Genomic DNA, 57,671 nt, shown 5'->3' on the forward strand with positions numbered 1-57,671 from the left:
CGTCCTGAAGGGCCGCTGGCAGGGCATCGACAAACTTGTCGGGGAACACCCACTGCGTCTCCGATTCCCCCTGTTTCTGCGCGGGTAACTTCGGCAACGACTTCCAGTCCGTGGACTTCATCGTGCCGTCGTACTCGTCGAGCGGATACATCATCACTTTCTTGAGCACTTCCTGAACGGCACTCTTGTCCTCGGCAGTGTCGTCCATGAAGATGCGAGGGATGACATTGCCGGTATTCGTCGAAGCCCGGAATACCCCCGAAATTCCCTTCGGTACCGTACCGTTCCAGTTGGGACCAACCAGCAGGTAGAACCCGGGCTTGGTACCGTACATCTTGCCCAAGCGAGCAAAGCCGTCGGTTCGTGCGTCAACCACCTGATACACCCAGAAGCGGTCTCCAAAATCGGGAACCTGAACCACTGCTGGGGACTTATCCAGCGCCAGCAAGCCGCCACCATACACAACGTCCTGATTCGGACAGGCAACCACGTGAACATCCGGGCCGAAGTAGTCGGTCAACATCGTGAGCTGATTGAGCGGTGCTATCGGGGTGGGCCCCGCGTACGCTCGCTCGGTGAACTGTGAAGACATGGCTCGACGGCTTGCCATGTTCATCATCGGCCATGCCCAGAAATACGCATCACGTGTCACGAGGCGCGCATAGGCTTCAGTAATCTTTGTCCCCGCGACCGGGCCAGCGGGCATTGCCGCCTGCCAGTCGGGTGATAGCGGTATCGGCTGTTGCGCCATCGCCAGATGGGTGGCGGTGAATAGTGCCGAAGCGCCGAGTGCTGCCAGTAGAGCCTGTCGTGCCATTGCATTCTCCTGATAGAGCTTGGTAAGCATGTGTTCTTACTTGAGACGCTCCACCGGCGGTGGGGCCCACTGTCCTGCTTTGACAATTGCCTTGGGCACATACGCTCTGAACGTCAGCGAGAAGGGCTTGCCCGTTGCCGATGGCAACCAGTTCGACTCGGAAACGCCCGGTGGAAGCTTGGGGCCAATGCCGATTTTTAATGCGCCGTCGGGCTCAAATTTCAATGACGAGTCACTGTTGAAGTTGAATCGGTTGAGCGCGTTGGGAACAACTCGGAAGTCAGGGACGCCGACAAGGATCACCGACCAATACGCATCCACCACGGCGCTCGGGAGGTTGTCTTTCGCGAACGTGATGGTGTAGCTCTGACTGCCGTCGAGCAGTTGTTCGCTGGCGTCGCGGCTCGCCACAAAATAGACGACTTCGCTCGCGACATTGCCCCAGATTCCCGCGTAGTCGACCACCGTGCGCATCCGATAATCGCGCCCGTAGTTGCCTGCACCCGCGCCGCCGACCCAATGGTTTCGGTAAGGCGCACTCTTGGTCAGCGAAAATTCCTTGAAATCCGGCACGACCGTCTTGTGTAGAAATGCATCGATCTCGCTACGCAGCGCCGGGTTCTTCGAAATCTTCGCCGAAATCAGTCTGACCTTTTGCTGCATTTCAGGGGCTGCCGGCGAGACGTCAAGGGCACTGGCAAGCACACGATCGACGTTTTCGAAAATCTCAACACCCAATAAATCCTGATTGGTGAATGAGGGAATCTTAATGGCCGGGGCGACAACCGGTTTCTTGATGACATCGATTTTGAATTTCTTCTGCAACGCAACGGCACCCGCCGAATCACGCTTCAACTCCACGCGGGCCAGCAGTTTGGCCTTCTTTCCATGAAGCTCAATTCGCGCGGCGTCTGAAGGTACTGCCGATGTTGCAGCGGGACTTACCAGCGCGAATTTGCCAAACGGTTTAGACGGGAAAGTGCGCTCGTTGATATTGACGATCACTTCGCCCCACTCGTCGAGGAGCTGTGCCGTGTAGTAGCGATCGCGTATTTCAGGAACTTCGAGGATGACGGTGCTCTTGTCGTCAACGGCCACCCACGCTTCCAGATAGGCGACGTCAAGATTGGGGTTCACGAAATCGGCCGACCCGAGCGGGTTGTATTTGATGACGTTGTACCCAGCCCCCGGTGCCCCGAGATCCTGATGCTCCTGACGAATCACCAGCATTCTGCCGAGCAGGTAGATGTAGGCCTCCGTGATGGTGTCTTTGCTGAGCGCGCTGTCGTGTATATCCTGCGCGAAAGACATGTGCGCAGGCAACATCCCGATCATGCCGGTCAGGTAAAGCCCCGACTTCAGCAACTTTCTTCTTCCTACGGTCATAGGTCATCTCCGATTGATGAGTACTCGCGAAACGTCGTAACGTCGACACATCACCATGTGTATTTCACGCCGGCCCGAACGGCGTATTGGTAATAGCTTTGTTGCCCCCACGAGCCAGACACGTTGGTCCATCCCGTCCAGCGCTTCCCCAGCAACGCATTGACGCCGATCTTGGCTTCGAAGCGGTCGCGGGGGTACATCGAACCTTGGGGCAATGAATTGAACGAAACCGAGCTGTCGGTCTCCGTGTGCCACCAGTTCAACGTGAGATAGGGTTGAATCTGACGGCCGTCGTCACGAACCCAGGTGCGATGCGTGCGAACGCCGAGCCGTGTGACCACGCCTGACGAATTGGCCCCGCTGATGCGGGTACCTGTGGGCTCTGTGAAGTCGTTCTCGTTGTAGGTGACGTAGATCACTTGCGCCTGTGGCTCGACGACCCAGTCTCCACGCAACGGGAAGGCATAGCCGGCCTCGCCCGAAATGGAAAAGCCGTGTGCGTTGTATCGGACACTGTCGAGCGTGTCGCCGTCGACCCTGTTGTTGAACCACCCGAACTGCGCCCAGGTGTCCACGTACGCGCCCAGTTTGTGTTCGTCGTTCTGATACCAAGTGCCGTAAGCGCCGAGGCTCCAGCCTTCGACTTTGCCTTGGGCGCGAGCAGAGTTGCCCTGCGCCGTGGCGTTACTGGTGGCGTTTCCGTAGCTCGCCATCGCGCCGACATGGACTCGGTCGGTTTCGCTCAGCAGTTTCCAGTCGGCGAACTCGACACCGCCGTGCAGCAGGAACGCGTTCGTGCGCACCCCGAAGATATCGCTCTTGCTGCGACTGCCTTCCCAGTTGCCCACGACGCGCAACCATCCCGATTTCGGGTTCTCTGACAATCCGTCCGCAGACATGGGCGCCTGATCGTTGGCGTATTGGGGCTCACCCAGCCGGTCGTGAAGACTATGCACGAACATTTGCCCGGCAAGACGCTGATTGGCGAGATACGCGGCCACTTCCGGGCGGTACAGCGGTTGTGGCGGGTCGGGGTCCGGCTCGCGGTCCGAGCGCAAATACCAGACGTTACCGCCGGAGCTATCCTCCGCACCGCGGAACAGCCGGTATTCGTAAGGTCCCGCGACGACGCGGCGATCGAGGGTGAAGGCACCGCCATCGCTGGCCGTCGGGGTCGTGTCGAGAATGTTGACCAAGGCGATGCCATTGCCCGTGGTCAAGGCGCCCATGCCGCCTGCGTTGTTCACGCGGATGCGCGTTGCACCCGCAGCGCCAGTGGCGGTTGAATCGACAACCAGCATGTCCGAACGACTGTTGGCGCCGCCTTCGTTGAGCACGGTGTTCAGGAAAAGACGCCCGCCGTTCGAGATGAACTTCCCGCCCCCATTTAAACCAGCCGTTTGCGCCCCCGTGATGACCAGAACATTGCCGACGGCACTGCCGCCGCCGGTCAAATCGATCGTGCCGCCGTTAGTGAACTGGGGCACCCCCAGCAACTGACCTTGCACCGCACCACCTGCCACGGGGCTGTTGACGCTCTGTCCCAGCGGTTGATAGGCGCCGCTGGCGTCAAAGGTCGTTACGCCGCTGGACGGTTGCGCTGCCAACACCAGCATCCCGGTATTGGTCACACTGTTGCCAGCGCCAGTGCCGAGATTCGAAGCAGCGACGCGCCAGGTATCCCGCACGCCCGAGCCCACGCTGTCTGAGAAGTTACGCAGTGTCCATAGGCCGCCATTGACGATCGAGGTTGTCGCGCCAGTCGCCGTGACAAGACCCGTCATTTGACCGTTGTTGCTGAGCGAGAAGCTCGTGCCCGTCATGCTGGTGTCGGCGCGCACGGCGACATCGCTCAGCGCTTGCAGGCCTCCCGTGTTCGTGACCGTCTGCGTCGCGCCGCTCACCTGAACGGCCGCACTGGTCCCCCAGCCCGCCGAGATTTCTGCCGCGTTGTTGACCGTGACACTGCCGCCCGCGGTTTGTGCATCGATGCCGGATGAGCCGGTGCCGATGGTGGTAATTGCCCCGGAATTGTCGATGGAGACCGTGCCTGCCGACGTCGCGTTCGCCCAGATACCTTGGCTACCGGTCGCGCCATTGGTCTGAATGGCGCCCTGATTGACGATGTTCTGCCCACCCGTGCCTGTCAGTGTTCGGATCCCTTGTTGCGCGTTCCCGCGAGCGACCAGTGTGCCGGTGCTGGTGACAAAGACATCGCCGTGCCCGGCACCACCCAGATACGCGTTGCTGGCAAGAATGGCAGCCCCCGACCCGTTGACGTCGATGAGCGGGCCACGGTTTTCGATGGTGACTTCCGCGCCCTGACTGAGCCCTTGTATGCCGAAGGCGCCCGAGCCGCTGCCATCGCCCGAGCCACCGTCTGCATGGGTAACGATGGTGCCTTGAGAGCGAATCGTCACCGTGCCGTCGATCGCACCGGTGGTGGCATAGATGCCGTTCGCATTGGAATTGAACGTCTCGATGCGGGCGCCCGTGTAGGTGATATCGACGTTGCCTGCCGAAGGGGAGTCGATTCGAATGCCGCCCGCACCGTTGCCGTGTGCTTCGATGGCACCGCTGTAATTGACGCTCGCGTGACCGCTGCCCGCACTGACGATGATGCCGTAGCCGCGCGCTGCCGTCGGGCTTCCGTTCACGAGAATGTTGCCCGAACCGGTGACGGCAACATTGCCCGTCCCTTGAGAGAGCACATAAATGGCACGCGCACCGGCATCGTCCGATGTTGACCCGACCGTCAACTGGCCTTGGTTGTCCACCGATACATTGCCATTGGCCGTCGTTCCGTTACTCACGTAAATGCCGTGTCCGCCGCCGCCGGTTGTCGTAATTGCCCCGGTGTTCGACACCGTCACACTCCCGCCGGGCGAACTGGCGCGAATGCCGAAGCCGTTGACGCCGTCCGCCGTGAGCGTGCCGCTATTTCGGATTACGACATCGCCTGTGGTCGCCTCGGAAAACAAACCAAAGGCGTTGCGCCCGATCGCCTGGACGTTAGCCGCATTGTCGATAAGACTGGCACCGTCAACCACGCGGGTATGTACGCCCGCATGGTTGCCCTGCGATGACGTGGCGGTGTTATCGACAATAAACGTCACACCACTGCCGATCTGGGCGGTCGCCGTGCCGGTTCCCGTCGCCTTGATCCAGACGCCGTTGCCACCGACTACGGAAACGGTCCCCGCGCCGCTATGAATGACCGAAGCGTCACCGCCGCCGCTGGCATTGATGTCGAGGCCATCATGCTCGTTACCGATGACTTGATTCGTGATGTTCAACGTCGTACCGGCGCTGATGGAAATCAATGATTTGCCACTTGTCGCGTTGGCGATGGCAACGGTATCTAGCGCCGAGCCCGACGCAACGATGGAATTGACGCCCGCATCGAACGAGATCGTGGCGTTGGAGGGTGGGGCAGTCCCGCCGGGATTGGTGATTTGCACGTAAACACCATTCACGGCCGTGGGGGGCGCCGTCGAAATGGACGTCCCGCTGACGCTTACCGTCGCGTTCGCGCCAACGCCTGTGGCGCGCAGTACGTGCCCGGCAGACGTGGAAAACACGGTTCCCGGTTGGGTGGACAACGACGCGTCGTTGCCGGCAGCGGGTTGGCAGAAGTATCCATTCGCGTACTGCCCCACCGGAACCGCGCCACAAAGCGCTGTTTGCGCATGCACGTCGTCAGCGCCTAGCAAGATCGCGATGGCATTGGATATGGCGAGCGCGGAGAGGGCTCCCGGAGCTGTTGCTTTCACAGGGAGGGATCGCTCAGTCCGGGGTGGTTGCATCCCTATCTCATTTTACTAATTTAATAGTAATTAGAATTACTAATCATGATTTGTATTCGATTTTATTCAGATAAATCCGGCTGCGGAAACATCGGAGAGTCACTGCTGCGGATCTACCGGCTTCCCCCGTATCAGCGCTTCCGGATGAAGCTGGAGGTATTCCGCAAGGACATTCAGCGACCGCAGCGTTTGATTGAGCTCTTTCATGGCGCCACGTACGTCCTGTTGCATGGGCGCGTCTTCGGAGAGCGTTCGCTCGGCGGTGCCAAACGTTTTCTTGGCTTCGCCTAGCGCAGACTTCGCTTCGGGGGCGATCTCAGAATCCAGTTGTTTGAACAAGCCCTGCGCGCTCTCCATGGTCTTGTCGAGCTTGCGTAGCGAGTTGTCGAGATTCTGGCCGATGGTGTCGAACGGAATCTTGTTGAGCTTCGCGGCGATATCGGCGACCTGTAGCTGCAACTGGTCCAGCGTATTGGGCACCGTCGGGATCGTGACTTCGCCGTCAATTTCTGTCGCCTCAGCTCGTGCTGCGTTCGGGAAGAAGTCCAGCGCAATGTAGAGCTGTCCGGTCAGCAAATTGCCGGTTCTGAGTTGCCCGCGCAGACCATGCGCAATCAGCGCAGTGAATATTTCCCGTCGCTCGTGCCGTTCGACCGGCAATTTGCCCGTCGCATCGCGCCGCCGCAAGCGCTCCGGATAGACGAGTACCGTCACCGGCATGACCAGACTCTTGTTCTTCGCATCGAACTCGACACCAATGGCCGTGACTTCGCCCAGCGTGATCCCCCGGAAATCGATGGGGGCGCCGACCGACAGCCCGCGCAACGATTGCGAAAAGCGAAACACCGCGCGTACGGGTTCCGCATCGGGAATCTTCATGGCGCTCGCTTCGTCTTCGGCGAGGAAGAACGCCTGATCGGGTTTGGCCATGACCCCGGCGCCGCTGTCCGCCGGCGCCTGAAACGCAATGCCGCCGATGACGACCGACGCGAGCGATTGGGTGTTCACCTGAAAGCCACTCGAATCCAGCCGCAGGTTGATGCCGCTGGCATGCCAGAAGCGTGTGTTGCTGCCGACGTATTGATCGAAAGGTGCACGGACGAAGACACGCAGCGTGACGCCTTTGCCATCGGCATCGAGCTTGTACGTTTCAACTTGCCCCACCTGAATGCGGCGGAAGTAGAGGGGCGACCCGGTGTCCAGCGATCCGATCTCTGCACTGTGTAAGACGAACGATTTCCCCGCTTGGCCGCTGGAGACGACTGGGGGCACTTCCAGCCCGACGAAGTGGGTTGCGACGTCGCGCGATTTCCCGGCGTCCGCGCCGATGTATGCGCCCGAGAGCAGCGTGGAGAGGCCGGACACGCTCCCACCGGCAATGCGTGGACGCACCACCCACCACGTCGACCCCCGGGTGGCAAATCGCTTCGCGTTCTTCGTCAGATCGACGGTGACGTGCACCGAGGCAAGATCAGGGGAAAGCTCGATATCCTTGACGACACCGATATCGACTTCCTTGAATTTGACCTTGGTCTTGCCCGCCTCAAGACCGTCGGCGCTCTTGAACTCGATGGTGACCGTCGGCCCCCGGTCGAGGATCGATCGCGCAACCAGCGTCAGACCGATCACGGCAGCGACCAGCGGTACCAGCCAGACGAGCGACAACGTCCAGCGCTTGCGCGGCTCGATACGCGGCGCGGGGAGCGGTGTCATTGAATCCGGCGGGCTCACTTGACCGTGTATCCACGGCCCTCCATGCACGCGCCATAGGCATGCCAGTAGCTGGTCATCTGCGAGTTTTGGTTGTTTTGTGCGGCCTGTGCCTGCGCCGCATGCTGCCGTCGTGAACGCACACCACCGGCAACGGCGCCCGCTGTGGCGCCGACGGCAGCCCCGTGTCCGGGGTCATCGTGCGCGACGTCGCCGATGATGGCACCGGCGGCCGCGCCGCGTGCCGCACCGCCGACGCGTGCGCCCGTCGGGCCCTGCGGCGGCGGTGCCTGCTGCGCCACCACGGCCGGGTCGACGCCGGTGTTCTGTTTGGCCCACGCGTAGCACGCGCCATCGTCGCTACTCTGTTTTTCAGCGCTCTGGCCGTGGGCGGGATAGATCGCGGGCTTCTGGGCAAACGCAAGCCCTGACATGATCAGGCCTGCACACAAGATGACGGATCGCATGAGTACCTCCCGTTTCGGGGAAAGGGAATACATCAGAAAATGAGCGTCGCCGTGGCCATGAACGTGGCCGTGCTCTTCAGGCGATTGGTGCTGCTCACGGTAGGCACCCATCGAGCAGAAAAGGACAACGGATGCTTGCCGTCGAGTTTGGTGTCGTAGGTCACGATCGGGCCGAGGGCAATGTCGTGCCCGCGAAAGCCGTTCAACTGGTCGGCAGTCGGTCCGCTGTCGCTGCCCAACTGCTGGACCGTGCCGACGATCAGCCCAACACCCAACCCGTTCGCAAATCGCTTGAGCCCCATGACATCGAGCGTGAACAACGGGGCGTTCTGGTAATTCGTGGCGGTGTTGCGGGTGTAAAACTGAACGCCAGCGACCACATCGAATTCGAGATCGTAGGCAGGAAGAATCTTGGTGTAAGCGACTTGCGGAATGAATGTCCAGTTGTTCAGGCTGGGGTTGGCGAGCGCGTTGGGATCGTAGCGGCCCGTCGGCGCCCAGACGTTGACCGAGAACGCAATGTGCTCCGTCTTCGAAAAGTGATAGCCGGCAATCAGCGGCGTGAAGCTGATATCGAAAAGGTTGGACGCATTCTGCGACGTCGTAGCGCTTCTTCGGTCGGTGCCGAGCGTCGCGGAGACCTTCGTCCACACATAGGGCAAGGTGAAGCTAGAAGCGAAATTCCAGTTTCCGGTGCCCGTGTCCCACGTCTTCAGGATGGTCGCGAGGGTGAAGGCAATCTCACCATCGAGGCCGAGCGACGTCTTGCCCGCCACCGGCACCGACTTGCTGCCGCCGATGCTGCCGTCAAAGTAGATCTCGGCAAAATTGACGGCCACCATCGGCGTGGGCGAAACGACGCCGGCGTCTGGCTGCACCGTCGCGCCGCTGATCGGTCGGCCCAAGCCGCCTTCCGTTGCCCACGCGGCGGTGCCGGACAGCGCCGACGTTGCCGCTCCGATGACAAGTGCCGCCAGCCGCGCGCGTTTGCGAAGGCGGGGGTGCCGTTCCGAAAACCCAGCAAATCCAGTCATACCGATGGCGTCGAGACAACGAGGGCTCATGGGGTCCTCTTCCGTGTCATTGCGTGATGGGACGGGATGCCCGCTGCGGCGCACTTTGCGAAGCGCTCGTTGGCCGGGACGCGACAAACCAGTTGAAGTACGGGTTGTTTGCTTCGAGCGACAACGCCTGATCGAACCGCGCCCGCCACGTCGATCGGTCGCCGGACATGGCCGCCAGCGACGCACGATAAAACGCCTGCAATGCAGCACGCGATCGGGTGTAATCCGCGTCAAGTTCAGGCGACGCCCCCACGATCGGTGGCTTGCCCTGTAGCGCCAGCAGGTGTTCAAGCGTGTTCGGAAACGCGCCTGATCGAACCCAAGGCGCGTACTCGATGCTGGGACGGTCGTCGGTCACCGGGGCGGTGTCCTCGACGTAATACGCCAGCCCTGCACGGTCCGTCACCCACGTCGCGAGCAATGCGCCTGCCGAACCGATGCCGACCTCGCGCAGGGCACGGCTGACTTGCGGTTGCGCATAACGACGCGAAATCGATCCGGCGTCCAGTACCTGAGGTTGCATCGACCCCACCAACAACATCTCGTGAAGCTCCGTGGTCCAGAGACTGGCGTTCGGGAACACCTTGATGAAGCTCGCGATCAGCGCTTTGGTATCCGCTTCGTTCTGCGTTGGGAGCGGCAACCACTGGGCCACCATCCCGCCCGTTGTGAGGCGCTGCGCTGCCAGATGGTAGAAGTCTGTCGAATAAAGGTTCGCGACGCCTGCCGCGCTCGGCGGTGGCGGCTCGAGCGTAATCAAATCGAACTGCCGTTCGTTGGCGAGGAGGGCACGCCGTCCGTCCGTGACCCGGATTCGCATGCGCGGATCGGACGTGACGCCGTAGTTGCCCTGAAATTGCGCGGCAGCCTGCACGACGGCGGGAAGCAGTTCGGCGGTTTCTCTGCGGACCAACCCCGGGTATTGCAGCAGTGCCCCTGCTGTAATGCCGGTGCCCAAGCCGATGACCATCGCGCTCTTCGGTTCGCCGTTCGAGATGATCAGCGGCAGCAGCGCTTGCAATCGCATGTAACGAAGCGACGTCATCGTGTCGCCCGAATTCGAAACGCCCTGAATGTACAAGCGATTGAAGGTGTGCGAAGTCGATGCCTGCCGGAGTACGGTGACCGTTGCGCCTTGCGCCTCCTTGTACAGCACCACGTCGCCGCCGCGCGCATTGGCGAGCAAGCTGGCGAATCGGTCAGCGGGCGTCAGCAGTGCTGTTGCCGCAGCGAGCACGCCAAGTGCCACAACGATGACGCGTGCCCGTGTGTCAGCCGGACGGCGCACAACAACAATGAGCGCCGTTATCGCCGCACCACCCGCCAGCACGGCGAGCGTGCGGACCAGACCTAACGTGGGAATTAACCAGAATCCGGTCACCAGCGTTCCGACGATGCCGCCCACGGTATTAAGCGCGATCAGTCGGCCTGCGTTCTGGCCGATATGCCCTTCGTTCGTTGCCATGCGAAGCGCGTAGGGAAACGCGGCGCCCAGAAACAGCGTGGGAATGAACACGACACCACCACTGGCCACGAGAAAGCGTGCGCACATGGCGACGGTCTCGCTGCGCGAGAGCTGGAGCGTCACGTGCGCAACGTCGGCCTGAAGTCCGAAGATCCAGTCACCCAGCAGGAAGGTCATGACCACGGCGGACGCCGCGGATGCCGCGATGAGAGTCGCGAAGGTACCCCATACGTCGCGGCAACGCGCCACATGGCGCGACACCAGCGAGCTGCCAAGGGCGATGCCCGACAGATAGGTCGCCAACACGACAGCAAACGCGAACGCCCGCGTGCTGACGAACTGCACCAGCGCTTGCGACCAGAACACCTCGTAACCGAGTGCGATGCCCCCGGCGACGGCGTAAATCGACAGGGCAAACCGTGCCGGCGTTGCGGGAGCGGCATGTGGCGCGGTATCGCCAGCGACCGCGATGCTCGGGTCAATCGTTTCTTGTGGCACAGGTGCCCGGTCGGCACGGCGCTGCACGGCCAACGCGAGCAGAGCAATTAAAAGGTTGAGCGCAGCGGCGACGCGCGCGCTGCCCTGAATGCCGAACTCGGGCATCAACAGGAACGGCACCGTGAGAACGCCGAGCACGGCGCCAGCCGTATTCGCCGCATAAAGCTTTCCGCCGATGACTCCCGCCAGCGCGCCACTCGCCGGACGGCAGGCGCGAAGCAATACCGGCACGGTGCCACCCATGAAAATCGCAGGCACACCGACGAGCACGAAGGGCAGACACCACGCGAGCGCTCCGGTTCGTGCCTCGAGCCAGACAAACCACGGCGCTGCGATGGCCATCAGCGCGGTGCTGACGACAGCACTCACCGCCACACAGGCTTCCAGCGCTGCATAGAGCTTCCACGGCTGGCCAGCCGCATCGACCTTTCGTCCGAAGTACCAGCTTCCGACGGCCAGTCCACCAAAAAATGCGCTCACTGCGATGGAAATTGCGTGCACTTCTACACCGACGATCAACGACAGTTGCTTGATCCACAGCATCTGAAAGACCAGCCCCGCTGCACCGGAAAGCACCAGCAGACACGCTGCCGAGCGTAAATAAGGGATGCGTTCGGGCACCGCGTCAACGGGCAGATTTACGGCTTCGCTGGCGGGCTCGCCGCTCGCTTTGGCAGGTTGGATGGAAGGCAACGTCGACAAGTCAGTGGTGGGCATGGGAAGACATTCCAGTTCTGCTCAACCGTGCCGGACGCGGGGTCGCGCCGGCACGGTATGCGCTACACGGACTGCGGGTTATTCAAGCCCGCGCTTCTTGAACGACTCGTCAATCTTCTTGTTGACCTGCTTACGGACCTGATCAACGCTGAAGCTGGCAGGGCGCTGACTCGGCGGATACGCCACGAACGTCTGAAGGAATTCGGATGACTTCATCGTCGCAATCGCCGTCAGATAAGCGTTCTTGGCCAGCCAATCGTTGTATTGATCGGAGGTGATGTCCGCTCGCTCATAGGGGTCCATGCGCAGGTTGAATATCTTCGGCAGCCGCAGGCAGGTGAATGGCTCCTGCCAGATATTCAGATTGCCCGGCGCCCGCTGCTCGCAGAAAACGGCCTTGAAGTCGCCAAACCGCATGGCAACCAGCTCGCCGTCGTCATTGAAGTAGTAGAAGTCGTCGCGTGCGCCTTTGGGGGTCTTGCCGGTCAGGTACGGCAACTGGTTATACCCGTCGAGGTGGACCTTGAAGTTCGTCTTGCCGCCCTTGGGTGTCCAGCCTTTCAGCAAGCGATCCTTCACGCCGGTGTCGCCAGCCGCAGCCAGCAGCGTGGGGAACCAGTCGAGACCCGAGAAGATGTCGTTGGACACGGTGCCCGGCTTGATCTTGCCCGGCCATCGGATCATTGCCGGCACCCGGAATGCGCCTTCCCAGTTCGAGTCCTTCTCGCTGCGGAACGGTGTCATTGCGGCGTCAGGCCACGACCACATGTTCGGACCGTTGTCCGTCGTGTAGATCACGATCGTGTTGTCCGCGATCTTCAGATCGTCCACGAGCTTCAGCAGCTTGCCGACGTCCTGATCGTGTTCCCACATGCCATCGGCATATTCGTTACCGGGCATCCCGCTCTTGCCCTTGAACTCCGGCCGCACGTGCGTGTAGACGTGCATGCGCGTGAAGTTCATCCAGACAAAGAACGGCTTGCCGGCCTTGACCTGCTTCTGGATAAACTCGGCAGCCTTGCCTTCGGTCTCGTCGTCGATCGTCTCCATGCGCTTGCGATTGAGCGGCCCGACGTCCTGCACCTTGCCGTCCGACGTGCTATGGATGATGCCGCGCGGCGAGAAGTTCTTGACGTACGGATCGTTACGATCCTTCGGCCAATAGGGACGCTCAGGCTCTTCTTCGGCGTTCAGGTGATAGAGGTTGCCGAAGAACTCGTCAAACCCGTGGGCCGTCGGCAGATACTCGTTGCGGTCGCCCAGGTGATTCTTGCCGAACTGACCCGTGGCGTATCCGAGCGGCTTGAGCGCTTCGGCGATAGTGACATCGCCTTTTTGCAACCCGACCGACGCACCTGGTGCGCCCACTTTCGACAACCCGGTGCGCAATGGCGTTTGTCCGGTAATGAACGACGACCGGCCGGCAGTACAGCTGTTCTCCGCGTAGTAGTCGGTGAACATCATGCCTTCCTTGGCGATCCGGTCGATGTTCGGTGTCCGATAGCCGACCAGCCCCTGGGTATAGGCACTGATGTTCGACTGCCCGATATCGTCACCAAATATCACCAGAATATTCGGGGGTTTCGCCCCGTTTTGTGCCGGTGCATCACCGGGCACCACCAGCACGTACGCAGCGGTAAGTGTCACCACTGCGGTACTGGAAAGGCTCAAGAGCCGCTTGACGGAAAACCGCATTGTTACCTCCTGGCAACGAAAGTCGAAGGTTCAGCACGGGACGCTGCGATGGTGAATCGCATAGCCTCGTGGCCGGTGGTGCACGTTCACTTTGGGTGATCGGAGGGCGCTGAAGGCGGCGCGAAAATCTCGCGCCAGTCATCTTTCATGCTGACGACGGTCCAACCGCGTTTGATTGCCTCGTCCCATGCGCGGTCGAGCTTGCCGACCTGCGATTTGCGGTCATAGGCATATTCACGCGCGGCGTCGTCGTGATGAATGAGGATGGCGAGGCGAGGCCCGACGCCACGGGTGGTGTATTCGAGCATCTGGAGGTCGCCGTCTGAGTTGCCGACGGCAAGAATCGGTTGGCGGCCGATACTGCGATAGATAGCGACCGGCTTGCCGGGACCGTCGTCGACAAAGTCCACCTTGGGCTCGCGCACCAACTGCGGTTGTCCATCGACGGAACTCAGCTTCAGCCCTTGAACGGTCCCAATCACTTGCTCAGGCGGGATGCCGTAAGCGCTCTCCGCCCAGGGGCGCATGAACTCGGTGTTCCCGCCCGACACGATGTAGGTCTTGAAGCCGTTGGCGCGCAAATACGCCAGCAATTCCTTTTGCGGCTGATACGTCAACTCGGTGAAGGGACGGGCGAAGCGGGGATGGCGAGCGTTGGCGAGCCACGTGCGAATGCGCACGTCGTAGTCGTCAACGCTCATGCCACTGTTGGCCGCCGCCAACAACTGGAGCAGCGGTTTCTGTTTATCTGCCAGCGCCGCGTGATCGCCCTTCATGAGCGGCGCAAACGCCGGGTTTTTCTGCCACTCGGGGTGCTTCGGTGCCTGCTCGCGCACCTGTTCGATCATGAAGAGAAACTGGAAATACAGCGGCTGTTCGCTCCAGAGCGTGCCGTCGTTGTCGAACACGGCAACGCGCAGATCGGGCGGCACGTAGGTCGCAGCGCCATACGTCGTGACGGAGGTGACAAAGCGGGTGATGGTGTCTTTTGCCGGTCCGTCGCGCCACGAAGGCAAGTCGGGGGCAGGGGCGGAAGCCACGGCAGCAGGCGCGGGCGATGTTGCCGCAGTGGTGACGCTGCCGGTCGAGCTGCATGCCGAGGCGGCAATGAGTAACGGCGCGCACAGGAGTGCGATGGCTCGGGAACGCCAGGCCCTGCGCATGATGGCTGCGCGCATTGTCGTCTCCTTCTCAGCGGCTTGAAAGCTGCGTTTTTGCCGAAGCGGCGCGCGACGCCTGCCAGGCGCCGTCGTCCATGACCAACCGGAACCCGAGGTGCGACATGCTGTTGAACGGATCGGTCCCTCGGCGTGCGCTGGGGCGATAGCTCATGCAGTAGGTCTCGTTGCAAAGGAAGGAGCCACCGCGTGTCACGCGCTTGGGTGCCTGCACCGGAACCCCCGGTTCGGCCGGGTCCCACGAGTCGGAAGGCCCCGCCGGATTGCTAACCAGCTTGCCCAGTGCAGCTTCGCGTCGGAATTGGTCCGCGCGATACCAGTCGGCGACCCATTGCCACGCATTGCCGGTCATATCGGACAAGCCGTATCCATTGGGCGGGAACGTGCCCACGGGGCTGGTGCCGATGGCGCCGCCCGCTTTCGCACTCACCACGGGGAAGGGTTGAGATTGTTCGCCCTGCCAGACGTTTGCCATCTGCTTGCCGTCGGGCGAGAACTGATCGCCCCACGCGTAGGTGGCTTGTTCAAGTCCGCCGCGCGCGGCAAATTCCCATTCGGCTTCGGTCGGCAGGCGCTTGCCCGCCCACTTGGCATAGGCCTGCGCATCCTCGTAGGACACCTGAACGACCGGATGATCGTCTTTGCCGGCGATGTCGCTGCCCGGTCCGCGCGGGTGCTTCCAGTCGGCACCGGGGACAAAACGCCACCAGCGCGAGTAGTCCTGCAAGGGCACCGGGCGGTCTGTGCCAACGAACACCATCGCCCCGGGAACCAAGGCACTGTCGGGGGGACGAGGGGTTCCCGGGGGTAATTGAACGCGCAGTGTTTCCCAGTCGGGCTTCTGCTCGGCAGTCGTGACGTACCCGGTGGCGTCGACAAAACGTCGGAATTGCGCATTCGTGACGTGATGCTGGTCCATCCAGAAACCGTGAATCTTCACCTTGTGTGCAGGCTTCTCATTGGGCTGCGCCATGCGGCTGTCGCTGCCCATCAGGAAATCACCGCCGGGTACCCATGCCATCTGCGTGGGTCCTCGCACGCCGTCGCCAAGGACGATGGCAACGTGCGCGGCGCCCGACGTGTCTTGACGGCCTACCGCCCACGAGACGGCGGCGCCTGCCGCGATCGACGCGCCCAAGGCGGCACCCGACCACATCAGGAATTTTCGTCGTGCGGGGACGGCGTGCTTCGACGCGTCCGTCAGTGCCGCGCTGTCATTTCTGTCCGACGTCTTGCGACTCTTTTGCCTGGCCATGATGCACTCCGTACTGATGAGTCAGTCACAAAAAACAAGGTGACGCCGAATTGAATTTGATGAATACATTCACGCTGCCGATGCGTCGCAGATTATCTGCAATTCAAAACGCATTCAATAACAACTTCGAAATATTTCAATTTATTTGACTGATGAATCATCTATCGCTTAGTGTCTGTCCTGCCATTGCCATTAATGACGTGCATTACTCAGTACTTATTAGTAATTTAAATTACTTTAATTATGCGCGAATCCATTATTGAGCTTGAAAGAAATATCGCCAGAACCGTTATCGGACAAGACGACGTGGTCCGGCAGATCCTGATTGCGTTACTCGCTGACGGGCATGTATTACTCGAGAGCCTGCCCGGGCTGGCGAAAACGCGGACGGTCAAGGCCATCGCGGCAGGTCTGGCGGCGACGATGCGCCGTATTCAGTTCACGCCGGATCTGCTGCCGTCGGATATCACGGGTGGGGAGACATTGCTGCAAAGCGGCAATGATCGCGTTCTGCGGTTCCAACCCGGCCCGATATTCGGAAATCTCATCCTTGCCGACGAAATCAATCGCGCCCCGGCAAAGGTGCAATCGGCGTTACTGGAAGCCATGGAAGAGCGTCAGGTATCCGTCGCGGGCACGACGCACCCGATGGAAAAGCTTTTTATGGTGATGGCGACACAGAATCCGATTGAACAAGAAGGCACCTATCCGTTGCCGGAAGCCCAAATGGATCGGTTTCTATTGAAAATTCAAATTACTTACCCTTCACCAAAAAGCGAAAAGGACATGCTCCGGATGCTTCGTCTGGAAGTCGCGAGTGAGGGGAGTGCGGTGGCAAATCCACTTTCGCAGGCCGATATCTTCGAAGCCCGGCAGGCGATTCAGGGCATTGAGGTGTCGCCCGCCATCGACGACTACATCGTCGCCTTGGTCGGTGCAACGCGTCATGGGCGAACCCTCGACGACGATCTGGCGCGGTGGATTGAGGTCGGAGCGAGCCCACGCGGCGCGATTGGTCTGGATCGCGCCAGCCGTGTTCACGCGTGGTTGGAAACACGCGACTTTGTGACACCCGACGATGTTCGTGCCGTTGTGCATCCGGTGTTACGGCATCGCCTCATCTTGTCTTACGAAGCCAATGCCGATGGCGTCGACGCCGACGCGGTGATCGATCGATTGGTGAAGAACACCCCGGTACCCGCCTGACACGCACTGCACGATCCATCTGCGGCAGGAGGCACGCATGCATCGGCCCGCATCGAACGATTCATCCCTGTCGGAAGCCCCCAATACCGTGATCGGAAGCGTTCACGTCGACGTGCCCTATCTGATGGGTTTCGAATGGCACGTGCGCGGCATGCGAATGACGGATCCGCTCCCGGTGAGAAGCGTCTTGTCGGGTGGGCATGCATCGCGCCTTCGCGGTCGCGGACTGAATTTCGACGAAATTCGCGCCTACGTGCCAGGCGACGACATCCGGCACATCGACTGGAAAGCGTCGATGCGATTGGGGCGGGCGCTGATACGCGCCTATACCGAAGAACGCGATCGCCCCGTGACGGTGGTGGTCGACCAACGCATCGGTATGCACTTTGGCTCGCGGCGTGCGTTCAAGTCGGTGGTAGCCGCCGAGGTTGCCGCCATGGCCGTGTGGATGGGTTTTTCGAACGGTGACCGGGTCGGTGGCATGGCGTTCGACGACGCGTCCATCGTGCGCGTGAAGTCTCTGCGAAGCCGCCGCAATATCGCTCGGTTGTTCGGCACGGTCGTCACGATGAACGGCCAACTGTGCGCCGACAGTCCTGCGCGCAGCAATTACCGGCAACTCAACGACGCATTGGGCCAGTTGCTGCATACGAGTCCCCATGACCACTTGATCGTGATCGCCAGCGATTTCGCGGGCGCCGATGAACACACGCAAGCGTTACTGCGGCAATTGCGAACGCACAACGATGTCGTGGCTGCATTGGTCTATGACCCGCTTTGGCAGCACGTTCAGAACCCGGCGACGCTGGTCGTGAGCGAAGGGCTGCTTCAGGTCGAGTTGCAGATCGAGCGTGAGCGAGTACGTGTCCCCGTGTCTGAATTCTTCAAGGGCCGCACCGCACAGGTCGCGGAACTGCTACGCCGCAGCAACGTGCCTTGGTTGCCGGTCTCGACGGCCGAACCCGCCATCGATCAGATACGCCATCTGCTCGGCGCACGCCGGCAATCGCATGCGGCACGTCGCGAACCCGTACACGCGGGGGGCGGCTTATGAGCACTTCCGCCCCGGTCGGTGATGGGATTCAGGAGCTCGCGCTTCCGCCCCAAGTGCCCTACACGCCGCAAACATGGGGGTGGGCGGCCTTTGCGGTCTGTCTGTTCGTGGTGCTGTTGGCCGTGCTATGGCGGAAATGGCGACGGTATCGGCGGAACCGGTATCGCCGCGCCGCACTCGCCGAACTCGACGCCCTCGGCGCACGCATGGCCTCGACAACGGTCCCCGCGCAGCGCCGTGAGTCGCTGGCCGCGCTGGCGGTCCTGCTCAAGCGCACGGCACTGGCCGCCTATCCGGCTGCACATGTTGGCACGCTGCAAGGCGACCAATGGATTGCCTTCCTTAACCAGACAAAGGGGAATTTCGACGGCGCGTCCGGACAGATTCTGACGCTGGCGTGTTACGCCCCGCAGAGCGCGACCGGCGCCTTGGCGCAGTCCGACATCGACACGCTGGTACATCACGCCGCGCAATGGATCCGTGATCACCATGTGGAAACTTGAGCTCCCGTGGTTCCTCTGCGCGTTACCGCTACCGATATTGGTGGCGTGGCTAGTACCGCCGTTTCACACCGTCGCGTCAGCAATTCGCGTGCCATTTTTTCAGGAGATGGCGCAGGCCGCCGGCGAACGACCCGCGCCGGGCGGTATCCGTCTGCGGCGCAACTGGCTCCAGCGCATCTTGTTGTGCGTCGTCTGGGTGCTGGTCGTCGCCGCAGCGGCAAGACCCGTCTGGGTCGGTCCACCGATCACGCACGAAAGCCCGGCGCGGGACCTGATGCTGGCCATCGATCTTTCACAATCGATGTCCACGCCTGACTTCGTGAGCGCTTCAACGGGCGAACATACGGACCGGCTCACGGCCGTCAAGAACGTCGTCGCCGACTTCGTCAGCAAACGTGCGCGGGACCGGCTGGGGCTCATCGCATTCGGCGACGCCGCCTATCCGCAGGCGCCGTTGACGCTCGATCACGACAGCATCCGCATTCTCCTCGATCAGATGCAGATTGGCATGGCCGGGCCTCGCACGGCTATCGGTGACGCCATCGGGCTCGCCGTCAAGCTCATGGAGAAGTCCGCGGCACCTGAGAAGGTATTGATACTGCTGACGGACGGCAACGATACGGCCAGTCGCATCCCGCCCGAGCAAGCGGCGAGAATCGCCAAAACCCATCACGTCGTGATTCACACGATCGGCATTGGCGACGTCAATGCGACGGGGGAAGATCGTGTGGACCTCGCGGCGCTGCAACGTATCGCGAGCCTGACGGGCGGGCACGCCTATCAGGCGCTTGGGCGCGAGCAGGACCTTGCCGACGTCTATTCGCAGATCGATCGCCTCACACCGGAGCGCGTCAAGCGCGAAGTCTATCGGCCGCGCACGGAGTACTTCTGGATACCGATTGGGATCGCACTGCTGCTGATTGCCGGTTATCACGCGAGCGCGCTGGTCGTGGCAGCCATTCGCGCACGCGGGCGGGACAACGCAGCGGCGGCTCCGGAGGACGCCGCGTCGTCAGCGATGGCGGACAACGCATACGGTGGAGGCGTCAATGGAAATTGACCTGAGCGTCTTCCACTTCCTGCGGCCGTGGTGGCTCGTGCTTCTGGTGCCGGCGCTCATGCTGCCGTGGTTGTGGCGCCGCAGCCGCAACGTTCGATTGCAATGGCGACGATTCATTGCGCCGGAGTTGCTGGCGCATTTGATCGTCGGCGAAGCCCACCGACGCCGACTTCAACCCGTCGACACGATTGGCATCTTGCTGGGACTGGGGGCGCTGTGCGCCGCTGGCCCGACATGGGAACAGGTCCGCCCGCCGTTCGATCAGGATCTGGCACCCATGGTTGTCGTGCTGAGTCTGGCCAAGTCGATGGGCGCGACGGATATTGCGCCGTCCCGCCTCGATCGGGCGAAGACGAAGGTGCTGGACATCGCCCGATCGCGCAAAGGTGCACGGACCGGCCTGATCGTATTCGGTGGCTCGGCGCATCTGGTGGTGCCGCCGACCGACGATCTGGACATGCTGACGCTGTATGTGCCTGCGCTGTCTCCCGATCTGATGCCACATGACGGCAAACGCATGGATCTGGGGCTGGCCGAAGCAGAACGGCTGCTGGCTCACGAGACGACACCCGGGACGATCGTCTTCGTCAGCGATGGCATCGATCCGGCGGTGAGGGACACCTTTGTCGCCCGTGCCAAAGCGTCGAAGCACCAGTTGCTCTGGCTTGCCGTCGGCACACCGCAAGGCGGCGTGATTCGGCGCCCGGACGGCACCGCGGATAGCAACGACACCGGGCAGGCTGTTGCCACCGGACTGGATCAGCGGGGTATTCAGTCGCTGGCCAACGCCGCAGACATTCCGCTCGCAAGCTTGCGCGCCGACGAGGACGACGTGAGTTGGGTGAGACGTCGCGCGCAGGCCTTTTTGGCAGACGCCGAGGCAGCACAACGCGTGCCCGTGTGGCGGGAGAACGGTTTTTGGCTGATCGTCCCGCTCTTGCTGATCGTGCTGGGTTCGTTCCGGCGGGGATGGGCGGTGAAATGGTCAATCGTTGCGGCATTTCTGGTGGGCATGTCTTCAGGGCCCGAGGTGGTCAGGGCGGCGGATGCTACCGACGCCGTGCCGGCGAACACCACTGGCTGGCGCTGGATCGACGCGTTCGCCACCCATGATCAGCAAGGGCGCTGGTATTTCAGTCGCGGTGACTTCGCAACGGCCGCCGCGCGGTTCGACGATCTGATGTGGAAGGGCAGGGCGCAGTACGCCGCTGGCGCGTATGAAGATGCGCTCGCCACGTTCTCGGAGGCGCTGGCGCGCTCGCATTCCGCTGAAGCGGCGTTTTACGTAGGCAACACGCTGGCAAAGCTCGAAGACATCGAGGGTGCCATTCAGGCCTATCAACACGCGCTAGCGCTTCACCCGAACTGGCCGCCTGCGAAAAACAATCTCGCGTTGATGGAAACGCGCAAAAAGCAGAACGAGGACGCCGAGGACGAACCGCAAGCCAAGGTCAAAGCCGACGAGATTACGTTCGACAAGCCCAAGGGGAAGGGCATGACGGCGATGGTGGCGATGCCGACGTCCGAGGACATCTGGATGCGTGGGCTCAATACCTCGCCGGCCGTCTTCCTTCGACAACGATTCGCCGTAGAGGCGCAGCACCCGGCAGGCGTCCGGGACATCCGCGTTGAATCGGGCGCTGCACTGGCTGGCAGTGTAACGCCTGCCTCCAAGCCAACCGGGGAGGCGCGATGAGCCACATATTCCGTGTGCTCGTGTTGACCTTCGCCGCGTTGCTGGTGATACCGGTCTGTCGCGCACAGGAACCCCCGGGCACGATGATTCGGGCGCATCTCGAACCTGCCGGTCCGGTCGTTGCGGGCACACAAGTGAAGTTGGTCGTGGATGTGCTGACGACGACGTATTTCACCGATGCCCCGGATTGGCCACTGTTTGATATCCCCGGCGCGATCGTCACGTTACCGGATGAGCAAGCGCAAAACCTGACCGAGACGATCGATGGCCGGGAGTGGTTTGGCGTGAGCCGGACCTATCGGATTGCCCCGCAAGCCGGCCGCGCGTTCGATATTCCCCCAGTAGTCATTCATGTGACACCGAGTGGCGCGCCGGCGCCCGTGACCTTGACGACGCCGGGCTTGAAATTTGAAGCGACGGTCCCGCCCGGGGCTCAGGCGATGCGGGCGTTCTTCCCCACACACGGTCTGCATGTCTCGCAAACGCTTGACCCGGCGGGCGGCTCACTGCACGTCGGCGACACCGTCACACGAACGATCACTCAACGGGCAGACGGGACGGAGTCCATTCTGATTCCGCCTGCGCCACTGGGCGATGTCGATGGCCTGCAACGCTATCCCCAGCCGGCGAGTACGCAGGATGATTTGGGCACCGGGCGAAGCCTTGTCGCAGGGGAGCGCCGTGACAGCGCAATGTATGTCGTCAATCGCAGCGGCCGCTTCGAACTCCCTGCGATCACTGTCGAGTGGTGGAATCTGCGAACGCAGCAGATCGAGCGCGTTGACGTCCCGGCACTTCGAATCTCCGCGAGGGGGGCCGCCGATACACCGCTCTTCGCCATTCCTGCGGAAGTCGGCGCGAAAGCAACCCACAGGATTCTGGTGCTCGATCTCCGGGATCTGATTGCCCTCGGGACCGTGATTCTACTGCTGGTGGCTGTCGTCTGGTCATGGCCACGCCTTTACACGAAAGGACTTCGTGCCGTGCGTCATGTTCGGGCGATGTACGACGCGTGGCGCACGGGCGAACCGCATGCATGGCGGCAGCTACGACGCGCCGCCCGCTCGGCCCCTTGGCCGGGCGTGGTGACGGCTTTGTATCAGTGGTTCGATTCGACGGGTTCATCACCGGGGCAGGCGCAGCGCAAGCGCTGGTCTGGTCTTGGGGGGGACGATGCACTCGCCATTCGTACGCTCACGACAGCCACCGACATGCCTTATCGCCCCCGATCCCAGCCACTATCCGCAGTCGATGAACAACGCGCGCGCCGAGCGATTCGACGGCTGCGCGTCGAGTTGAAAAAATCACGGCGGACGCATGATTGCCGCCCCGCATTGCCACCGCTCTACCCGGGAGACGACGCGTGAGTGATGCGCCCAGCCTTATCGAAAAACTGAAACTGAACAACACGCCGCTCGTGCGCCAGACAGCGACGTTCGCGTTCCTGATGTTGGGCCTTGCGTCGCCAATGTCTGCCGTCGCAGACACCGCCGGCGAGCAGAAAGTCACGACAGACGATTCTGCCGGGAAGGCAGACGGCGAAACCAAACCCAAACCCGCCAAACGCAGCGTCGTTTGGCGAGATCCCGTCGACAACAAGATCGACGCCAGTGACTTCCTGCTGGACCACAAAGGCGCGCTACCGGTGCCGGTCGTCATTACTGAACCGGCCATCGGCTATGGCGGGGGCGTGATGTTGATGTTCTTCTCGGAGTCGATGGCCGAGGCTGCGGAGTCTGCCAAAACCACCGGAGAAATGGCACCGCCGAACATCACCGGCATCGGTGGTGCGATGACAGAAAACGGCACTTGGGGCGCGGGGCTGGTTCATTTCCACACGTGGGGAGGCGATGCCATCCGCTATCTCGGGGGGCTGGCCAAGGTCAACATGAAGACCGACTACTACGGGCTTAGCAACTCCGCACGCGCGTATCAGCTGAACGGATGGCTCACGGTGCAACAGTTGCTGTTCCGTATCGGGCATTCGCATTGGTACATCGGGCCGCGTTACACCTACTTTGATTCGAACACGCATTTCACCGGTCAGGTGGCGCAGGAACTCAATGTGCCGGACGTGGCCCGGCGTATCGGCAAGGTCGGCCTCGTCATCGACTACGACACGCGCGACAACATGTTTTTCCCGAATCGCGGCAGTTACGCCGAACTTGAACTTCAGGCCGCGAGACCTTGGGCGGGCAGCTCGCAGTCGTTCGAAACCTACAACGGCCGGGGCTACACGTGGTTGCCGATATCTCACACGTGGGTGCTTGGACTGCGACTGGACGGCCGGCTCTCCAGCGGCGACGTGCCGTTTTATGAGCAGCCCTACGTCAAGTTGCGCGGCGTGCAGCAGGGGCGCTATCAGGACCGCAATGCCGCAATGGTTGAGGCTGAGCTGCGCTGGAATGCCACGCCACGCTGGTCGCTGCTGGGTTTCACCGGTGCGGGCCGCGCGTGGGGACGATGGAAATCGTTCTCGGAAGCGGATGCCGTGGTGAGTGTGGGCGCAGGCGTGCGCTATCTGATTGCACGGAAGTTGGGGCTGGCCGTGGGCATCGACGTGGCTCACAGCAAAGGCGAGAACGCTTTTTATATTCAGGTCGGCAGTGCGTGGCACTGACACGCATCCGCTATTCAGAGGAGGGCACATGGCACGTAGCGCCCCAAGCTTTGATCAGACGACGCAACACTTGCTCAGCGACGCCGCTGCACGCGCCGGTGCGGAATATGGTCACGATGCGACCGCATTGCTCGATCACTTCATTCTGGCCGCCTATGACATTACCCATGGCGTGCACAGCGCGAAGGTGTATCTGAAGCTGTTGGCGGGCGCGGGCGTCGCCGGACTCCCGAGCGAAAGCACCGTGCAGCGCGCGATTACGCGCATGCGTTCAAAGCTGAAACAGCACGGCCCGGCATCGGCGGCTGCCACCGGCGCCGCAGCGACCGTCCCAACGGGCTCGGCTTTCGTGTCGGAGGATGTGGTGCGGCATCTCGCCAAGGCGATGGCATTACTGAGCACCAATATCTTCGATGCCGGCGATTTCGATTTGCCTCACCGCTCCGACGTCGTGTCGAAGACAGATGACCACAGTGTGGTCGAACGCCTCGAACTCGAGATCCATTCGTTGCGAATGCAGGTGGAAGGATTGCGGGCTCAACTCATGGCGGCGCGGATGGCGTTGGCGCAGCTGCTCAATAGCGGCCTCCCGTCGACATCAAGCGACAGATTCCGGGGAACACGGCTTTGACGCCGCCGACGCGGGCGACGCGCGTAGCGGGCGCTGAATCACCGGTCGCCGGGTGGCAACGTGTGGCGTCGCGGGCGCTTGCCGCCGTCGCGCTCGGGACCGTGTGTGCCAGCGCATCTGGCTGGACCGCAGGCGGCACCGGTGCCACGGTCGTCGCGCCGACACCGGCTGTCGGTGCAGATGGCACTGAATTGCCGGTGAGCGAGCGGCACGGGTGGTATCGCGGCATTGTTGGGCCGACCGGTGTGCCCGCGTCTCCCTCAAGTCCGAGCGTTGATCTGAGCGTTCCCGATGCTACGGCCGAAACCAAACCTGCGAGGCAATGGGATCGTGCGTTGCCGTTCTTCGCCCAACGGGTGATCGACCGGGGCTACGACCTGCCCAACCCTTACGACGTCGGGTACTCGTACTTCAACGGCACGCAGCGGTATCAGTTGTCGAACCTGATGGTCGGCGCCAATGGCAACGGCCTGCGGTCGGCAGATTTCGTGCAATTCGATCAGTCGCGCATTCGCAGCGAGTCGAATCAATTTCAGTTCGGCGCGTGGCTGTTCCCGTTCATGAACGTCTACGGCATTTTTGGCAATGTGCGCGGGCATGGCGATATCGGCATCAGCTTTTCTTCGCTCACCGCGCTGGAACAGTTCTTCGGCATCAACGTGGGGTGTGGCGGGCGACGGCCCGGGCCCGAATGCAGCAAGTCCATTCGGTTGCCGACGCAGCAGGCGAATTACAGCGGCACCACTTATGGCGCGGGTTTCACCTTGGTGGGAACGTACGGCAACCTGTTCTTCTCGCTGCCGGTGACCTACACCGTATCGAACATTTCGATGTCGGACAGCAGCATCCAGTCCTGGAACATCTCGCCGCGCATCGGGTGGAACGTGCACCTTGGGGGTTTCGGGATTCTCACGCCCTACATCGGCGCCACATGGTTTCGTACGCGCGCCACCATTACGGGGCACTTCGATATTCCGATCGATGCCGCCGGTGGACAAACCCAACGGCTCGACTATCAGATCGACGAATCGGTGGTCGGTGCATGGAGCGGCGTCGTGGGTGTGAGTTGGGCGGCAAGCAAGCGCTTCGGGCTGCTCGCGGAGATCGGCTACGGGTACAACCGCAGCGACGTGATTCTCACCGCGTTCCTGCGGTTCTGAGGTGCCGATGCCGGAATCGACTGGATCGAACCGAGTGAGACGCCCGCGAATGCCGTGGCGTACGGCGAGCCGATGGGGCAGCGGCGCGCTGGTGGTGTGGTCAGCCTTGACGGGCGCTGCGCAGGCGGCTGAAGCCGACGCCACAACGACTTCTGGCGACACGTCGTCTGCTTCGTCCCCGGCGTCGTCGACGGCCACTGAGCAGGCAGGATGGCTCGACCGGTTGCTGGCGAAGCTGGGGGCAGCGGACAAAGTCGACGTGAGCCACGGCATGGATTGGGGTGTCATGCCCGGTCCGTTTTACAACCCCGAGATGGGGTTCGGCATTGGCGCGGCCGCCGTCGGGTTATATCGGGCCCCGGGTGCGCTGGAGAGCACGCAACTCTCCACACTGACCCTGCATGGATTTCTCACGACTACCGGGGCCGTCGGCATCGGTGCGGACAATACAACGTTTTTCGGCGACGACAGTCACCGGTTTGTCTTCGCCGGGGCGCTCGTGAATATGCCGACCCAGTATTGGGGCGTTGGATATACACGGGCGAGCGACGACGCGAACCGGGAGAAGTACACCAAGCGCAGTGTCTTCGTTCAGCCGAAATTCTTGTGGCGAATCGTGCCGAAAACGTACGTCGGCATCGGGCTAGACGCGCATTATTACGCGGCCGCCAATCGCGACAAGGGCGACGCGAGTGCATTTCTCAGCGACCCCGGAGGCCCCTATGTGCGCAGCATCGGCGTGAGCGCCAATTTTTCGTATGACACACGCGACTTCCTGCCCAATCCGTACAAGGGACAGGCGTTCATCATGACCGGGACGGTCTACCGGCGCGCCTTCGGCAGCAGCACGGCGTTCGAGTCGCTGGAATGGTCTTACGACCACTACACGCGCTTTCGCGAGCGCGACGTGCTCGCGCTCGATGTCTACGGCAAGTTCAGCTGGGGCGACGTGCCGTGGAGCATGATGCCGACCTTCGGCGACGGCAAGAGGATGCGGGGCTACTTCCTTGGCCAGTACCGCGATCGCAACATGCTCACCGTGCAGTTGGAATATCGCGCGCATCTGGTCGGCCGGCACGGCATGGTCGTGTGGGCAGGCACGGGCGCCATCGCCAACCAGCCCGGTGATCTGACATCAGCCCATTGGCTGCCCAACGCTGGTGTGGGCTATCGGTTCGAGTTCAAGCCACGCGTCAATGTGCGCTTCGATGTCGGTTTTGGCAAAGGCACACGTGGGGCGTATTTCCAGATTAACGAGGCGTTCTAGATGGGTTGACGGCGCCTCGACGTGGACGGATTTCCTACTGTGATGATTGATATTTTCGGGAGAATGCGATGACAGCAGCACCGAATCGTGGTGGCCGGTTCCGAAAGGCGGTGTCCGCCAGTGTCTTGGCCATGTGCTCTGCGTTGGCCGGGGCGCAAACGTCCGCAGAGGATACGAATAAGAGCAATAATCCGCTCAATCTCGCGCCCTCGTTCAACGTGCAGAACTTCTACACGCCGTCCATCTTTGGCACCGACGGGCACACGAACGACTTTCTGTTGCGGCCTACCGTACCGTTCGGTCCGAACGGGCTGGTGCCGGTCCCGCAGATTCTTCGCGCCACGATACCGATCAGCACACGCCCGGACCCGAACGGGGGCTACAAGACAGGGCTGGGGGATATCAATCTCTTCGATATTCTGTTGTTGAATCCGGGAGCCTCTACCGAGATTGGCGTCGGGCCGTTGGTCACCATGCCTACGGCGACTGACAAGACGCTAGGCACCGGCAAGTGGCAAGCCGGGTTAGCCGCTGTCGCAATCAATGCCAGCAAGCAACGCCTTTTGGGGGCGTTGATCCAGTGGCAACACTCGTTCGCCGGCCAGTCGGACCGCCCGACAGTTCAGTCGCTGACCGCGCAACCGGTCGTGATCTGGAATCTGCCGGAGGGCTGGTATCTGCGCTCCACGGGCACATGGACGTTCGATCTCCAGCACGGCAACTACTACATCCCTGTGGGTTTCGGTGCGGGCAAGGCATGGAAGGCGGGGAAGACCATCTTCAATGCCTTCATCGAGCCGCAGTACTCCGTGGCGCATTCCGGCAACGTGCCGAAATGGCAAATCTTCGCCGGACTGAATATGACGTTCGGCCATTGATTCGGGCGTTTCGCCCCGGCGGTGCATCAGCCGCCGGGCGAAGACGGTGCGCTTAGTTTGTGCCGGTAATGCCTGCGACAGCAACATCCAGTCGTTGCCCGGCCGACGACAGTGCCGACGTGCGTTGAGACAGGTGCGCCTGCTCCTGATCCAGTTCCTTGCGAGCCTGCGCAATCATGCGTTTCACAGACGCCGGGGCAGGGCCGCCGATGCCATCCCGGCGGGCCACATTTCGGACCGGGTCCAACGCGTCGCGCACTGAGGCTTCAGAGATACGAACCGTGTGGCCAAGTTGCTGCTCGGCGGCGCGCCTGACCATGTCGACGGTGATCTGGTCGGCGCTCAAATTTGCCTGAATGGCCGAATCCACCACTTTCGCTACGATTTCATGCGCGTCGCGGAAGTCGATGCCCGAGTCGCGCACGATCGCGTCGGCCAGATCCGTCATCGTCGAATAGTTCTTGGCCGCGTCACGCAACATCTGCGCCTTGTTCACGTGCAGCGATTGCACGACACCTGTCATCGCCCGCGTCGCAGCGATCATGCCGTCGATGGAGCGCGGTTCCAGCGCAACGCGCGCCACGCTGTGTTGATACTCGATGCCATTGAGCGACACCAGAATGGACGTCAACGCGCCGACGCTATTCGCGGCGATGGCCCGGGTGCGCTCGATAGAATCCGGATTCTTCTTCTGCGGCATGATGCTGCTGATGCCCGCGTAAGCGGAATCGAGCTCCGCCAACCGGTACTCGTCCGTCGTCCAAAGCTGGATTTCAGAACCGAGTCGTCCGAGGTCGCTCAGGTAGATCGCGTTATCGGCAGCGAATTCCGTAATGTGATCCCAGCCGGCGGTGCCTTCGATCGTATCGACGACGAGGCTGTCGAAGCCGAGAAGACTGGCCGTGCGCTCACGATCCAGCGGCCAACCGGTGCCTGCGGAGGCCGCTGCGCCAAGTGGGCTCTGGTTCATGCGGACATAGAGCTCCTCGTACCGGTCGATGTCCTTTTTCAAGGCTTCCGACAGCGCCATCAAGTAGTGGCCAAGGGTAATCGGTTGCGCTTCCTTTCGGTGGGTGTAGACCACCATCACCGTGTCGATGTTGTCTTCGGCTTTATCAATGACGGCGGTACGCAAGGCAATCAATGCTGTGACCGTCCGGTTGATCTGGTCGCGATAGAACATGCGATTCACCGTGTTCGCGAGGTCGTTGCGGCTGCGTCCCGTATGCATGCGGCCTGCCACGGAACCGATCTCCTTCACGAGCGCGGCCTCGTAGGGCAGGTAGGTGCGCAGGCTGGCGTCGTCTCGCGCCCGCGCATCGATGGTGTCGAGGCCGGTGAGGATCTTGCGCGCATCGTCCCGGCTGATGATCCCTTTCTCCGCGAGCATGACGACGTGCGCGCGGTGCACCCGAACCTCATAGGGAAAGGTGGCGTCCGGCAGCGTCTTCGCGGCCGAGTCGAAGTCATAGAGCGCTTGAAAACCCGGCGCCTTGGGCACCGACGTTCTGCCGATGCGGCTGGCATCGGGCGTCTGTGCGTGTGCGGCCCATGAAAGGCAAAGCACGGCGGCGGTGACGAGACGCAAAGCGAAAGGTGTACGGTTCATCGATTTTCTTTTTGAGTTAAGTACGGGTGAACTGACCATGGTTGCGTTTGTCTCCAGTCAGTGCGCTGGCACGGCAGTTCAGTGCTGGCTTGCGGTATTCTTCCGCATATCAACCGGCTGAAATAGCGATACTTTCTCCACCATTGGTTAAGTTTTGCTATACCAATTCGTCCATGAACACTTTGCCGAAACACCTGCCGCCGCTGCCTGCACTGAAAGCCTTCGAAGCGGTCGCCCGTCTTGGCAGCGTCAGCCGGGCCGCAGATGAGTTGCACGTCACCAAGGGCGCCGTGAGCCAGCAGATCAAGGCGCTGGAGCTAGACATCGGTGGCACGCTCTTGCGACGTGGCACCCGGGATCAGAAGGCGGAACCGACCGAACTCGGCGCCGCGTTTCTCGAGTCGGTGCAGCGCTCATTGGGGTTGCTGGAGATTGCGTGCCGGGAAACGCGGCTGGCGGCAAGTGGCCATCAGCGGCGGCGCCTTTCCCTTTCGGCCAATGCGTCGTTCAGCGCGCTTTGGCTGGTGCCGCGTATCGGGCGCTTCATGGACCAACGGCCCGACATCGACATCGAGGTGCATCTCCACACGAACCAGAACCCCAGTTGGAAAACGCGCGATATCGATCTTGCATTTCTGCATATCAATGACCGGGGTTCGCGCGTTGCGCAACCGGACGACGTGCCGTTAGTAGGCGAGACCGTCGTTCCGGTTTGCAGCCCGTCGCTGGTCGCCAGATCCCGGTACGACGATCCGGCGTTGTTCACGCGTCATCGACTGATTGCCGAGGACCATGCGGCCAGCCCGGAGACGTCGTGGAACGCGTGGCTGGATCGCATGGGGGTTGCGATTGGCGCTTCGCGAGAGCCGCTGATCCTGCATGGCATGGGGGCTGTCGTGTCAGCCGCGGTGTCGGGCGCCGGCATTGCGCTAGGCCGCTCGCCGCTGATCGACGAGGAGGTCGCCGCACGTCGGTTGGTGGTTCTCGTGCCGGATCTCAGGCTGGTGGGCTCATGGCGCTATGTCATGCGGCGGCATCCGGCGCGGGCGCCGGATGAGGCGGTGATGGCATTCGTCGAGTTCTGCTGCAACGAAGCCACGCCGTCGCGCTAGCCGGCCAATCGCAATCACGGCAACCGCGAGCAGAATACCCGCGAATACATCCACCAGATAATGCCCGCCCCGGCTAGGCGTCGCGATCAGCATCAACAGATTCAGCCCTGCCCAATAATGAAATCGACGTGTACGCCGTAGCGAATAGGTGATGAGAACGGCAGTGGCGGCGTGAAAGGATGGTAGCGCAATCAATCCCTGCCTTGGAATCGCAGCGAAACCGGGGAACGCGCCTTCTCGCAACAGGCGAAAGTCGGAGTACCACGCAGCGCCCCCGATATCTGCAATGTCGTAGTGCAGGAACAGGCTGGCAGCGGGGATAGGCAGGGAAATCAACACACACAATACGGCCGCAACCATGATGTTGATGACGAACTCGGGCAATCGATCGGCGTCTCGGTAATAGCCCAGAAGCACGGGAATGAGCAGTAACTGCACCCAGAAACTCGCGTACGCCAATATGAACAAGAATTCGATCATCGGGTGCGAATGCACCCATCGATAGTGCGCCAGCCAGTCGAAGCCGAAAAGCCTGTCGAGTGCCATCAGTCGCTCGTCAACCAGCGGTGCGCCGACAGTCACTGAAAGGTACTGAAGCACGTCGGCGGCAAAGAAGAAGCATTGCAGCACGGCAAACCACGCAAGTCCACGGGCCAATTCCCGGCATCGCAGCTTTTCGGCATAAGGTGAAAACCGGGCGGTGTGCGAGATGCGGAAGAGGGCGGCCGCCACGAGCAACAGACAGGACATGGCCATGCCGATTCGCGCGACGAGCGTCGGCGATAACGACAACTTCAACTGATAAATCCACACCAGATCCAGCAAGGCCAGTGCAGCAGTGAAAACCCACGCGGCAACATACAACCTGGCGCTGGACGGTCGCGAGCGATGGGTGATCGGGTCACGCCGCCGAAACCGGGAGGTAGGAGCGTGCTCGACGTCAGATGGGAAGTGCCTCACTGCCAAGTCCCCCGTTATACGAGGCGAAGACCTGCCGTTGACGATCCGAATGACTTCAGTTGGCCATTTTATTTAGGGACGCGAGATTGTCAACGCGGCGCAGGACGCTCGTCAAAGCGCCAGCCCGGTTACGTCAAGTCATTGAAGCACGATGCCGCTCACGTCTTGTGCACGCGCAGCCGCTGCGGCCAATCGTTGGGGATCATTACCGTGGACACGCAGCAATGCGTCACCGGCTCGCACCGATTGCCCCGTGGCGCAAAGCAGATCGACACCCGCGCCCATGTCGGTGGGTCCGCCAGCGTCGCGGGCAATGCCGGAGACTTCCCAGCCATCAATGGAAGCCACTACGCCGTCTGCCTGTGCAACGATGTCGACGAACGAAGCAGCGGGCATGGCGAAATCTTTTCGGCCTTGCGCATCGACAATGCGCTCGAAGGCGCGTCGCGCTTCGCCGCTCGCCAGCAGTTGTTCTGCGGTGGCGTGCGCCTTCACAAGATCACCGCCCAGTGCCGGATGCCACGACAGAATGCGGGCCGCAAACGTCAACGCCTTGGCGCGCAGATCCTTGGGGGCAGTCGCATCGTTGTCGAGCACCTGTAGCACGTCGCGCAGTTCCAGCGCAGGGCCGATGCCGCGGCCGATCGGTGCGCGTCCGTCGGTGGCGAACGCCTGCACGGTCATGCCCAACGCCGCGCCCACACGTTCAAAGAGTGCGCCCAACTTTCGCGCTTGCGCCTCATCCGTCATCTTCGCTTGCGGCCCCCAAGGGAGGTCGACGACGACATGCGTGGAGCCTGCGCAGAACTTCTTCGACAGAATCGACGCCACCGACCAGCGGCGAGTATCGAGCCTGAGCGGCCGCACCATCGCGTTGGTCACGTCGTCAACGCGCGAATGATTGAGCCGGCCGTTCCATACGATGCAGCCACCGGCTTGCTCGACGGCGGCACGTACCTCCGCGGCATCGAGATCCACCCGCGCCGCCGCTTCCATGGCGTCGGCAGTCCCGGCGGCAGAAGTGATGGCGCGTGATGATGTTTTCGGCATGCAAAGTCCGTACGCGACGACGAGCGGCACGACGATCAGCGTGATGCGACTGCCGGGCACACCGCCCATGGAATGCTTGTCGACGACCATCGGCCGCCCCCAGTCGATGCGAGGCATCAACCGCGTTCGCGCCCGGGTGAGCGCAACGATCTCGTCATCGTCGATGTGCTCGATCAACAATCGCAGCAGCGCCTCGCCCTCATCCGGGGCGTAACGGTCATACATCAGATCGTCGAGCAGTTGTCCCCACGAGGCTTCATTGAGCGATACCCCCGTACGCTTGGCGTCAGCCAATTCGCGACTTTTTGGTGGCTGCGCACAGGCCTGCAACGCAGCGGTGAAGCGCGCGATGCCGACGTCGCTCGTGCTGTCGTTCGACACACGCACGAGCGGCACGCCGGCGGGATAAGCCGTCACGGTGCGAGCCAGCCGTGCAGCGATCTGTTCGGGTGTTTCGCGCCCGCGTCCTGCGATGCGCGCGGCGAGAACTTCCACCGGCGCGCTGACTTCCACAATAACCAGCCGCTGCACACGGCCGATGAGTTTGGGCAGGATGGCCCGCGAGCCATTGGCGACGACATGGCGGCCTTGCGCTAATACGTCACGCAAGCTGGCATCGAGCCCGTAATGCAGCCCGTGGGCTTGCCAGGTCACCAGAAACGCGCCCGCAGCATCACGTGCGGCGAACTCGGCCTCGGTGACACCGATGTGGGCTTCCCCCGGGGCATCGTCAGCGCGCGTGATGGTGCGCGTCGCGAAGACGAAGCGGCCGCCATCGGTCAGGCACGTGCGTGCGCCGTCGATCAGCGTATCCTTGCCGGCCCCGCTGGGGCCGACCACGAAGAAGAATATCCCGGGGAGCGTCATCGTCGATATCCCTTGATCAGGCGTCGTCCAGACCGATATCGACGGCCGGGGCCGATTGCATGATCTTGCTCGTCGAGATGTAGTCGACGCCGGTTTCGGCGATCGGACGAATCGTCTCCAGACGAATGCCGCCCGAAGCCTCGACCTTGCACTTCCCGCCAATCATCGCAACCGCCTTCTTCATGTCTTCAACCGACATGTTGTCGAGCATGATGACGTCTACGTCGGTCTCCAGTGCTTCAGCGACCTGATCGAGACGATCGCATTCGACTTCCACCTTGGTCAGCATCGGCACGAGTTTTCGTGCGCGCGCCACGGCGGCCGTGATACTGCCGGAGACGGCGATGTGGTTGTCTTTGATCATCACGCCGTTATCCAGCCCCAGACGGTGGTTCAGCCCGCCGCCGCAGCTCACCGCATGCTTTTCCAGCATGCGCAGGCCGGGCGTCGTCTTGCGGCTGTCGAGCAGCCGAGCGCGCGTGCCTTCGATGGCAGCTACGTAGCGGGCCGTCTCGTTGGCGATGCCGCTCATGCGCTGCACGATGTTCAGTGCGGTGCGCTCCGCCGTGAGAATGCTGCGGGCATTGCCGGACACATGCAGCAAAATGGCACCCTTCGGGGCGTGCTGCCCGTCGCGCACCTTCACGTCGACCTTGAGCGTCGGGTCGTATCGCAGGAAAATTTGTGCCGCAACGTCGATGCCGGCAACGATCACCGGCTCGCGGGCATTCATCACGAAGGCACCCGTAGCAGATTCGTCGATCATCGTCTGCGCCGTGAGGTCGCAATAGCCGATGTCTTCGGTAAGCCAAAGGTCGATCAGGCGGTCAACAGCAAAACGGTCGTACATGGCAGCTCCTCGGTCAGAACTCGGAAGGGTTGATTCGTAGCGTACACACTTAATATTTGCGCTTCAAGGAAAACAATTCCATTCCACGGTAGAGGAAAACCCTAGGGCTAGGATGCGACGTTATACGTCCGCCTTTGTGGGGCTTTGAGCGGCGCGTTGAAGGGCATTGCGCAGGTGTGTTTAGGCACTTATTTTTCTAGCGCATACGCTTTTTATTCATGCTATACATCCGTCAGTGCCGAGCGCACACGCCCGAATTCTCACCGGGCGGACGATCCACCCAGACTCTTACGCTACCCGGGAATCGCCATGTCCTCTCTCTCTACGCCAGACCTGGTCACGCAGGCGGCCTCGTCGAACACCGACGCCGATGCGCTGTACCGCAAGGTCACGGTGCGCCTGATCACGTTTTTCTGCCTGTGCTATTTCGCCGCCTATCTCGACCGCATCAATGTCGGGCTGGCCAAATTGCAGATGCTCAGTGCGCTGCAATTCAGCGACACCGTTTATGGCCTCGGGGCCGGTTTGTTCTTCGCCGGCTACATCCTCTTTGAGGTGCCCAGTAATCTGATCCTTCAGAAGGTGGGTGCCAAACTGTGGATTGCCCGCATCATGATCACGTGGGGCCTGATCTCGGGGGCGACCGCGTTTGTCACCACGCCCACGCAGTTCTACGTGCTGCGCTTCCTGCTCGGCGTCGCCGAGGCAGGCTTTTTGCCCGGCGTGTTGTTGTATCTGACGCGCTGGTATCCCGATGAACGCCGCGCGCGCATCATCGCGCTGTTCATGGTGGGCTTGCCGCTGTCCAGCATGATCGGCAGCCCGTTGTCGGGCTGGATCATGCAGATGTTCGACGGCGCGCACGGTTTCGGCGGCTGGCAGTGGCTGTTCGTCATCGAGGCCATTCCGTCGGTCGTGCTCGGGGTGGCGATCTTCATGTATCTGCCGAACGACATTGCGTCGACCCGATGGCTCACACCGCAGGAGAAGACGGTGCTGCTTGCCAATCTCGACAAGGACGCCGGCGTTCACAAGCGCCACAACCTGGGTGCGGCGTTCACCGATCTGAAGGTTTGGATTCTCGGGCTGGTCGACTTGTGCGTGCTGCTCGGCTTGTACGGCGTGAGCTTCTGGTTGCCGACGATCCTGAAGGACACGGGCGTGCGCGACACGTACACGATCGGCTGGCTGATGGCCATTCCGAATGCGCTCGCCGTTGTCGGCGTGCTGGTGTGGGGCGCGCGCTCGGATCGTCTGCGAGAACGCCGCTGGCACATCGTGCTGCCGTTCCTGCTGTCGGCGGTGGCCATGTTCATCTTCGCGAGTGGTAACCATGGCACGGCAATGACGGTGGTGCTGTTCTCGCTGATCAATCTGGGCGCAGCGGCCGCCATGCCGGTGGTGTGGGCGTTGCCGTCGACCTTCCTGAAGGGATCGGCGGCAGCGGCAGGGATTGCATTTGCCTGCTCGCTGGCCAATCTCGGCGGCTTCTTCAGCACGTACTTCATTGGCTGGCTTCGCGACACGTTCCATTCGCAGTCGGCCGGTATTTACGGTTTTGGCGTCTGCATGGTGATTGGCTGCGCACTCGCGCTGTCGTATCCGAAACACGTGGTCAATCGTTGAGCGTAGCGCGGGCGCCGCACGGTGCCCGCATCGCGATACAGGAAAGCAAAAAGCCGGCAAAAGCCGGCTTTTTTTCGCGTTACTGATCGCGATCGGTTAGCTTACCCGGCGAGCGCCTTGCCCGCCTGCACGTCCATCAACGACATGACGGGCAAGCGGTGCCGGCGTGCCGTCAATTCCGCGGCAATCGCCACGGCAATTTCCGGCGGCGTGCGCCCGCCCAAGTGCAGCCCCACAGGGCCCCGTAGACGCGCAAGTGCGGTTTGTGTCACGCCAAAGAGTTGCAGCCGCTCGCGACGCTTGTCGTTGTTTCTGCGTGAGCCGATGGCGCCGACGTAAAACGCGGGCGACATGAGGGCTTCCATCAGCGCAAGGTCATCGAGCTTGGGGTCGTGCGTGAGTGCAACGACCGCCATGCGCGCGTCGGGACGCATGCCGATGACGGTATCGTCCGGCATGGTGCGCACCAGCGTGACGCCCGGCATGTGCCAACCGTCCCGGTATTCCTCGCGCGGATCGCAGACCGTGACGGCGTAGTCGAGCGTGAGTGCAATGTTGGCGACGTACTGGGTCAGCTGCCCTGCGCCGATAAGCAGTAGCCGCCATGTTGGGCCGTGTGTGGTAACGAGCGTTGACTCGTCGAACACGCAAGCGTCGCCGTCGACGTGCTCGGCGAGCGGCGTCAGCGTGACCCGTCCCGTGGCCATGTCGAGCGCGCGGCGCATGGCGCGGCCGTTGCAAATCGCTTCAATAAGACCGGGCAGGGCGCTGGCGCTGGACAGCGTTTCGCGCACCAGCCGCATCGTGCCGCCGCAGGGCAGGCCGAAGCGATGGGCTTCGTCCGCGCTGACGCCGTACTCGACGAGTTCGGGGATCGATCCCGGTGGTCCGTCGCGCTGCAAACGATCGATCAGATCGTCTTCTATGCAGCCGCCCGACACGGAGCCGACAAGCCGGCCGTCATCGCGAATCGCCAGCATGGCACCCGGCGGTCGCGGCGACGAGCCCCATGTCGCGACGACGGTGAACAATTGCACGCCGCGCCCCTGCGATAGCCAGCGTGAAGCAGTATCGAGAACTTCGCGATCGACGCTATGCATGGGCGGGGGCTCCTTAGCGGGTCAGTGGCGGGTCAGTGAGATGGGGCAGTGCGGGCGCGCGCCGCCGCGGCGTCAAGGTCTCGCCACGCGGGCTGGTCAGGCGCATAGCGTGCGCGGATATACGACGCGAGCTCGGCCATCTGCCGGTCGTCGAATGCCTCGCGAAAACCCGGCATGTAGCCGAGCGCTTCGGTAGCGGGCTGGTCGATGCCATTCATCAGGACATGCATGAGGTTGTCGGGCTTGGCCTGACTCACGCTCGTGTTGAGCCCCATGAGCGGGCGCACGCCAAAGTGCCCGACGCCGCCCGACTCGGTATGACAGACGGCGCATGCCGCCTCGAAGGTGCGTCGGCCATTCTCCATGCCCAGCGTTGTAGCGAGATCGACGCCGTTGGCGCGTTGCCGCGCAAGGTCGGCGACCTGCGATGCATCCGTCTGTGGTGAGAGCGAGGCGATGTAATGCGCGATCGCCCGGACATCCGTTTCGGGCAGTGCAGCGAGGCCGGACACAACAGGTGCCATCGGCCCGGCGGCAACCCCGTGTTCGGGCGAGAAGCCGGTTCGCAGGTAGTCGAACAAGGCAGCTTCCGTCCACGGCACCGGCGCGTCGGGGGATGCCACGAGCGGCGGCGCGCGCCAGCCTTCGGCCTCGCCACCGCGCAAATACAGCTTCTCGCGCTCGGCGCCGAGCATGTTGCGCGGCGTGTGACAGGCACCGCAATGGCCCGCGCCGTCGACGAGATAGCGGCCGCGATTCCATAGCGTCGATTGCGCAGGATCGGGGCGGTATTCGGCCGTGTCGTGATACAGCCAGTTCCAACCGGCCACCAGACGCCGCTGGTTGAGCGGGAACGGCAGCGCAGTCTTCGGCGGTGTATTGGCGACGGCGGGCTGCGACATCAGATAGGCGTACAGGGCGAGCATGTCGGGCTCGCTCATCTTTGCGAACGCAGTGTACGGGAAGGCCGGGTACAGATGAGAGCCGTCGCGCGAAATGCCTTCACGCATCGCGCGCGCGAACGCGGCGTAAGACCACCGCCCGATGCCGGTGTCTGTGTCCGGGGTGAGGTTGGTCGAGTAGACGGTGCCGAATGGCGTCTCGAGTGCGAGGCCGCCTGCATTGACGGCGCCGCCCGCAGCCGTATGGCAGACGGCACAGTCGCCAGCCAACGCGACCTGACGGCCGCGCTCAAGCGTTGCGCTGGACCATAGCGTGTTGTCCGCCGCAGCAATCGGCGCAAGCGCGGGCGCACCGGGCAACATGGCACACGCCAGTCCGATCAATCCGCCAACCACGCCGCCAATTCCTCCACCTGCTAGCCAACGGCGCCAGCGGGCAGGGCGACGCTGATTGGCGGGGGCATTTTCCGGTAGCACGTTCGCGTCGCGAAGTGCATTGCGCAGACTTGCCGGATCGAAGGGTGGCCGGCGCAGCCGAACGCCGGTGGCATCGAACAACGCGTTGGCGATCGCGGCGGCGGCCGGTGCCGCAGAGCGCGCCAGACGCTCGGCGTCGAGGCTTGAAAGGGTGTGGGAAGTGTCTGCGCTGTCGGGCGCAGTGCTGGCCTGCGTCAAAGCGCGTTGGAGTGCGAGCGCCATGGCGGTCTGTCTGTCGCCCGCACTGCCGGTTTCATCATGCGTCGGGACGGCATCCCACGCCATGCCCAATGCACGCTGCATCGCGTCGGTGATCTGCCATGCAGGCAGGCCGCCAACCTCGGGCGCTGCGCCGGGCTCACCGGTGGCCTGACCGGCGACCACGCGGCGAATGGCGATTTCACCCGACTGCGGATTGACGTCGAGATCGACGACCCACGCCGACCAAGTGTCCGGGGCGGCGCCTTCGTCAGTGCTCGATGCCTCGCCATCGAAAGCGAAACCCCGTCCGCGTTGCCAGCCGGTGGGCGCGCCGATGGCGTCGGCCCGCTCCGGCAACCCCCACGCAGCACGTTGCGCGACCATGCGAATCACTTCGCGGGGGCCGGCGTCGCGCTCGGGGTCGAGATGGTATAGCCGGTAGCCGACCGGGTCCTGATCAGCTTCGGCCGCCACTTCATCCATGAACGATTCGCGTGCGAACGTATGGGCTTGCGGCGGAATGCGGTGACCCGCGTCGCTCACCTGCACCGCACTGGCGTCTAGGCGATACAACTGCGGCGGTAGCGCGGCGGCTTCTTGCGACGGCCGCACGGGAAGCGCCGCGTCGCCGGGTGCGATGTCGCTGCCCACGTCGGCGCGATAGCGCCACGTGCGGAGTGTGCCGTCAGTGCGGGTCTGGGCCGCCACATCGAGATGGGCGACAGCATCGCCGTCCCGTGTGGGCCAGCCGTAGGTGGCATGCGGCCCGTCGCTCGGCGGCGATGTTGCTGGGTCAGCCTCGCTCAGCGCGGCACCACGGGAGCTGCCCTCAAGCGCGCGATGGCGCGCATCGTCATCGAACCGGGTCATGTCGCAGATATTGCGCCGCGCGGTGCACGGCCTTGACGATTTCGTAGTGCGTGCCGCACCGGCACAGGTTGAATCGCAGCGCGTCGTGTATCGCGGCGTCGTCGGGCATCGGGTTACGGTCGAGCAACGCCTTGGTGCTCATGATCATGCCGTTCAGGCAATAACCGCACTGGGCCGCCTGCTCGTCGATGAACGCGCGCTGGATGGGGTGCAGATCGTCGGCGCTGCCCAAGCCTTCGAGCGTGGTGACCTCCCGTTCGCGTGCCACGCTCACGGGTACTACGCACGAGCGGGTGGGCTGGCCATCGACCAGTACCGTGCAGGCGCCGCACTGACCCAACCCGCAGCCATACTTGGGGCCGTTAAGCGCAAGATCATTGCGCAACACGTAGAGCAGTGGCGTATCGGGCGTGGCGTCGGCCACGGTGTGGTGTGCGCCGTTTACGCACAGCGCGATGGGTCCTGCTACAGAATTCGGTACAGCCATGGGCAGGCTCGCAGACGAAGAATCGGGGTGACGTCATCCGGTCCGCATACGGCGCATACATCGGACGCGTCGGACACATCACCCCGCAGGTTCATGCAAGTCCCGTGCCCGGCACTCAGGCGGCGGCCGTCAACGGCGGCGCCACCGTAAGCGACGAGGCGGGAACGAGGGGAATCTCGAACACATCGTAGCCGAATACCCAAGCAGGATCCTCATTGGTGCGCAGCCACGTATTGTTGTGGGACACACGCTGCACCTCGGAGGCGCGCGCCGCGCGATTCGCTTCGTAAAGCGCAAAGGCGTTGCCGTAGTCCGTCACGCCCACTTCGTCGAGGCAGCGCGTGAGCATCGCGGCGTCCTCGATGGCCATTGCGGCACCTTGTGCCATGTGCGGCTTCATGGGGTGGCAGGCGTCGCCAAGCAACACCAGACGGCCACGACTCCACATCGGCAACGGGTCGCGCTCCAGCAGCGGCCATTTGGTGATCGTCGGCGAGACTTCGATCAGGTGCTGCACGTCGGCGTGATAACCGGCAAACGCTTCGAGCATCTCCTCGCGGCTGCTCGGCAGCATCGAAACGCCCTCCGGCCATTCCTTCTGCGGCACACCGGTCACGTAGTAATACTCGTCCTTCTTCTCGGTCACGTAGTAGACCATCATGTGGCGATCTTCAGACCACCACTTCACGCACATGTCGTAAGGCTTGTTGGCCAGCAACGATGCCGGGAACACAGCGCGGTGTGCCACATAGCCCGTGTAGCGCGGGGGTTCGGCGCCGAGCAGATGCTCGCGAATCTTCGAATTGACGCCGTCCGCACCGATCAGGATGTCGGCCGTCTCGGTAGTGCCGTCCGTGAAGGTCAGGCGCACCTCATTGCCCGTGTCTTCCACCGATTGCAGGCATTTGCCGAAGCGGATCGTGCCGGGGGCGATGGCCTGCGTCATCAATGCATGAAAGTCGCCACGGTGCACGGTCAGGTAGGTCGCGCCATAAGTCTTCAGCGCAAAGTCACCCAACGGAATCTGCGACAGCGCTTCGGCCGTCTTCCAGTCACGGCTGTACCAGAAGTCAGGGTGCGAGCCCATCACGTTCAGCGCATCTTCGATACCCAGGCGACGCATGATTTTCATCACGTTGGGCCCAAGGTGAATGCCGGCGCCCAAGCGGGAGAAGGCGGGTGCCTGCTCGTACAGCGCGACGTCGTAGCCGCTGCGTTCCAACAGACCGGCTGCGGCCGTGCCGCCCAAGCCGGCGCCAATGATGGCGATGCGTGGTTTGCTCATGGAGGCTCCTGATCGTACGCCCGGCATGGTCGGGGACAAGAGAGATGTCCGGGCTGGTTGAGTTCGGTGATTCGTAGCGTACACACGATAATTTTCAATCGCAAGAGAAAAAATACTGTCTCCGTGTTTACCCGAAATCAAATGACTGGTTTTCTTTTTCAGTAAGGGATTTCGCGGAATTTCCCGGTTTCGCAATGATTTTGTCTCGTGTTGCGAAAATCAAATGTGTGCGCTAGAGTTTCTCGCACCTAGACCATTTATCGTGTGTGCACGACAAATTTGCCGCACGCCAATCAGGTCGCCACCCCTCGGGAGAATGCCCTTATGAGCAAGCGCTACCGCATCGGCCAGATCGTGCCGAGTTCGAACACCACCATGGAAACCGAGATCCCCGCGATGCTGCGGCTGCGCGAGACGATCCGGCCGGAACGGTTCACGTTCCACTCAAGCCGGATGCGTATGAAAAAGGTCGTGAAGGAAGAGCTTGCTGCGATGGATGCCGAGTCGGATCGCTGCGCCCTCGAACTGAGCGATGCGCGCGTCGACGTGCTTGGCTACGCGTGCCTCGTCGCGATCATGGCGATGGGACACGGCTATCACCGCATCTCGCAGAAGCGACTGACCGAGCAGACCATTGCCAATGGCGGCGCAGCGCCGGTACTCACCAGCGCAGGGGCGCTTGTGGATGCACTGCGCGTGATTGGTGCCAAGCGCATCGTGGTGGTCGCGCCATACATGGTGCCGCTGACCGAACTCGTGGTGGACTACATCCGCAACGAGGGCTTTGACGTGATTGCCTACCGTGCGCTGGAAATCCCCGACAACCTCGACGTCGGCCGCCACGATCCGAGCCGCCTGCCGGATATCGTCAAGACGTTGCCTTACCAGGACGCCGACGCGATCGTCTTGTCGGCGTGCGTGCAAATGCCTTCGCTGCCCGCCGTTGCACAGGTTGAGGCCATGACGGGCAAGCCGGTGATCACCGCCGCCATCGCCACGACCTACGCGATGCTGCGTGAGCTGGATCTCGAGCCGATCGTGCCGGGGGCGGGGGCGCTGTTGTCCGGCGCGTACTGAGCCGCTGCCTTTCTTGTTCGACGTCCCGATCACCCCGGAGTCTGTTTTATGCCCTCGACTTTTCAGTACGGCGCCAATGTCGCCGCCAACGGCATTCGTCAGCATTACCTGCGCTACGGCGGCGTGCACGGCGCTCGTGCGGCGCGCCCGGCCATCGTGCTCATTCCCGGCATCACTAGTCCCGCTGTGACGTGGGGCTTCGTCGGCGAAGTGCTCGGCCGGGAGTTCGATACCTATGTGCTCGATGTGCGCGGACGCGGTCTGTCGAGTGCCTCCCCTGAACTGGACTACAGCCTCGACGCGCAAGCCGACGACGTTGTGGCACTGATCGCTGCGCTCAAGCTGGACCGAGCGATCCTCGTTGGTCATTCGATGGGGGCGCGCATCGCCGCACGTGCCGCAATGCGAGAGCCGCGCGGTTTAGTGTCGGTGGTGCTGATCGATCCGCCGGTGTCCGGTCCGGGCCGTCGAGAGTACCCCGGCAAGCTGCCGTGGTACGTCGACTCGATGGCACTCGCCCGCGCCGGTACGGATGCTGAGGGCATGCGCGCGTTCTGCCCCACATGGACCGAAGACGAGCGCACGCTGCGTGCCGAATGGCTGCATACGTGTGACGAGCGTGCCGTGCTGGCGTCATACGAAGGTTTCCACACGGATGACTTCCACGCCGATGCCGCGCGCCTGCAAGTGCCGTCTTTGTTGATCACGGCGCAAAACGGCGACGTAGTGCGCGACGACGATGTGGCCGAGTTGCAGCAGGCCACGCCGACGATGCGTCACGTGCGCGTGCCCAACGCCGGGCACATGATTCCTTGGGACAACGCGGCCGGCTTCTACGCCGCGTTTGGCGATTTCCTCGGGGCAACGCTCGGCGGTCCGGTCAGCGCCTGACGTCATACAGAAACAGGAGCCAAACCATGGCGATTAGCGATTACCAATTGATCGAAGCGTGGAAAGAGGTGCTCACGCTCTCGAAGCTAGAGCGCGGCCAGACCGTCACGATTCTCACCAGCGCGTCGACGCATCCGCAAACGCTCCAGTGCGCATTGATCGCCACGCAGTCGATGGGCGCCATCGTCAACCGGCTCGATCTGCCGCCGGTCAATGGCGATAAGGCGTTTAGCCGCGACTCGCTTGCGTATCTCGGCACGACACCGCTGACCGGCAACCGAGCCGCAATTGCGGCGCTCAAGGAAAGCGACCTCGTGCTCGACCTGATGACGCTGTTGTTCTCGCCAGAACAACACGACATTCTCAAAAGCGGCACGAAAATCCTGCTGGCGGTCGAGCCGCCGGAAGTGCTGGCGCGCATGGTGCCGACGCTGGCCGACAAGGCGCGCGTACTGGCGGCGGCCGCCAAGCTGAGCGCCGCGCGCGAGATGCGGGTGACGTCGCCGGCCGGCACGTCGTTCATTTGCCCGATGGGTGAATTCGGTCCGACGGCGGAGTACGGTTTCGTCGATGAACCCGGGCGATGGGATCACTGGCCGAGCGGTTTTGCGTTGTCGTATCCGAACGATCACACCGCGCACGGCACCATCGTGATCGATCGCGGCGACATCCTTCTGCCGCAAAAGCGTTATGTCACGGAGCCGATCGTACTGACCATCGAGAAGGGTTACGCCACGCGCATCGAAGGCGGCGTTGATGCCGCGCTGCTGCGTGACTACATGGAGACGTTCCGCGACCCCGAGGGCTACGCCATCTCGCACATCGGCTGGGGGCTGCAACCGCGTGCGCGCTGGTCAACGCTGGGCCTGTACGACAGGGAGGCCACCATCGGCATGGACGCGCGTGCGTTCGAAGGCAACTTTCTGTTCTCGCTCGGCCCGAACAACGAAGGCGGCGGCAGTCGCACCACGACGTGTCACATCGACATTCCGCTGCGCAACTGCACCGTGTCGCTCGATGACGCCGTCATGGTGAAAGACGGTCGAGTGATCAACGATTGAATCCTGCGGCACCACGCCGCGCAGCGCATCCCGGGCTGTGACCCGGCCAGCATCTCATCGCGAGACAACCGACATGAGTGATACCCCGCAACACGCTGAAGCCCACGTTTATCAGCGGCAAGGCTTTGGCACGCCGCTGCCGGTGCACGGCAACATCGGCTTGCTGATCGTCGATCTGGTGGTCGGCTTTGCCGATCCGAAGACCTTTGGCGGCGGCAACATTCCCCAAGCCATCGCACGAACGGTCGATGCGCTGGCATTGGCGCGCCAGCACGGCTGGCCCGTGGCGCATAGCCGCATCGTCTACGCCGGCGACGGCAGCGACGACAACGTCTTTTCGCTCAAAGTGCCGGGCATGGCGACACTCACCGAAGATCACCCGAACAGCGCGATCGTGCCCGAGCTCACCCCGGCGCCGGGCGAATTGGTGGTTCGCAAGGTCGTGCCGTCGGCATTCTTTGGCACGCAACTCGCGCCATGGCTGTCGCAGCGCGCCGTGCAGACGCTGCTCGTGGCCGGGGCAGTCACCAGCGGCTGCGTGCGGGCCAGCGTCGTCGATGCGATGTCGTACGGTTTTCGCCCGCTCGTATTGTCCGACTGTGTGGGCGACCGCGCCATTGCGCCGCACGAGGCGAATCTGTTCGATATGCAGCAAAAATACGCGGCAGTGATGCCGCTGGCGGATGCGATCGACGAGATCGAGAAGCGCACCCGCTGACCGGAGAGCGGCGCGGCGGCATCGGCGTCACCGCCGCGCCGCCCGCCATGCCGAACCGAGGGCAGTGGATGCTGCGGTTGACGCGCCAATATTGTCCCCCTAGCGTGATGACTGGCACGGTGCGAGGGCACCTGCCGAACCACAGGAATCTCCGCTCGTGAACCGCTCTGAATTGCTGGCGCGCGACGGCTGCCTGACGGTAATCCGCCAGCCTGCCGTGCCAATCAAGCCTGCGCCCGGCCAGCCCGGCAGTCATTCGACCTTCGTGCCCGTCGTGCCCGAGGTCTTTGTCGCCGTGCTCGACGACGGCCGCATCCTTGCGTTCAACGGTCACGTCGACCTCGGTACCGGTATCCGCACATCGCTGGCGCAGATCGTTGCCGAGGAGCTTGACGTCGAGGCTGCACGGGTTCAGATGCAGTTGGGTCACACCGACGCCACGCCGAATCAGGGCCCGACCATCGCGAGCGCGACCATTCAGATCTCCGCGGTGCCGCTGCGCTGCGCCGCCGCTCAGGCGCGCCACGCGCTGATCGAACTGGCGAGCCGTCGCTTCGGCATTCCGGTGACGAATTTGCGCTGCGACGGCGGCCGGATCTTCGGCGAAAACGAAGCTGGCGTCGCTTGCAGCGCTTCGTTTGCAGAGTTAGTGAAAGGCGAGCGCGTTGCCCTCACGCTTGACCTGCACACGCCCGTCAAAGACCCCGCGACGTATCGGATCGTTGGCAAATCGTCGCGTCGCGTCGATCTGCCCGCCAAGGCGAGCGGCCAACTGACGTTCGTACACGACATGCGTGTGCCGGGCATGCTGCATGGCCGCGTGGTACGGCCGCCCTACAGCGGCATTGATACAGGGGCGTTCGTCGGCACGTCGCTACTATCGGTCGACGAGTCGTCCGTCGCGCATTTGCCGGGCGTGAAGGCTGTCGTCGTCATTGGTGACTTTGTTGGCGTAGTCGCGTTGCGTGAGGAGCAAGCCATCCGCGCAGCGCGCGAGCTACGCGTGACGTGGAAGCCATTGCCCGCGCTACCGTCGATGAATGACCCGGCGGCAGCAGTTGCCTCGGCACCGGCAAAACGCCGGGCGTTGCTGGAGGAGGGCGATGTCGATGCCGCGTTCGCACGCGACGACGTCGTGACGCTTGAGCGCACTTACGTCTGGCCCTATCAGATGCATGGTTCGATCGGGCCATCGTGCGCACTGGCAGACTATCGCGCCGCTGATGACGGGCGAATCACCGTCTGGTCCGGCACCCAGAATCCGGTGTCGTTACGTTACGACCTTGCGCAGCTGATTTCACGGGACGAGGCGGACATCGATATCGTTCGCATGGAGGCGGCAGGCTGCTATGGGCGCAATTGTGCCGACGATGTCTGTGGCGACGCCTTGCTGCTTTCGCGTGCGGTCGGTGCGCCCGTGCGCGTGCAACTGTCGCGTGCCGACGAGCATCTGTGGGAGCCGAAAGGCACGGGGCAGGTGGTCACGGTGCGTGGTGCTGCCACCCGTGCCGGTGAATTGCTCGCCTACGACTTTGTCTCGCGCTATCCGTCAAACGACGCCCCGATTCTCGCGGCACTGTTGACGGGGCAAGTCCCGCCGATTGGCGGCGTCTTCGAGATGGGCGACCGCACGGCGGTGTCGCCGTACGAGAGCCCGAGCCGGCGCTTTGCTTGCGACGACATGGCGCCGCTCGTGCGCGCATCATGGTTTCGGGGCGTCTCGGCACTCCCCAATTCGTTTGCGCATGACTCGTTTGCCGACGAAATGGCCGCCGCCACTGGCGTCGATCCTTTGCAGTTCAAGCTGGCTCACCTTAAAGACACGCGCGCCATCGAGTTGGTGACGGCGGTCGCCACACGCGCCGGTTGGACGCCGCGCTCGCAAGATTCGTCGCGCTGGGAAACCGAACAGCGCTACGTGCGCGGGCGTGGCGTGGCCTATGCACGCTACGTCCACAGCCGCTTCCCGGGCTTCGGTGCGGCATGGTCGGCGTGGATTGCGGATGTGCTGGTCGATCGTGTGACGGGGGAGGTTCGGGTCGAGCGAGTGACGGTCGGCCAAGACACCGGCACGATGATCAATCCGGATGGCGTGCGTCATCAACTGCACGGCAACGTCGTGCAGGTGCTCAGCCGCTCGCTCAAAGAGCGCGTTCGCTTCGTCGATGGGCGGGTGGCGAGTCGCGAGTGGGGCAGCTATCCGATTTTGACGTTTGCCGAACTGCCCGCGCTGGACGTCGTGCTCATGCCGCGTCAGGGGGAGCCGCCGATGGGTGCCGGAGAGTCGGCATCGGTGCCGGGGCCGGCAGCACTGGCCAACGCGATCTACGACGCGACGGGCGTGCGCATCGTCGTGCCGCCTTTCACACCTGAGACCGTGCGTGCCGCTTTGGCGCAGGCCGGGCGGTTGCTGCATTCACCACAACCGACGGCCACGTCAACGTAACCGCAGGGGCGCGCAGTGTGCGCGCCTCATTCTGCCGCGTCGGCATCCATCATCTTTCGCATGAGGAACACCAGCGCCACGCGCTCGGCCGGATTCAGCGCACCGTAAGTCCGCTCGGTCACTTCCTTGGCAAACGGCACGGTGTGATTGATCAGGGCCAGCCCTTGTTCGGTGGCGGTCACGAGCAGCTTGCGCCCATCGCTGGGGTCGGCCGTGACTTCGATGAGCTTTCGCGCCTTCAGCCGCTCGATCACGCCTCGAATGGTCGCCTGGTCGATCGCCGTCGTCTTGACGATGTCGTTGAGCGAGCACGATTGCTTTTCCTTGACCGTGCACAGCGCGACGAATTGCGCCGCCGTCAGATCCGAATCGGGGATGGCGTCCTGAAAGATGGCGACGTGGCGCTGATAGGCGCGCCGAAGCAGGTGGCCGATCTGATCGTGGAAGTCGTAAGAGTCTTTTCGCGACGTCATGAGGCGGTGCCCAGGTTGGAGTGGGTGAAGTGTACACCCTGTAAGCGTTGTCACTAAAGCGCTGTTATCAGGGCATTTGCGCTGCATCAAACGGGTGATGTCGCTGCAAATACGGCGCGCCTCATCCGAGTGCATGCCGTGCCGCGGGGCACCAAACACGGGATGGTGTGCACCGATGCGTGACGTTGATCGCAATTTATAACGTACACATTAATTTTCTGGTCAAAAAATACGCGATGATTCGGTGACGTTGCGTGCATTGAAGTGCATCAATATCACGACGAAACACCTTGAATTACAGGTATTTCATCATTGTGCAGCGCAGCTGAGTGCAAACCCCTAGGTGATGGCATGAACATTGCGTTGCAATGATTATTTGAGTGTCTACAATGTATTTGCGCGAACAAGACGCGCGCAAAATCCGACGAACCATTTGCATGTTTGACCCGGAGCTGAAGATGACGAATCTGTTCAAGCGCGCTTGCCTGACGTTGGGCGCCGCGGCCATGTTGCTGCCTGCGGCGCGCGCGGTTCACGCCGAGGAGATCTCGGTGACGCAGTGGGGCAACAGTCTGTACGGGTTGCCGTATGCCGTAGCGATGGACAAGGGATTGTTCAAGAAGTCCGGCATCGACATTACCGGCATCCTCAGCTCGGGTGGTGGCGGCACCACAGTGCGCAATATTCTCGCCAGCAAGACGCCTTACGGTGAAGTCGCGGTGTCGGCAGCCCTCGCGGCAGCGCGTCAGGGCATGGACGTCGTGATCGTCAACGTCGGCACACGCAGCGTGGCCGAAGCGTCGATGGTGACGATGCCCAATAGCGACGTGAAGTCGATTGACGATCTGGTCGGCAAAAAGGTGGCGATCACCTCGCCCAAAAGCGTATCGGAAATGCTCTTCCTGATGGCCCTGCGCGACAAGGGTATCGATCAGAGCAAGGTCACGCGCGTCGCTTCGGGCGGCTACGTCAACGGTATGACGATGCTGGAGCAGGGCGCCGTGTCGGGTGCCGTCGCCATCGAACCGCTGTCGATCGTGCGCAAGGACAAATATCGCGTGGTGTATCGCGCGGGCGATCTGCTGCATCCGATGACCACGTCGGTCGGTATCACGACGCGCGAATTCGCCAAATCGAATCCCGACACGTTGCGCGCGATCATCGCCGGCCGCCGCGCGGGCGTCGATGCGACGTATGCCGATCCGGCGGGCGCGGCGAAGATTCTCGAAACCAGCTTCAAGCTCACCCCGGCGGTCGCGAAAGAAGCCGTCGACAACATGGTGCGCTCACGGATGTGGAGCACGGGCGAGTTTGATCGCGCCGAGCTGGATCGCATGGTCGACGGCCTGAAGCTCGTCGGCGAAATCAAGGACAACGTCGACTGGTCGAAACTCGTCGACACCCGCTTTCTGCCTGCCGACCTGAAGACCAAGGGGACTCTATGAACCTGCCGTACGCGAATCCGATGCTGCACATCATCGAAGGGGGCGCCGCGCGCGTGCCTGTACCGGTCGAACAACCCGAACCGCACGCGGTACTTACCGGCGTGACCCGCTACTTCAGCAAACCCGGCGAACGCGAATTGTTCCATGCGCTGGGCCCCATCGATCTGACGTTGTTCAAGGGCGAGTTCTTTTCGGTGGTCGGCCCGTCCGGGTGCGGCAAATCGACGTTGCTCGATGCGCTCGCCGGGCTCGCCAAGCCCAGCAGCGGTACGGTGACGTTCGAGGGCATGCCGGTCAAGGGTGTTCCTGACGGTGTCGGCGTGGTGTTTCAGGAGGATGCGTCGTTTCCGTGGCTGACCGTGCGTGACAACATCTCGTTCGGCCTGCGCATGGCGGGCGTCGACGGGGCAGAGGTCAAGCGCCGCGTCGATTATGCGATGGGCTTCATGGGGCTGCGCGACTTCGCCAACGCTTATCCCGCGCAACTCTCGGGGGGCATGCGCCAGCGCGTTTGCATTGCGCGCACGCTGGTCATCCAGCCGCGCCTGATTCTGCTCGATGAGCCGTTTGGCGCACTGGACCAACAGACCCGCCTGCTGATGGGCGACGAGTTGCTGCGCCTGTGGCGTGAGACGTCGGCCACGGTCCTGCTGATTACGCACGCGCTCGATGAGGCAGCCATGTTGTCGGATCGCGTCGGCGTGATGTCGTCACGCCCCGGGTTGTTCATCGACATCGTCGAGACCGGCTGGGAGCGGGACCGCGACAGCACGGTGGTGTCCACGCCGCGCTTTGGCGAGATTACCGCACGCCTGTGGGAGAAGTTGCGCATCGAATCGCTCAAGGTCATGGGCGCAGACCGCGCGGCGCACTGATGGCCCGGCACCAGGAGTCATGATGAAACGAGTGATCAAGCGGGAAACCGCGTGGCGCAGCGGCGTGGTGATCGGCTTCGTGCTGCTCATCGAGTTCCTGTGCCGGGTGGGCACCATTCCCGCATCAGTGATGATTGCCCCCAGCGCGATGGCGACGCATGCGATCGAGATTCTGCGCGACGGACGCTTTATGCACGATATCGTGACGAGTTTCGTCAATATCGTGGCAGCATCGGTCGTGGCAGTCGTGCTCGGCTTCGTGCTGGGTCTGGCGATTCATGTGATGCCCGGCGTACGGCGCGCCGTCGAACCGATCATGGCGAGCTATTACGCAGTGCCGACGTTCATCTTCTACCCCGTGTTCATCGTCCTGTTCGGCGTCGGCTCGCTGCCGATCATCGCCATTGCCGTCATGCTGGCTGTCGTCACCATGATTACGGCCACGTTGACCGGGCTCGATCGCATTCCGCGCTCACTGTCGAAGACCGCGAGCGTGATGCGGCTCTCGCCCTGGCAGTCGGCGCTGCGGGTCAAGCTGCCGGCAGCGCTGCCTTATCTGTTCAGCGGCGTGAAATTGTCGGTGGCGTATGCGTTCATCGGTGTGATTGCGTCCGAGTTCATCCTGTCGGGGTCGGGCATCGGCTACGCCATCGGGTATGCCTACAACAACTTCGAGAACGACGACATGTACGCGCTGATGCTGATGGTGCTCGTCGCCGTCACGCTGATCAATCTGGTACTTAACCGCCTCGACACGCGCTTTCAGGCGCGGCGTCAGCGCTGAGCGGGTCACGGAGAATTCGCATGAAGAAGCTGATCGGACCGTTGGGCGTGGTGCTCGTTGTAGTGCTAGCGTGGGAGGCGTTGCATCTGGCCGTGGGCAGTGCGTCGCTGAGCTCGCCAGCGGCCACTGCCGTGGAGCTATGGCAGATGCTGGGTACGGCGTCGTTCTGGGATAACGTGGCCGAAACCGGGCGGGCGTTGATTTATGCCCTGATCATTGCCATCACCGGGGGGATTGCGCTGGGGGTGCTGCTGGGCATCAACCGCATGGCAGGCACCGTGGCCGAGCCGCTGCTGGTCAATCTGTACTCCTTGCCGAAAGTCACGCTGTATCCACTGGTGTTGCTGATTTTCGGGTTGGGACTGTCGGCCAAAGTGGCGTTTGGCGTGATGCACGGCCTGATCCCGATTCTCGTTTTCACGATGAACGCCATTCGCCAGATGAAGCCCGTCTATGTGCGCGCGGCTCGTACGATGGCCATGCCGTTTCCGCAGATCGTCTGGCATATCGTATTGCCAGCGATCTTTCCGGAGATCGTGGCGGGCATGCGGCTGGGCTTTTCGCTCACGCTGCTGGGGGTGCTGATCGGCGAGATGTTCGCCTCGCAAAAGGGCTTGGGCTATCTGCTGACCAATGCCATGAACCTCGGCGACATCGGTACGATCATGTCGGTTGCGCTGTTCCTCACTCTGTTCGCGCTGACGTGCAACGGCCTGCTGATGGCGGCTGATAAGCGTCTGAAGCATCGGTAATAGGGGGATCCGCGGGCTTGCCCCGCGGGTCACTCGCCGGACTTGCGGCGCAAGAAATTGCCAGCGGGGCGCTCGTCCTCGTTGATCGCAACGCGCTGACCGATTATCATCTCGATCCAGCGAAAGAGCGGACAGGACTCCTATCGACGTCCAGAGCCGCCGTGCCCATCGCGCTTCGCCACTTCCCCATGAACCGTGCATTTATCCCGTGCATGCGCTTCGCCTATTCGCCATTCGTGCTCGCGTCAGCGTGACAGAAAGGCGCATCCGATTGATTGCCCCTCATCCTCGCGGAATCGTGCATTGCCGAAATGGGCCGTGCTGCCCGCCGGTCGAGTATTGATCCCTACCGCATGCCATGCCCGTACCAATGAAGCACCGCGACGCACGACCGATCCATCTTTCGCGTCAACGCATGAAAACACCCCAACCTCTCGTCATGGCGCTACTGCTGGCCACGGTCTTTTCGTCGGTGGCGCAGGCACAATCCCCGTCTGCGGCCGATACCGCCCTCAGGCCCGACGCCGTGCACAGCGAAGGTCAACTGGCGCCTACGACCGTGAGTGCATCGGCGTTGAGCGATACCGACCCGGCGCCGGGTGGTCAGGTCGCCAGAGGCGGGCGTGTGGGCATGCTTGGCGACAAAAGTGCCATGGAAACACCGTTTTCGGTGACCAGCTACACGTCGGAGCGCATCGAGAACCAGCAGGCCGTTACGCTTGCCGAGGTGCTGAACGCCGTCCCATCGGTACGATTCACCGGACAAATCGGTGGCGTCACGGATTCCTTCTTCATTCGAGGCTTCCCGATCAATGAAGGCAATCTCTCTGAAGTTGCCTTCGACGGTGTCTACGGGGTGTCGCCGAATTACCACCTGTTCACCGAATACATCGAGCGTGTCGAAGTGCTGCGCGGTCCGGCAGCGTTGCTCTACGGTATGTCGCCGAATAGCGGCGTAGGCGGGGTGGTCAACATCGTTCCCAAACGCGCGCTCGCCAAAGACCTGACGCGAGTCACCGTCGACTACGCCACCAAAAGTCAGGCAGGTGTCGCCGTGGACGTCAGCCGACGATTCGGCGATGAACGGCAGTGGGGCATTCGCTTCAACGGCTTGCACCGTCAGGGCGACACGGCACTGGACAACCAGTCGTCGCGTGCCGAGGTCGGCGCTTTGTCCTTGGACTACCGGGGGACACGCCTGCGCGCATCCCTTGATGTGATAGAGCAATACCAATGGGTCGATGCCCCGACCCGGCCATTTCTCGTCGCCGCTGGCATCCCGGTGCCGTCGGCCCCGAGCGGCGCACGTAACGTGACGCAGAAATGGGGTTGGTGGAAGTCCAACGATCTCTCGACGCTTGGGCACGTCGAGTACGACCTGTCCGACAACGTGACGGTCTTCGCCGACGCAGGCACCGCAAAATCCGACGTTTCGCGGCTATCGGATCAAACACCGACGATTCTGGACGGCTTCGGCAACACATCGGCTGTCCCGCAGAACTGGAAATTTCAGGTCAATCGCACCACGCTCGACACCGGGGTCAGGGCGAACTTCCATACCGGTGGCGTCTCGCACGCCGTGACCGCCCAAGCGAACTACTACACCGATCGTGTCGCCTCCGGCGCCAATTCCGGCACGGCGGTGCTGTCGAATATCTATTCGCCCATCGATCGGCCGGAGCAATTCATCGGCGCCCCAACGCGCGTCCCGCTGGCGTCTACGTCGACGCTCTCGGGCATCGCCTTGGCCGATACGATCGGCATGTTCGCCGACCGGCTGCAACTCACGCTCGGCCTGCGCGGACAACAGGTCAGGTCGAACAATTACAACGCCGTCACCGGTGCCGTTTCGACGGCTTATGACAAAAACGCCGTCACGCCGTTGGCCGGTGTGGTGTTCAAGGCAACGCAGGATATTTCGCTGTACGCCAATTACATCGAAGGGCTGAGCAGGGGCGACGTGGCCCCGACAACCGCGAGCAATGCGGGTGAAGTGTTCGCGCCCTACAAGACGCGACAAAAGGAAGTCGGCGTCAAGGTCGCCATGGGGGGCGTCATCGCGACGCTCGCGGCGTTCGAGATTACCAAGCCGAGCGGTTCGCTTAGCGGCACCGTGTACAGCGTGAACAGTGAGCAGCGCAATCGCGGGCTGGAACTCACGATGGCCGGTGAGCCTTATGCGGGCGTGCGGCTGATCGGTGGCCTGACTTGGCTGAATGCGCAGTTGACCAAGACGCCGAATGCCGCGACGCAGGGTAAGCGTCCTGTCGGCGTGCCGCAGCTCATGGCAAATGCCGGCGCGGAATGGGACGTGCGATGGGTGCCGGGCCTTACGCTGACCGGCGCAGTAACCTACACCGCAGACGAGAACGTCAACCAGGCCAACACGCAGTCGGTGCCCTCATGGACGACGGTGGATCTGGGCGTTCGATACAAGACAAAGCTGGTCGGGAAAAGCACGACGTTCCGGGTGGGCGTGAACAATGTATTCGACCGGCACTACTGGTCGGGCGTGGCTTCCTACGGGACGATCTCGCTGGGGGCGCCGCGCACGCTTTACGCCTCGGCCGCCGTCGATTTCTGATCGTCTGATCTGGGCGCGGGCTGCCTCAGCCCGTCGCCACGCCCCAGATGCGTTTGCGGTTCAACAGCAGGGGGATCGCGCCGATGGCGATACCGCCCATCCCGACGATATTCGTCACCCAGTCGAAGGTCGGGATGCTGTAGAGCGCGATAAAGAACAGAAAGGCGCCGCTCGCCACCGGCCAGATCACGTGGGTCACCGCAACCCAAGGCCCTTGGGTCAGCACCTTTCGGTAGTACCAGCCACAGGCGAACCCGGTCAGCCCGAGATAGAAGCAAATCTGGAAGCCGATGGCCGTAATCGAGTCTTGCAGGATCACATTGATGGTCGGTAGGTAAGACGACATCAACAGCAGTACGAGTCCGGTGATCCAGATGAAGAAGATGGCGATGTGGGGCGTTCGCCAGCGGGGATGCAGGCGCGCATAACGGTGGTGGAGGGCGCCGTCGCGGCTTTTGGCGAACAGCGTGCGCGTGAACTGCAACATCTGCGTCTCGACCGTGCCCACCGTGCTCAGCAACACCGCGATGATCGCGACGTAACCCCACGTCGGCCCGAGCAGCTTCTCGGCAATGGCGAAAATGATGTTCGTGTTGTAGTGCTGGATCTCGGCGTCCGACAGCCCGAGCAGCGCGATGACAATGAAGACGAGGAAAAACACCATCAGGAACACCATCGACCAGAACGCCGCCCGGCCCGGGGTACGGTTCGCGTCGCGCGTCTCTTCGCTGAGGTTCATGGTCACGTCCCAGCCATAAAAGAAGAAGATCGCCACCAGCGCGCCACTGGCGAACGTCTTGGGCGTGAACGCCAAGGGCCAGAACCAGCCCCATGAGAACGCATGCTGCTGCGCATGCGAGAACACAAAGAAGCTCGCGACGATGATCACGAGCAGGATGATGCCCTCGACGACCGTCATGAGCACCTGCACATAACTGGTGAGCTTGATGCCCTTGACCACCACCGCACTGACGAAGGTCAGCCACGCGGCCGCGATCAGCGTCACGTAGTGCACGTTATTCATCATGGGGCGATTGAAGATCAGCAGCGTGGCATTGGCCGCCGGAATCATGGCGGAGACCATGAACACGCAGCACAGCACCAGCAGCGCCCACCCGGCAAAGAAGCCAAGGCCGCGGCCGAAAACCATGCTGACCCACGAATAGGACGTACCGGCGCTCGCCAGCGCGCGGTTCATGTTGATGAACGCGTAGGCAATGCCGAACATGATGAGCCCGCACACCAGAATGCTGGCCGGCGAGAGGGTGCCGGCCGTCCCGATGATCGTGGACGTCGTGATTTCGATGCTGTAGGCGGGCGCGGTGCCCGCGATACCCATGATCACGGATTCGACGATACCCAGCGAGTCGGCGTTGAGCTTGGCGGGTGAGTCCATGGGCACGCAACTCGCGGTTGTCGTCGATGGGTCGACTTTTACTCCGAGCCGGACCAACAGACAAGTCAGATTGTCCCGCGAATCTGTCAATTCCACACAATTTCAATCAGAAAGAAATTTCACAGAAATTCACCGAATAATTTCACATAGGTGAAATCTCTAATATCGACGCGGAATTCGGCTGCCCAGAATGCAGGCTCAGATCACTGCAACGCCTCGCCCTGGAAGGTCGCATATGGATACCACCGAAATCGGCTGTTTCACTACCCGGCAGCCCCGCAAGGGAAACCGGACCCGCGATGTGATCGCGGCGAACTTTGGCACGTTCTTCGAGTGGTTCGATTTGCTGGTGTACGCGATGTTCGCGATCACCATCTCGAAACTGTTCTTCCCGCAGGGCGATCCGCAATCGGCGCTGCTGTTCAGCCTGATGACGTTCGCAAGCTCGTTCCTGATCCGGCCGGTCGGGGCGGTGGTGTTGGGCATGATGGCCGACAAGGTCGGCCGGCGCGCCACCTTGAGCTTCGCGGCCATGCTGATGTTGGCCGGCACGGTGCTGATCGCCGTATCGCCGACCTATGACACGATCGGCGTCTGGGCGCCGGTGATTCTCGTCACGGGGCGTTTGCTGCAAGGCTTCTCGGTGGGCGGGGAGTTCGGTACCGCCAACTCGTATCTGACGGAGCAGAGCGCTTCGCGCAAGGCATTTTTCGCCAGCCTCCAATTCTCGGCATCGGGCCTCGCCGTGCTGGCCGCGTCGCTGTTCGCGTACTTCCTGAACCACTTCCTCACGACGGACCAGATCAATTCGTGGGGCTGGCGTCTGCCGTTCTTGTTCGGCTGCCTGATCGGGCCGGTCGGCCTGTACATCCGCTCGAAGATCGAAGAAACGGCCGACTTCGAACAGGTCAAGCGCACGGGTGCCACGGTGCAGAACCCGCTGGCCGAGACGTTCCGGTCGCACAAGCGCTTCGTGCTGATTGGCGCCGTGGTCGCAGCCGCCGGCGTGGTGGCCAGCTTCCTGAACCTCTACATGCCGACGTTCGCAATCAACAATCTGGGGCTGACCAAAGACGACGCCTTCATCGCCTCGATTTGCAGCGGTGTGGTCTGTACGTTCGTGCCGATGTTCGGTGGTATCGCCGCCGACCGGTTGGGCACAGTGAAGGTGATGCGCACGGCGTTGATTCTCGGCGTGATTCTGGTGTTCCCGCTGTTCCAGATGCTGACGCGCTCGCCGTCACTGCTGACGCTGGCCGTCTTCCAGTGCACGCTGTCGTTCGTGTTCTACAGCTTCTACTACGCGCCGATCGGTTCGCTGCTCTCGCAATTGTTCCCGACGTCGTGCCGCACGACCGGGGTGTCGATCGCCTACGTGGTCGCGCAGACGTTCTTCGGCGGCATTACGCCGCTGGTGGTCGGCTTCATGGTCAAAGCGACGGGCAGTGTGATGGCCCCGGCGTACTACATCGTGATTATTGCCGTGTTCGCGCTGATGGGGCTGTACGCCAGCCGCAAGCATGTGACGTGATGGCGCGAAGTGAGAGCCAGAGTGAGAGCCAGCGAGACCCGGCGAGGTCTCGCAACGCCTCATACCGCCCAGACTAGCTAACGTTTCAGCCCGGCCGCCCCTCAGGGGT

44 protein-coding genes (1 of these 44 running past the window's edge) are annotated in these 57,671 nt (G+C 62.3%); 24 read left to right on the forward strand and 20 right to left on the reverse strand.

Annotated elements, in window-relative coordinates; translation table 11 throughout:
• The 10 genes from AT302_RS12135 to AT302_RS12180 all read right to left on the reverse strand — a co-directional run.
• Nucleotides 1-847: the 5' portion of a DUF1254 domain-containing protein gene (locus AT302_RS12135; RefSeq protein ID WP_237172135.1), read on the reverse strand. The gene continues 653 nt to the left of window position 1, outside the view; only the first 847 of its 1,500 coding nucleotides appear in the window; its start codon is at nt 845-847; the stop codon falls past the left edge of the window.
• Nucleotides 848-853: 6 nt separating this feature from the next.
• Nucleotides 854-2,203, reverse strand: coding sequence for a DUF1214 domain-containing protein (locus AT302_RS12140; RefSeq protein WP_218918999.1), 1,350 nt, complete (start codon nt 2,201-2,203; stop codon nt 854-856).
• A 50-nt stretch (nt 2,204-2,253) separates the two neighbouring features.
• Nucleotides 2,254-5,976 (reverse strand): autotransporter outer membrane beta-barrel domain-containing protein, encoded by a 3,723-nt coding sequence (locus tag AT302_RS12145; protein WP_237172136.1) that lies wholly within the window; start codon nt 5,974-5,976, stop codon nt 2,254-2,256.
• 132 nt (nt 5,977-6,108) lie between these two features.
• Complete coding sequence (locus AT302_RS12150; RefSeq protein ID WP_058378670.1) at nt 6,109-7,722, reverse strand: PqiB family protein; 1,614 nt, start codon at nt 7,720-7,722, stop codon at nt 6,109-6,111.
• Between the two features lie 14 nt (nt 7,723-7,736).
• Nucleotides 7,737-8,186: a glycine zipper domain-containing protein gene (locus tag AT302_RS12155; RefSeq protein WP_058378671.1), complete on the reverse strand. Its 450-nt coding sequence runs from the start codon at nt 8,184-8,186 to the stop codon at nt 7,737-7,739.
• A gap of 32 nt (nt 8,187-8,218) precedes the next feature.
• Nucleotides 8,219-9,250: a SphA family protein gene (locus AT302_RS12160; RefSeq protein ID WP_237172137.1), complete on the reverse strand. Its 1,032-nt coding sequence runs from the start codon at nt 9,248-9,250 to the stop codon at nt 8,219-8,221.
• A 16-nt stretch (nt 9,251-9,266) separates the two neighbouring features.
• Nucleotides 9,267-11,930: a fused MFS/spermidine synthase gene (locus AT302_RS12165; protein ID WP_084656183.1), complete on the reverse strand. Its 2,664-nt coding sequence runs from the start codon at nt 11,928-11,930 to the stop codon at nt 9,267-9,269.
• A 78-nt stretch (nt 11,931-12,008) separates the two neighbouring features.
• Nucleotides 12,009-13,625, reverse strand: a complete 1,617-nt coding sequence (locus tag AT302_RS12170) for an arylsulfatase (RefSeq protein WP_058378672.1) — start codon at nt 13,623-13,625, stop codon at nt 12,009-12,011.
• Nucleotides 13,626-13,711: 86 nt separating this feature from the next.
• The gene (locus tag AT302_RS12175) at nt 13,712-14,803 is read right to left on the reverse strand and encodes an HAD family hydrolase (RefSeq protein WP_058378673.1); all 1,092 of its coding nucleotides are present in this window, start codon (nt 14,801-14,803) and stop codon (nt 13,712-13,714) included.
• Nucleotides 14,804-14,816: 13 nt separating this feature from the next.
• Nucleotides 14,817-15,959, reverse strand: a complete 1,143-nt coding sequence (locus AT302_RS12180) for a formylglycine-generating enzyme family protein (protein WP_058378674.1) — start codon at nt 15,957-15,959, stop codon at nt 14,817-14,819.
• A gap of 342 nt (nt 15,960-16,301) precedes the next feature.
• Here AT302_RS12180 and AT302_RS12185 point away from each other — a divergent pair, with 342 nt between their 5' ends.
• The 11 genes from AT302_RS12185 (at nt 16,302) to AT302_RS12235 (ending at nt 28,133) form a co-directional block, all read left to right on the forward strand.
• Complete coding sequence (locus AT302_RS12185) at nt 16,302-17,264, forward strand: AAA family ATPase (protein WP_058378675.1); 963 nt, start codon at nt 16,302-16,304, stop codon at nt 17,262-17,264.
• A gap of 37 nt (nt 17,265-17,301) precedes the next feature.
• The gene (locus AT302_RS12190; protein ID WP_058378676.1) at nt 17,302-18,318 is read left to right on the forward strand and encodes a DUF58 domain-containing protein; all 1,017 of its coding nucleotides are present in this window, start codon (nt 17,302-17,304) and stop codon (nt 18,316-18,318) included.
• Entirely contained in the window at nt 18,315-18,821 is a 507-nt protein-coding gene (locus AT302_RS12195; RefSeq protein ID WP_058378677.1) for a DUF4381 domain-containing protein, read from the forward strand. Before AT302_RS12190 ends, AT302_RS12195 begins: the two co-directional genes overlap by 4 nt.
• Before the next feature lie 88 nt (nt 18,822-18,909).
• Entirely contained in the window at nt 18,910-19,881 is a 972-nt protein-coding gene (locus AT302_RS12200; RefSeq protein WP_322788734.1) for a vWA domain-containing protein, read from the forward strand.
• Nucleotides 19,871-21,577, forward strand: a complete 1,707-nt coding sequence (locus AT302_RS12205) for a vWA domain-containing protein (RefSeq protein ID WP_064675076.1) — start codon at nt 19,871-19,873, stop codon at nt 21,575-21,577. Before AT302_RS12200 ends, AT302_RS12205 begins: the two co-directional genes overlap by 11 nt.
• Entirely contained in the window at nt 21,574-22,944 is a 1,371-nt protein-coding gene (locus AT302_RS12210) for a BatD family protein (protein ID WP_058378679.1), read from the forward strand. Before AT302_RS12205 ends, AT302_RS12210 begins: the two co-directional genes overlap by 4 nt.
• Nucleotides 22,941-24,197, forward strand: coding sequence for a BamA/TamA family outer membrane protein (locus AT302_RS12215; protein WP_237172138.1), 1,257 nt, complete (start codon nt 22,941-22,943; stop codon nt 24,195-24,197). The genes AT302_RS12210 and AT302_RS12215 overlap by 4 nt, the downstream gene beginning before the upstream one ends.
• A 70-nt stretch (nt 24,198-24,267) precedes the next feature.
• Nucleotides 24,268-24,828, forward strand: coding sequence for a hypothetical protein (locus AT302_RS12220; protein ID WP_157125776.1), 561 nt, complete (start codon nt 24,268-24,270; stop codon nt 24,826-24,828).
• Nucleotides 24,825-25,988, forward strand: a complete 1,164-nt coding sequence (locus tag AT302_RS12225; protein WP_237172139.1) for a hypothetical protein — start codon at nt 24,825-24,827, stop codon at nt 25,986-25,988. Before AT302_RS12220 ends, AT302_RS12225 begins: the two co-directional genes overlap by 4 nt.
• 49 nt (nt 25,989-26,037) lie before the next feature.
• The gene (locus AT302_RS12230; protein ID WP_084656185.1) at nt 26,038-27,255 is read left to right on the forward strand and encodes a BamA/TamA family outer membrane protein; all 1,218 of its coding nucleotides are present in this window, start codon (nt 26,038-26,040) and stop codon (nt 27,253-27,255) included.
• Between the two features lie 68 nt (nt 27,256-27,323).
• Nucleotides 27,324-28,133: a hypothetical protein gene (locus AT302_RS12235; protein WP_058378681.1), complete on the forward strand. Its 810-nt coding sequence runs from the start codon at nt 27,324-27,326 to the stop codon at nt 28,131-28,133.
• 52 nt (nt 28,134-28,185) lie between these two features.
• On the opposite strand, the gene argH is transcribed toward AT302_RS12235, so the two are convergent.
• Nucleotides 28,186-29,742 carry an argininosuccinate lyase gene (gene argH, locus AT302_RS12240; protein ID WP_058378682.1) on the reverse strand — a complete coding sequence of 519 codons (1,557 nt, stop codon included), beginning with the start codon at nt 29,740-29,742 and terminating at the stop codon, nt 28,186-28,188.
• A gap of 173 nt (nt 29,743-29,915) precedes the next feature.
• On the opposite strand from argH, the gene AT302_RS12245 reads away from it, so the two are divergent.
• Entirely contained in the window at nt 29,916-30,854 is a 939-nt protein-coding gene (locus AT302_RS12245) for a LysR substrate-binding domain-containing protein (RefSeq protein WP_058378683.1), read from the forward strand.
• On the opposite strand, the gene AT302_RS27270 is transcribed toward AT302_RS12245, so the two are convergent.
• The 3 genes from AT302_RS27270 to nadC form a co-directional block, all read right to left on the reverse strand.
• Entirely contained in the window at nt 30,753-31,679 is a 927-nt protein-coding gene (locus AT302_RS27270; protein ID WP_157125777.1) for a phosphatase PAP2 family protein, read from the reverse strand. The genes AT302_RS12245 and AT302_RS27270 overlap by 102 nt on opposite strands.
• Before the next feature lie 273 nt (nt 31,680-31,952).
• On the reverse strand, nt 31,953-33,731 hold the full coding sequence (gene phnN / locus AT302_RS12250; protein WP_058378684.1) for a phosphonate metabolism protein/1,5-bisphosphokinase (PRPP-forming) PhnN: 1,779 nt from the start codon (nt 33,729-33,731) through the stop codon (nt 31,953-31,955).
• Between the two features lie 16 nt (nt 33,732-33,747).
• The gene (gene nadC, locus AT302_RS12255) at nt 33,748-34,581 is read right to left on the reverse strand and encodes a carboxylating nicotinate-nucleotide diphosphorylase (protein WP_058378685.1); all 834 of its coding nucleotides are present in this window, start codon (nt 34,579-34,581) and stop codon (nt 33,748-33,750) included.
• Between the two features lie 309 nt (nt 34,582-34,890).
• On the opposite strand from nadC, the gene AT302_RS12260 reads away from it, so the two are divergent.
• The gene (locus tag AT302_RS12260) at nt 34,891-36,207 is read left to right on the forward strand and encodes an MFS transporter (RefSeq protein ID WP_084656188.1); all 1,317 of its coding nucleotides are present in this window, start codon (nt 34,891-34,893) and stop codon (nt 36,205-36,207) included.
• A gap of 101 nt (nt 36,208-36,308) precedes the next feature.
• Here the strand turns inward: AT302_RS12260 and AT302_RS12265 are convergent, their stop codons facing one another.
• The 4 genes from AT302_RS12265 to AT302_RS12280 form a co-directional block, all read right to left on the reverse strand.
• On the reverse strand, nt 36,309-37,307 hold the full coding sequence (locus AT302_RS12265; protein ID WP_058378686.1) for an XdhC family protein: 999 nt from the start codon (nt 37,305-37,307) through the stop codon (nt 36,309-36,311).
• 32 nt (nt 37,308-37,339) lie between these two features.
• Nucleotides 37,340-39,757, reverse strand: a complete 2,418-nt coding sequence (locus AT302_RS12270; RefSeq protein ID WP_058378687.1) for a c-type cytochrome — start codon at nt 39,755-39,757, stop codon at nt 37,340-37,342.
• Nucleotides 39,741-40,244, reverse strand: a complete 504-nt coding sequence (locus AT302_RS12275; RefSeq protein ID WP_058378688.1) for a (2Fe-2S)-binding protein — start codon at nt 40,242-40,244, stop codon at nt 39,741-39,743. Before AT302_RS12275 ends, AT302_RS12270 begins: the two co-directional genes overlap by 17 nt.
• 115 nt (nt 40,245-40,359) lie before the next feature.
• Nucleotides 40,360-41,529 (reverse strand): FAD-dependent monooxygenase, encoded by a 1,170-nt coding sequence (locus tag AT302_RS12280; RefSeq protein WP_058378689.1) that lies wholly within the window; start codon nt 41,527-41,529, stop codon nt 40,360-40,362.
• A 324-nt stretch (nt 41,530-41,853) separates the two neighbouring features.
• On the opposite strand from AT302_RS12280, the gene AT302_RS12285 reads away from it, so the two are divergent.
• The 5 genes from AT302_RS12285 (at nt 41,854) to AT302_RS12305 (ending at nt 47,722) form a co-directional block, all read left to right on the forward strand.
• The gene (locus AT302_RS12285; protein ID WP_058378690.1) at nt 41,854-42,606 is read left to right on the forward strand and encodes a maleate cis-trans isomerase family protein; all 753 of its coding nucleotides are present in this window, start codon (nt 41,854-41,856) and stop codon (nt 42,604-42,606) included.
• Between the two features lie 48 nt (nt 42,607-42,654).
• Nucleotides 42,655-43,497, forward strand: a complete 843-nt coding sequence (locus AT302_RS12290; RefSeq protein WP_058378691.1) for an alpha/beta fold hydrolase — start codon at nt 42,655-42,657, stop codon at nt 43,495-43,497.
• 26 nt (nt 43,498-43,523) lie between these two features.
• Nucleotides 43,524-44,558: a M29 family metallopeptidase gene (locus tag AT302_RS12295; protein WP_058378692.1), complete on the forward strand. Its 1,035-nt coding sequence runs from the start codon at nt 43,524-43,526 to the stop codon at nt 44,556-44,558.
• Nucleotides 44,559-44,631: 73 nt separating this feature from the next.
• Nucleotides 44,632-45,276: an isochorismatase family protein gene (locus AT302_RS12300; protein ID WP_058378693.1), complete on the forward strand. Its 645-nt coding sequence runs from the start codon at nt 44,632-44,634 to the stop codon at nt 45,274-45,276.
• 157 nt (nt 45,277-45,433) lie between these two features.
• Complete coding sequence (locus AT302_RS12305; RefSeq protein ID WP_058378694.1) at nt 45,434-47,722, forward strand: xanthine dehydrogenase family protein molybdopterin-binding subunit; 2,289 nt, start codon at nt 45,434-45,436, stop codon at nt 47,720-47,722.
• 26 nt (nt 47,723-47,748) lie between these two features.
• Here the strand turns inward: AT302_RS12305 and AT302_RS12310 are convergent, their stop codons facing one another.
• Complete coding sequence (locus tag AT302_RS12310; RefSeq protein ID WP_058378695.1) at nt 47,749-48,195, reverse strand: MarR family winged helix-turn-helix transcriptional regulator; 447 nt, start codon at nt 48,193-48,195, stop codon at nt 47,749-47,751.
• Between the two features lie 458 nt (nt 48,196-48,653).
• Between AT302_RS12310 and AT302_RS12315 the strand changes: the two genes are divergently transcribed.
• The 5 genes from AT302_RS12315 to AT302_RS12335 all read left to right on the forward strand — a co-directional run bounded on the left by AT302_RS12315 (nt 48,654) and on the right by AT302_RS12335 (nt 54,635).
• The gene (locus AT302_RS12315; RefSeq protein ID WP_058380295.1) at nt 48,654-49,640 is read left to right on the forward strand and encodes an ABC transporter substrate-binding protein; all 987 of its coding nucleotides are present in this window, start codon (nt 48,654-48,656) and stop codon (nt 49,638-49,640) included.
• Nucleotides 49,637-50,515, forward strand: a complete 879-nt coding sequence (locus AT302_RS12320; RefSeq protein ID WP_237172140.1) for an ABC transporter ATP-binding protein — start codon at nt 49,637-49,639, stop codon at nt 50,513-50,515. The genes AT302_RS12315 and AT302_RS12320 overlap by 4 nt, the downstream gene beginning before the upstream one ends.
• A gap of 19 nt (nt 50,516-50,534) precedes the next feature.
• Nucleotides 50,535-51,299: an ABC transporter permease gene (locus AT302_RS12325; RefSeq protein ID WP_084656189.1), complete on the forward strand. Its 765-nt coding sequence runs from the start codon at nt 50,535-50,537 to the stop codon at nt 51,297-51,299.
• Between the two features lie 20 nt (nt 51,300-51,319).
• Nucleotides 51,320-52,051 (forward strand): ABC transporter permease, encoded by a 732-nt coding sequence (locus AT302_RS12330; RefSeq protein ID WP_058378697.1) that lies wholly within the window; start codon nt 51,320-51,322, stop codon nt 52,049-52,051.
• Nucleotides 52,052-52,466: 415 nt separating this feature from the next.
• Nucleotides 52,467-54,635, forward strand: a complete 2,169-nt coding sequence (locus AT302_RS12335; protein ID WP_237172141.1) for a TonB-dependent receptor — start codon at nt 52,467-52,469, stop codon at nt 54,633-54,635.
• A 25-nt stretch (nt 54,636-54,660) separates the two neighbouring features.
• Here AT302_RS12335 and AT302_RS12340 read toward each other — a convergent pair whose 3' ends face one another.
• A complete protein-coding gene (locus AT302_RS12340) occupies nt 54,661-56,031 on the reverse strand; it encodes an APC family permease (RefSeq protein ID WP_058378699.1) in 1,371 nt (456 codons plus the stop codon).
• Between the two features lie 235 nt (nt 56,032-56,266).
• Here AT302_RS12340 and AT302_RS12345 point away from each other — a divergent pair, with 235 nt between their 5' ends.
• Complete coding sequence (locus AT302_RS12345) at nt 56,267-57,562, forward strand: MFS transporter (RefSeq protein ID WP_058378700.1); 1,296 nt, start codon at nt 56,267-56,269, stop codon at nt 57,560-57,562.
• The last annotated feature ends 109 nt before the right edge of the window (nt 57,563-57,671 follow it).

The organism is Pandoraea norimbergensis (assembly GCF_001465545.3).
Classification (GTDB): domain Bacteria; phylum Pseudomonadota; class Gammaproteobacteria; order Burkholderiales; family Burkholderiaceae; genus Pandoraea; species Pandoraea norimbergensis.

Bases quoted from the DNA above. Each gene is read 5' to 3' on its own strand.
- AT302_RS12205 (WP_064675076.1), top strand. From the start codon at position 19,871: ATGGAAATTGACCTGAGCGTCTTCCACTTCCTGCGGCCGTGGTGGCTC.
- AT302_RS12300 (WP_058378693.1), top strand. From the start codon at position 44,632: ATGAGTGATACCCCGCAACACGCTGAAGCCCACGTTTATCAGCGGCAA.
- AT302_RS12315 (WP_058380295.1), top strand. From the start codon at position 48,654: ATGACGAATCTGTTCAAGCGCGCTTGCCTGACGTTGGGCGCCGCGGCC.
- AT302_RS12180 (WP_058378674.1), bottom strand. From the start codon at position 15,959: ATGTGGTCGGGTGCCGCCTTGGGCGCGTCGATCGCGGCAGGCGCCGCC.
- AT302_RS12230 (WP_084656185.1), top strand. From the start codon at position 26,038: ATGCCGTGGCGTACGGCGAGCCGATGGGGCAGCGGCGCGCTGGTGGTG.
- AT302_RS12290 (WP_058378691.1), top strand. From the start codon at position 42,655: ATGCCCTCGACTTTTCAGTACGGCGCCAATGTCGCCGCCAACGGCATT.
- AT302_RS12235 (WP_058378681.1), top strand. From the start codon at position 27,324: ATGACAGCAGCACCGAATCGTGGTGGCCGGTTCCGAAAGGCGGTGTCC.
- AT302_RS12190 (WP_058378676.1), top strand. From the start codon at position 17,302: ATGCATCGGCCCGCATCGAACGATTCATCCCTGTCGGAAGCCCCCAAT.
- AT302_RS12285 (WP_058378690.1), top strand. From the start codon at position 41,854: ATGAGCAAGCGCTACCGCATCGGCCAGATCGTGCCGAGTTCGAACACC.
- nadC (WP_058378685.1), bottom strand. From the start codon at position 34,581: ATGTACGACCGTTTTGCTGTTGACCGCCTGATCGACCTTTGGCTTACC.
- AT302_RS12275 (WP_058378688.1), bottom strand. From the start codon at position 40,244: ATGGCTGTACCGAATTCTGTAGCAGGACCCATCGCGCTGTGCGTAAAC.
- AT302_RS12185 (WP_058378675.1), top strand. From the start codon at position 16,302: ATGCGCGAATCCATTATTGAGCTTGAAAGAAATATCGCCAGAACCGTT.
- AT302_RS12165 (WP_084656183.1), bottom strand. From the start codon at position 11,930: ATGCCCACCACTGACTTGTCGACGTTGCCTTCCATCCAACCTGCCAAA.
- AT302_RS12330 (WP_058378697.1), top strand. From the start codon at position 51,320: ATGAAGAAGCTGATCGGACCGTTGGGCGTGGTGCTCGTTGTAGTGCTA.
- AT302_RS12210 (WP_058378679.1), top strand. From the start codon at position 21,574: ATGAGCCACATATTCCGTGTGCTCGTGTTGACCTTCGCCGCGTTGCTG.
- AT302_RS12270 (WP_058378687.1), bottom strand. From the start codon at position 39,757: ATGACCCGGTTCGATGACGATGCGCGCCATCGCGCGCTTGAGGGCAGC.
- AT302_RS12325 (WP_084656189.1), top strand. From the start codon at position 50,535: ATGATGAAACGAGTGATCAAGCGGGAAACCGCGTGGCGCAGCGGCGTG.
- AT302_RS12335 (WP_237172141.1), top strand. From the start codon at position 52,467: ATGAAAACACCCCAACCTCTCGTCATGGCGCTACTGCTGGCCACGGTC.
- AT302_RS12310 (WP_058378695.1), bottom strand. From the start codon at position 48,195: ATGACGTCGCGAAAAGACTCTTACGACTTCCACGATCAGATCGGCCAC.
- AT302_RS12160 (WP_237172137.1), bottom strand. From the start codon at position 9,250: ATGAGCCCTCGTTGTCTCGACGCCATCGGTATGACTGGATTTGCTGGG.
- AT302_RS12155 (WP_058378671.1), bottom strand. From the start codon at position 8,186: ATGCGATCCGTCATCTTGTGTGCAGGCCTGATCATGTCAGGGCTTGCG.
- AT302_RS12345 (WP_058378700.1), top strand. From the start codon at position 56,267: ATGGATACCACCGAAATCGGCTGTTTCACTACCCGGCAGCCCCGCAAG.
- AT302_RS12150 (WP_058378670.1), bottom strand. From the start codon at position 7,722: ATGACACCGCTCCCCGCGCCGCGTATCGAGCCGCGCAAGCGCTGGACG.
- AT302_RS12260 (WP_084656188.1), top strand. From the start codon at position 34,891: ATGTCCTCTCTCTCTACGCCAGACCTGGTCACGCAGGCGGCCTCGTCG.
- AT302_RS12170 (WP_058378672.1), bottom strand. From the start codon at position 13,625: ATGCGGTTTTCCGTCAAGCGGCTCTTGAGCCTTTCCAGTACCGCAGTG.
- AT302_RS12265 (WP_058378686.1), bottom strand. From the start codon at position 37,307: ATGCATAGCGTCGATCGCGAAGTTCTCGATACTGCTTCACGCTGGCTA.
- phnN (WP_058378684.1), bottom strand. From the start codon at position 33,731: ATGACGCTCCCCGGGATATTCTTCTTCGTGGTCGGCCCCAGCGGGGCC.
- argH (WP_058378682.1), bottom strand. From the start codon at position 29,742: ATGAACCGTACACCTTTCGCTTTGCGTCTCGTCACCGCCGCCGTGCTT.
- AT302_RS12340 (WP_058378699.1), bottom strand. From the start codon at position 56,031: ATGGACTCACCCGCCAAGCTCAACGCCGACTCGCTGGGTATCGTCGAA.
- AT302_RS12140 (WP_218918999.1), bottom strand. From the start codon at position 2,203: ATGACCGTAGGAAGAAGAAAGTTGCTGAAGTCGGGGCTTTACCTGACC.
- AT302_RS12295 (WP_058378692.1), top strand. From the start codon at position 43,524: ATGGCGATTAGCGATTACCAATTGATCGAAGCGTGGAAAGAGGTGCTC.
- AT302_RS12175 (WP_058378673.1), bottom strand. From the start codon at position 14,803: ATGCGCGCAGCCATCATGCGCAGGGCCTGGCGTTCCCGAGCCATCGCA.
- AT302_RS12245 (WP_058378683.1), top strand. From the start codon at position 29,916: ATGAACACTTTGCCGAAACACCTGCCGCCGCTGCCTGCACTGAAAGCC.
- AT302_RS12195 (WP_058378677.1), top strand. From the start codon at position 18,315: ATGAGCACTTCCGCCCCGGTCGGTGATGGGATTCAGGAGCTCGCGCTT.
- AT302_RS12280 (WP_058378689.1), bottom strand. From the start codon at position 41,529: ATGAGCAAACCACGCATCGCCATCATTGGCGCCGGCTTGGGCGGCACG.
- AT302_RS12320 (WP_237172140.1), top strand. From the start codon at position 49,637: ATGAACCTGCCGTACGCGAATCCGATGCTGCACATCATCGAAGGGGGC.